Annotated in this window: 46 protein-coding genes (2 of these 46 running past the window's edge); 15 read left to right on the top strand and 31 right to left on the bottom strand. The window is 72.6% G+C overall.

Going from position 1 to position 56,703, the window contains the following annotated elements:
* From P2H44_RS19630 to P2H44_RS19620, 3 genes are all read left to right on the top strand, one after another.
* Positions 1-1,169: the 3' portion of a branched-chain amino acid ABC transporter ATP-binding protein/permease gene (locus P2H44_RS19630; RefSeq protein WP_275766234.1), read on the top strand. Its footprint begins 631 nt before the window's first position; only the last 1,169 of its 1,800 coding nucleotides appear in the window; its start codon lies off the left edge, out of view; its stop codon occupies positions 1,167-1,169.
* Positions 1,162-1,893, top strand: coding sequence for an ABC transporter ATP-binding protein (locus P2H44_RS19625; RefSeq protein WP_275766231.1), 732 nt, complete (start codon positions 1,162-1,164; stop codon positions 1,891-1,893). Before P2H44_RS19630 ends, P2H44_RS19625 begins: the two co-directional genes overlap by 8 nt.
* A 152-nt stretch (positions 1,894-2,045) precedes the next feature.
* Positions 2,046-3,530 carry an AcvB/VirJ family lysyl-phosphatidylglycerol hydrolase gene (locus tag P2H44_RS19620; protein ID WP_275766230.1) on the top strand — a complete coding sequence of 495 codons (1,485 nt, stop codon included), beginning with the start codon at positions 2,046-2,048 and terminating at the stop codon, positions 3,528-3,530.
* A gap of 8 nt (positions 3,531-3,538) precedes the next feature.
* Here the strand turns inward: P2H44_RS19620 and P2H44_RS19615 are convergent, their stop codons facing one another.
* The 6 genes from P2H44_RS19615 to P2H44_RS19590 all read right to left on the bottom strand — a co-directional run bounded on the left by P2H44_RS19615 (position 3,539) and on the right by P2H44_RS19590 (position 10,771).
* The gene (locus P2H44_RS19615) at positions 3,539-4,675 is read right to left on the bottom strand and encodes a GlxA family transcriptional regulator (RefSeq protein ID WP_275766228.1); all 1,137 of its coding nucleotides are present in this window, start codon (positions 4,673-4,675) and stop codon (positions 3,539-3,541) included.
* Positions 4,663-6,231, bottom strand: coding sequence for an ABC transporter substrate-binding protein (locus P2H44_RS19610; protein ID WP_275766226.1), 1,569 nt, complete (start codon positions 6,229-6,231; stop codon positions 4,663-4,665). Before P2H44_RS19610 ends, P2H44_RS19615 begins: the two co-directional genes overlap by 13 nt.
* Before the next feature lie 108 nt (positions 6,232-6,339).
* Complete coding sequence (locus P2H44_RS19605) at positions 6,340-7,323, bottom strand: alpha/beta hydrolase (RefSeq protein ID WP_275766224.1); 984 nt, start codon at positions 7,321-7,323, stop codon at positions 6,340-6,342.
* Between the two features lie 4 nt (positions 7,324-7,327).
* On the bottom strand, positions 7,328-8,974 hold the full coding sequence (locus P2H44_RS19600; RefSeq protein WP_275766221.1) for an ABC transporter ATP-binding protein: 1,647 nt from the start codon (positions 8,972-8,974) through the stop codon (positions 7,328-7,330).
* 4 nt (positions 8,975-8,978) lie between these two features.
* Entirely contained in the window at positions 8,979-9,815 is an 837-nt protein-coding gene (locus P2H44_RS19595) for an ABC transporter permease (protein ID WP_275766219.1), read from the bottom strand.
* On the bottom strand, positions 9,812-10,771 hold the full coding sequence (locus P2H44_RS19590; RefSeq protein WP_275766218.1) for an ABC transporter permease: 960 nt from the start codon (positions 10,769-10,771) through the stop codon (positions 9,812-9,814). The genes P2H44_RS19595 and P2H44_RS19590 overlap by 4 nt, the downstream gene beginning before the upstream one ends.
* A gap of 424 nt (positions 10,772-11,195) precedes the next feature.
* On the opposite strand from P2H44_RS19590, the gene P2H44_RS19585 reads away from it, so the two are divergent.
* Both P2H44_RS19585 and P2H44_RS19580 read left to right on the top strand, forming a co-directional pair.
* Positions 11,196-12,089, top strand: coding sequence for a beta-keto acid cleavage family enzyme (locus tag P2H44_RS19585; RefSeq protein ID WP_275766217.1), 894 nt, complete (start codon positions 11,196-11,198; stop codon positions 12,087-12,089).
* Positions 12,082-13,080 carry an L-carnitine dehydrogenase gene (locus P2H44_RS19580; protein ID WP_275766214.1) on the top strand — a complete coding sequence of 333 codons (999 nt, stop codon included), beginning with the start codon at positions 12,082-12,084 and terminating at the stop codon, positions 13,078-13,080. The genes P2H44_RS19585 and P2H44_RS19580 overlap by 8 nt, the downstream gene beginning before the upstream one ends.
* A 143-nt stretch (positions 13,081-13,223) precedes the next feature.
* Here the strand turns inward: P2H44_RS19580 and P2H44_RS19575 are convergent, their stop codons facing one another.
* The 6 genes from P2H44_RS19575 to P2H44_RS19550 form a co-directional block, all read right to left on the bottom strand.
* Positions 13,224-14,933 carry an ABC transporter ATP-binding protein gene (locus P2H44_RS19575; RefSeq protein WP_275766211.1) on the bottom strand — a complete coding sequence of 570 codons (1,710 nt, stop codon included), beginning with the start codon at positions 14,931-14,933 and terminating at the stop codon, positions 13,224-13,226.
* On the bottom strand, positions 14,930-15,784 hold the full coding sequence (locus tag P2H44_RS19570) for a metallophosphoesterase family protein (protein WP_275766208.1): 855 nt from the start codon (positions 15,782-15,784) through the stop codon (positions 14,930-14,932). The genes P2H44_RS19575 and P2H44_RS19570 overlap by 4 nt, the downstream gene beginning before the upstream one ends.
* Before the next feature lie 68 nt (positions 15,785-15,852).
* Positions 15,853-17,406, bottom strand: a complete 1,554-nt coding sequence (locus P2H44_RS19565; RefSeq protein ID WP_275766205.1) for an ABC transporter substrate-binding protein — start codon at positions 17,404-17,406, stop codon at positions 15,853-15,855.
* 60 nt (positions 17,407-17,466) lie between these two features.
* A complete protein-coding gene (locus tag P2H44_RS19560) occupies positions 17,467-18,348 on the bottom strand; it encodes an ABC transporter permease (RefSeq protein ID WP_275766202.1) in 882 nt (293 codons plus the stop codon).
* 5 nt (positions 18,349-18,353) lie between these two features.
* Complete coding sequence (locus P2H44_RS19555) at positions 18,354-19,280, bottom strand: ABC transporter permease (RefSeq protein WP_275766201.1); 927 nt, start codon at positions 19,278-19,280, stop codon at positions 18,354-18,356.
* The gene (locus tag P2H44_RS19550) at positions 19,277-20,080 is read right to left on the bottom strand and encodes an HAD hydrolase-like protein (protein ID WP_275766200.1); all 804 of its coding nucleotides are present in this window, start codon (positions 20,078-20,080) and stop codon (positions 19,277-19,279) included. Before P2H44_RS19550 ends, P2H44_RS19555 begins: the two co-directional genes overlap by 4 nt.
* A 342-nt stretch (positions 20,081-20,422) precedes the next feature.
* Here P2H44_RS19550 and P2H44_RS19545 point away from each other — a divergent pair, with 342 nt between their 5' ends.
* On the top strand, positions 20,423-21,337 hold the full coding sequence (locus P2H44_RS19545) for a LysR family transcriptional regulator (RefSeq protein ID WP_275766198.1): 915 nt from the start codon (positions 20,423-20,425) through the stop codon (positions 21,335-21,337).
* Here the strand turns inward: P2H44_RS19545 and P2H44_RS19540 are convergent.
* The 7 genes from P2H44_RS19540 to P2H44_RS19510 all read right to left on the bottom strand — a co-directional run bounded on the left by P2H44_RS19540 (position 21,321) and on the right by P2H44_RS19510 (position 28,715).
* Positions 21,321-22,547: an allantoate amidohydrolase gene (locus P2H44_RS19540; protein WP_275766196.1), complete on the bottom strand. Its 1,227-nt coding sequence runs from the start codon at positions 22,545-22,547 to the stop codon at positions 21,321-21,323. The genes P2H44_RS19545 and P2H44_RS19540 overlap by 17 nt on opposite strands.
* Positions 22,540-23,874, bottom strand: a complete 1,335-nt coding sequence (locus P2H44_RS19535) for an ArgE/DapE family deacylase (protein WP_275766193.1) — start codon at positions 23,872-23,874, stop codon at positions 22,540-22,542. Before P2H44_RS19535 ends, P2H44_RS19540 begins: the two co-directional genes overlap by 8 nt.
* Before the next feature lie 16 nt (positions 23,875-23,890).
* A complete protein-coding gene (locus tag P2H44_RS19530; protein WP_275766190.1) occupies positions 23,891-24,883 on the bottom strand; it encodes a branched-chain amino acid ABC transporter permease in 993 nt (330 codons plus the stop codon).
* A 49-nt stretch (positions 24,884-24,932) separates the two neighbouring features.
* Entirely contained in the window at positions 24,933-25,808 is an 876-nt protein-coding gene (locus P2H44_RS19525; protein WP_275766188.1) for a branched-chain amino acid ABC transporter permease, read from the bottom strand.
* Between the two features lie 10 nt (positions 25,809-25,818).
* Positions 25,819-26,535: an ABC transporter ATP-binding protein gene (locus P2H44_RS19520; protein ID WP_275766185.1), complete on the bottom strand. Its 717-nt coding sequence runs from the start codon at positions 26,533-26,535 to the stop codon at positions 25,819-25,821.
* Positions 26,528-27,310, bottom strand: a complete 783-nt coding sequence (locus tag P2H44_RS19515; protein ID WP_275766182.1) for an ABC transporter ATP-binding protein — start codon at positions 27,308-27,310, stop codon at positions 26,528-26,530. The genes P2H44_RS19520 and P2H44_RS19515 overlap by 8 nt, the downstream gene beginning before the upstream one ends.
* A 175-nt stretch (positions 27,311-27,485) precedes the next feature.
* A complete protein-coding gene (locus P2H44_RS19510) occupies positions 27,486-28,715 on the bottom strand; it encodes an ABC transporter substrate-binding protein (protein WP_275766179.1) in 1,230 nt (409 codons plus the stop codon).
* Positions 28,716-29,004: 289 nt separating this feature from the next.
* Between P2H44_RS19510 and P2H44_RS19505 the strand changes: the two genes are divergently transcribed.
* The 3 genes from P2H44_RS19505 to P2H44_RS19495 all read left to right on the top strand — a co-directional run bounded on the left by P2H44_RS19505 (position 29,005) and on the right by P2H44_RS19495 (position 38,170).
* Complete coding sequence (locus tag P2H44_RS19505; RefSeq protein ID WP_275766177.1) at positions 29,005-29,820, top strand: IclR family transcriptional regulator; 816 nt, start codon at positions 29,005-29,007, stop codon at positions 29,818-29,820.
* Positions 29,821-29,961: 141 nt separating this feature from the next.
* Positions 29,962-31,758, top strand: a complete 1,797-nt coding sequence (locus P2H44_RS19500; protein ID WP_275766174.1) for an alpha-amylase family glycosyl hydrolase — start codon at positions 29,962-29,964, stop codon at positions 31,756-31,758.
* Between the two features lie 328 nt (positions 31,759-32,086).
* On the top strand, positions 32,087-38,170 hold the full coding sequence (locus tag P2H44_RS19495) for a CARDB domain-containing protein (protein WP_275766171.1): 6,084 nt from the start codon (positions 32,087-32,089) through the stop codon (positions 38,168-38,170).
* 99 nt (positions 38,171-38,269) lie between these two features.
* On the opposite strand, the gene P2H44_RS19490 is transcribed toward P2H44_RS19495, so the two are convergent.
* Positions 38,270-39,910, bottom strand: coding sequence for a tetratricopeptide repeat protein (locus tag P2H44_RS19490; RefSeq protein WP_275766168.1), 1,641 nt, complete (start codon positions 39,908-39,910; stop codon positions 38,270-38,272).
* A gap of 209 nt (positions 39,911-40,119) precedes the next feature.
* Here P2H44_RS19490 and P2H44_RS19485 point away from each other — a divergent pair, with 209 nt between their 5' ends.
* Entirely contained in the window at positions 40,120-41,598 is a 1,479-nt protein-coding gene (locus tag P2H44_RS19485) for an amidase (protein WP_275766165.1), read from the top strand.
* A 302-nt stretch (positions 41,599-41,900) separates the two neighbouring features.
* On the opposite strand, the gene P2H44_RS19480 is transcribed toward P2H44_RS19485, so the two are convergent.
* The gene (locus P2H44_RS19480) at positions 41,901-43,409 is read right to left on the bottom strand and encodes a GMC oxidoreductase (RefSeq protein ID WP_275766162.1); all 1,509 of its coding nucleotides are present in this window, start codon (positions 43,407-43,409) and stop codon (positions 41,901-41,903) included.
* Between the two features lie 91 nt (positions 43,410-43,500).
* The gene (locus P2H44_RS19475; protein ID WP_275766159.1) at positions 43,501-44,403 is read right to left on the bottom strand and encodes a cyclase family protein; all 903 of its coding nucleotides are present in this window, start codon (positions 44,401-44,403) and stop codon (positions 43,501-43,503) included.
* Between the two features lie 172 nt (positions 44,404-44,575).
* On the opposite strand from P2H44_RS19475, the gene P2H44_RS19470 reads away from it, so the two are divergent.
* Both P2H44_RS19470 and trxC read left to right on the top strand, forming a co-directional pair.
* Positions 44,576-44,905: a hypothetical protein gene (locus P2H44_RS19470; protein ID WP_275766157.1), complete on the top strand. Its 330-nt coding sequence runs from the start codon at positions 44,576-44,578 to the stop codon at positions 44,903-44,905.
* 114 nt (positions 44,906-45,019) lie between these two features.
* Entirely contained in the window at positions 45,020-45,454 is a 435-nt protein-coding gene (gene trxC / locus P2H44_RS19465; RefSeq protein WP_275766154.1) for a thioredoxin TrxC, read from the top strand.
* Between the two features lie 41 nt (positions 45,455-45,495).
* On the opposite strand, the gene P2H44_RS19460 is transcribed toward trxC, so the two are convergent.
* From P2H44_RS19460 to P2H44_RS19435, 6 genes are all read right to left on the bottom strand, one after another.
* Positions 45,496-46,449: a trypsin-like serine protease gene (locus tag P2H44_RS19460; RefSeq protein ID WP_275766151.1), complete on the bottom strand. Its 954-nt coding sequence runs from the start codon at positions 46,447-46,449 to the stop codon at positions 45,496-45,498.
* 132 nt (positions 46,450-46,581) lie between these two features.
* Positions 46,582-47,235, bottom strand: coding sequence for an aspartate/glutamate racemase family protein (locus P2H44_RS19455; RefSeq protein ID WP_275766148.1), 654 nt, complete (start codon positions 47,233-47,235; stop codon positions 46,582-46,584).
* Complete coding sequence (gene hydA / locus P2H44_RS19450) at positions 47,232-48,692, bottom strand: dihydropyrimidinase (protein ID WP_275766145.1); 1,461 nt, start codon at positions 48,690-48,692, stop codon at positions 47,232-47,234. The genes P2H44_RS19455 and hydA overlap by 4 nt, the downstream gene beginning before the upstream one ends.
* On the bottom strand, positions 48,689-49,636 hold the full coding sequence (locus P2H44_RS19445; RefSeq protein ID WP_275766143.1) for a dihydrodipicolinate synthase family protein: 948 nt from the start codon (positions 49,634-49,636) through the stop codon (positions 48,689-48,691). Before P2H44_RS19445 ends, hydA begins: the two co-directional genes overlap by 4 nt.
* A gap of 20 nt (positions 49,637-49,656) precedes the next feature.
* Positions 49,657-50,268, bottom strand: a complete 612-nt coding sequence (locus P2H44_RS19440) for a flavin reductase family protein (protein ID WP_275766142.1) — start codon at positions 50,266-50,268, stop codon at positions 49,657-49,659.
* A gap of 36 nt (positions 50,269-50,304) precedes the next feature.
* A complete protein-coding gene (locus tag P2H44_RS19435; RefSeq protein ID WP_275766140.1) occupies positions 50,305-51,231 on the bottom strand; it encodes an N-carbamoyl-D-amino-acid hydrolase in 927 nt (308 codons plus the stop codon).
* A 269-nt stretch (positions 51,232-51,500) separates the two neighbouring features.
* Between P2H44_RS19435 and P2H44_RS19430 the strand changes: the two genes are divergently transcribed.
* The 3 genes from P2H44_RS19430 (at position 51,501) to P2H44_RS19420 (ending at position 54,362) form a co-directional block, all read left to right on the top strand.
* Entirely contained in the window at positions 51,501-52,199 is a 699-nt protein-coding gene (locus P2H44_RS19430) for a CDP-alcohol phosphatidyltransferase family protein (RefSeq protein ID WP_275766139.1), read from the top strand.
* 30 nt (positions 52,200-52,229) lie between these two features.
* Positions 52,230-53,009: a 23S rRNA (adenine(2030)-N(6))-methyltransferase RlmJ gene (gene rlmJ, locus P2H44_RS19425; protein WP_275766137.1), complete on the top strand. Its 780-nt coding sequence runs from the start codon at positions 52,230-52,232 to the stop codon at positions 53,007-53,009.
* A 177-nt stretch (positions 53,010-53,186) separates the two neighbouring features.
* Positions 53,187-54,362 carry a BaiN/RdsA family NAD(P)/FAD-dependent oxidoreductase gene (locus P2H44_RS19420; protein WP_275766135.1) on the top strand — a complete coding sequence of 392 codons (1,176 nt, stop codon included), beginning with the start codon at positions 53,187-53,189 and terminating at the stop codon, positions 54,360-54,362.
* A gap of 62 nt (positions 54,363-54,424) precedes the next feature.
* Here P2H44_RS19420 and P2H44_RS19415 read toward each other — a convergent pair whose 3' ends face one another.
* The 3 genes from P2H44_RS19415 to P2H44_RS19405 form a co-directional block, all read right to left on the bottom strand.
* Complete coding sequence (locus P2H44_RS19415) at positions 54,425-54,694, bottom strand: DksA/TraR family C4-type zinc finger protein (RefSeq protein ID WP_275766133.1); 270 nt, start codon at positions 54,692-54,694, stop codon at positions 54,425-54,427.
* 43 nt (positions 54,695-54,737) lie between these two features.
* Positions 54,738-55,709, bottom strand: a complete 972-nt coding sequence (locus tag P2H44_RS19410) for an AEC family transporter (protein WP_275766131.1) — start codon at positions 55,707-55,709, stop codon at positions 54,738-54,740.
* A gap of 288 nt (positions 55,710-55,997) precedes the next feature.
* Positions 55,998-56,703, bottom strand: partial view of an ABC transporter substrate-binding protein gene (locus P2H44_RS19405; RefSeq protein ID WP_275766129.1) — the 3' portion only. 488 nt of this gene lie beyond the right edge of the window; 706 of the gene's 1,194 nt are visible here — the last part of the coding sequence; its start codon lies off the right edge, out of view; it ends in the stop codon at positions 55,998-56,000.

Genomic DNA, 56,703 nt, shown 5'->3' with positions numbered 1-56,703 from the left:
GCGCCTATCTCGGCCTCTCCACCCAGCGCATCAAGATCGCGCTGACGGCCGTGCTGGGGGGCGTCGCGGGCTTCGCCGGCTGGCTCTACGCCAACGCCTCCGGCGTGGTCGCGCCCGAGATCAGCTCCTTCGTCTTCGGGACCGAGCTGGTCGTGTGGACCGCCCTGGGCGGGCGGGCCACGATCATCGGGCCGGTGCTCGGCGCGCTGGGCATCGACTGGCTGTCGGCCTCCCTCTCCGGCGAGCTTCCGTTCCTGTGGCAGCTGATCATCGGCGCCCTCTTCGTCGCCATGATCATCGTCCTGCCCAACGGCCTCGCCGCCCTCGTCTCCCGCGGCTTCGGCCGCCGCAGGGCCGAGCCTGCGGCCGGCGCGGGGCCCGAGCTGGTGGCGACCCCGGCCGGCCCCGTCCCGGCCGCCTCCGACGCGCCGCTGCTGGCGGTGCGGGACCTGTCGAAATCCTACGGCGCCCACAAGGTCCTGCAGGGCATCGACCTCGAGGTTCGTCCTGGCGAGCTCGTCTCCCTCGTCGGTCCCAACGGCGCGGGCAAGACCACGCTGATGCGCTGCCTGACCGACGGGGACGAGCGCTCGGGCGGGGAGGCGGAGATCGCCGGCCGCCCCATCGACGGCCTCACCCCCGACCGCATCGTGGCCCTGGGCGTCGGGCGCAAGTTCCAGGTCGCCTCCGTCTTCGAAAGCCTGACGGTCGCCGAGTGCCTGCGCATGGCCCGCGTCTCCATCGACCGGCCGAGCCCCTGGACCTCCTCCGACGTGCTCGCCCTGCCCGCGGCGGCGGTGGAGATCCTGCGCCTGACCGGTCTCGACCAGCGCCTCGCCCTGCCCGTCAGCCTGCTCTCCCACGGCCAGAAGCAGAGCCTGGAGCTGGCGATGGTCGTCTGCCTCGAGCCCCGGCTGATCCTGCTCGACGAGCCCACCGCCGGCCTCACCAAGACCGAGCGCCAGACCATCGGCGGCATCCTGCGCAAGCTGACCGGAGAGCTCGGCTGCGCCGCGATCCTGGTCGAGCATGACCTCGACTTCGTGCGCGACATCTCCAGCCGCATCGTGGTGCTGCACCAGGGCCGGCTGGTGCTGGACGGCACGGTGGAGGAGGTCGTCAACTCCGACACCGTGCGCGAGATCTATTCGGGAGGCGGCCATGCTTGATGCGCTCAAGGGTCAGGCGGGCGAGACCGGCGCGCGGCTGGCGCTGGACGGGGTGCGCGCGGGCTACGGCGCGGTGGACGTGCTGGACGGCGTCAGCCTCTCGGTCCGCCCCGGCGAGATCTTCGCCCTGATGGGCAAGAACGGCATGGGCAAGACCACGCTCCTGAAGACCATCCTCGGCCTCGTCCCCCTGCGCGGCGGCGAGGTGGCGCTCGAGGGGGCCCCGGTCGCCGGCGCCTCGCCCGCCGCCATGGTCGCGGCCGGCGTCGGCTATGCCCCGCAGGAGCAGCCGCTGTTCCAGGACCTGTCGATCCGGGACAACCTGCGCCTCGCGCTCCGCTCCGACCGCGAGCTGGCGGGGGCGCTGGAGCGGGTGGCGGTGCACTTCCCGTTCGTCCTCGACCGGCTGGGGCAGAAGGCGGGCACGCTCTCGGGCGGGGAGCAGAAGATGCTGATCCTGTCGCGCGCGCTGATGCTGAAGCCCAAGCTGCTGCTGATCGACGAGATCTCCGAGGGGCTCCAGCCCTCCGTCGTCACCCGCATCGCCGCGGCCCTGAGGGCCGAGCGCGAGGCCGGCTGCGCGATCCTGCTGGTCGAGCAGAACCTGGACTTCGCGCTGGGCGTGGCCGACCGCTGGGCGGTGCTGAAGCTGGGCGCCATCGACGACGCCGGCGAGAACGGCCCCGGCGCGCGGGAGCGGGTGCTGGAGCATCTCAAGATCTGAGGGCCGCCCCCGGCTCCGGGCTTCGTCGGCGCCGGGCGCGGCGCGAGGGCGGCGCTTTCCGCGCGGGACGGCGAGGGGCGCGGCGCGTGGCCGTGGCTGCGGTTAACCCTCTCTCCACCGCTCGCCCCTATGGCCGGGGGCGGGAGGACGAGATGGCGCCGAGGACCCGCCCCGCACCGGCTTCGGCCCGCCGCCGCGCGCGGCGGGGCCTTGCGCCGGCGCTCGCCCTCCTCGCCGCCCTGCCCCACCCGGCCCTCGGCGGCGCGGAGGCGGAGGCGCAGGCCGCCCTCGCCACGCTGCATCTTCCCGCCGGAGAGGCGCGCTCGGTCGCCGTGATGATCTCGGGCGCCGCGGGCTGGACCGCGCGGCTGGAGGCGCGCGCCGCCCGGCTGTCGCGCTCCGGCGCGCTGGTGGTGGGCGTGGACCTGCGCCGCCTGCCCGCGGACTGCGGGCGCGCCGGTCGCGCGACGATGGCTCTGGCGCGTCGGGTCGCGCGCCGGGCGGGGGCCGAGGCGATCCCGCCCACGCTGGTGGCGCGCGCCGAGGGCGCGGGGCTGGCGCTGGCGTTGGCCGCCGCCGCCCCGCAGGATTTCAAGGGACTGGCGACGGACGGCATCACCGCCGCGGGGCCCTGCGCGGCGACGGCGGCGGCGGCGATCTCGGGCGCGATGGCCAAGGCCCCGGCGCGCTGGTTCGACCTTGCGGACGCCGCCGGCCGCTCCCCCGTCGCCGCCCTGCCCGGCGTGACGGTGATCGCCCGCGACGGGCGACGCCTGAAGCGTGCGGGAGGGGAGGTCGCCGGGGACGAGGCGATGCCGGCCGCCTCCCGCCCCGGCGGACAGGCCCCGGCGCCCGCCCCGACGGAGGCCTCGGCGGCGACGCCGGCGGGGATGCCCGGCGTCTCCCAGGGGTTCCTCGAAACCGTCTGGTCCGTCTCCGGCGCCGACTTCGCCTTCCGTGGAGGCGGGAGCGCCGAGCCGCTGCCCGTGGCCCTGCACGAGGCGCCGGGGGCGCCGGCCTCCGACGTCTTCGTGGTGTTCCTGTCGGGCGACGGCGGCTGGGCGACCTTCGACGCGGAGGTGGCCGAGCGGCTGGCCGCCGCCGGCGCCCCGGTCGCGGGCCTGTCGCTGCTGCGCTACCTGTGGCGGGAGAAGGACCCCGAGCGCATCGCCGCCGACCTCGCCGGCCTGATCGAGCGGCGCGGCGCGGACTGGGGGCCGCGCCGGGCGCTGGTCGTGGGCTTCTCGATGGGCGCGAACGTGGCGCCCTTCGTCCTGCGCCGCCTGCCGGCGGAGGCGCGGCCGCGCATCGCGGGCCTCGTCCTGCTGGTGCCCGAGCGGCGCACGGGGTTCGAGATCTCGCCCGCCGGCTGGCTGGGCGAGGCCACCGGCGCCGCCGACGTCGCGGCCGAGATCGCGGCGCTGGCGCAGACGCCCGGCGCGCCGCCGATCCTGTGCATCCGGGGCGCGGAGGAGGCGGCCTCGGCCTGCGATCCCCCGCCCGCGGCGGAGGGCGTGCGGCGGCTGGTCCTGCCCGGCGGCCACCACCTGGGCAAGGACCACGACGCGGCGGCGCGGGCGATCCTGGGCCTCGTCGGCCTGTCGCCCGCGGGCCGAGGCGTCGCGCAGGACCCCTGAGGCCCCGCTCAGCCCCGCATCATGTCCGGCTCCCGCCGGTCCGCCCGCGGGGCCACGCCGAAGCGCGCGCGATAGGCCCGGGCGAAGCTGGCGCCGGAGCCGAAGCCGGTCGCCGTCGCCACCTCCAGCACCCGCAGGTCGGTCTGGCGCAGCAGCTCGCGCGCCCGCTCCAACCGCAGGCGCAGGTGGGCGGCGGCGGGGCTCTCGCCCAGCCGCTCGCGGAACAGCCGCTCGAGCTGGCGGACGGAGAGGGAGGCGGCCTCGGCGATCTCCCCCGGCGACAGCGGATGGTCCAGCGAGCGCTGCATCAGCTCCAGCGCCGCGGTCAGGCGCCGGTCGGGGCGTCCGCGCAGGGCCGGGAAGCGGCCCATCTGGCGCACGGTGCGCGCGCGCATCCCGTCCTGGATGAACTGGCGCGCCACCGCCACCGCCAGGTCGTGCCCGTGGCGCGAGGCGATCATGTCCAGCATCATGTCCATCGCCGCCGTGCCGCCCGCGCAGGTGATGCGGCGGCCGTCGATCTCGTAGAGGTCCTGGCTGACCTCGATGTCGGGGAAGGTCTCGCGGAAGGCGGGCGCGGCCTCCCAGTGCAGGGTCACGCGGGCGTCGTCGAGCAGGCCCGCGCGCGCCAGCAGCCACGCGCCTGTGTCGAGCGCGCCCAGCACCGCGCCCCGCCGCGCCAGCCGGCGCAGCGACGCCAGCAGCGAGGGGGCCGCGTGCGCGTCCGGGTCGAAGCCCGCGCAGACGAACAGCATCGGCAGGTCGCGCGCCTCGGCCAGCGGCCGCTCGGCCATCACCGAGAGACCGGAGGAGGCCTCGACCGCGCCGCCGTCGGCGGACAGCGCGCTCCACTCGTAAAGCCGCCGCCCGGCGAGGCGGTTGGCGACCCGCAGCGGCTCGGTCGCCGACATGAAGGCCATCATCGAGAACTGGGGCACCAGCAGGAAGCCGATCCGCTCGGGCGCGGGGCCGGAGTCGTCGGGAACCGGCGCGCCCTCGGCCGCGGGGGCGGCGCGGGGCGCGCCCTTGGCCCCGGCCTCGGCCGGCGCGCGGCCCCGGGCGTCGCCGCCCGGAGCGGGCCCGTCGGCGGGCGCGTGCGCCGCCGACGGGCCGCGGGGCCGGAGCGGCCCGCTCAGGCGACCCACCACCGCTCGATGCACTTCCAGCCGTCGAGCGCGTTGGCCGTGGACAGCTCGCCATGGGCGATGCGGGTGTTCCGCGCGTCGATGTAGTTGGCGTAGAGCGGGATGATCGTGCCGCCGTCCTCGGACACCAGCGTCTGCATCTCGCCGTACATCTCCGCCCGCTTCGCGGGGTCGAGCTCGGCGCGCGCCTCCAGCAGCAGGGAGTCGAAGCGCGGGTTCTTCCAGTGCGCGTCGTTCCACTTGCTGTCCGAGGCGTAGACCTGGGAGAACATCCAGTCCTCGGTCGGACGCCCCGCCCAGTAGGAGGCGCAGAACGGCTTCTTCAGCCACACGTTCGACCAGTAGCCGTCGTCGGGCTCGCGCACCACGTTGATGTCGATGCCCGCGGCGGCGGCGCTCTCCTGGAACAGGGTGGCGGCGTCCACCGCGCCGGCGAAGGCGGCGTCGGCGGCCGAGAGGTCGACCGACAGCCGGTCGTGCCCGGCCTTCTTGAGCAGGCTCTTCGCCTTCTCGGGGTCGTAGGTCGGGGTGGCGAGCTCCGCGTTGAAGAAGCGGTTCGCCGGCGTGATCGGGCTGTCCTTGCCGACCGAGCCATGGCCCTTGAGGATGGTCTTGAGCATCGCCTCGCGGTCGATCGCATGCTTGAGCGCCTGGCGCACGGCGACGTCCTCGAACGGGGCCGCGTCGCACCACATCGGGAAGGTGTAGTGCTGGGTGCCCGGCGTCTCCATCACCTCGATGTCGCGCGCGCGGCCGAGCAGCGACATCGACTTGATGTCCACCGAGGAGATCGCGTCGACCTCGCCCGTCACCAGCGCGTTCATGCGCGCGGCCGGGTCGCGGATCGAGAGCAGCTCGACATGGTCGAAGTGGGCGCGCCCCTCCTTCCAGTAGTCGCGGTTGCGCTCCAGCACCATGCGCACGCCGGGATCGTGGCTGACGAAGGTGTAGCCGCCGGTGCCGTTGGGCGTCTCCCAGTCGATCTTGCCCTCGACCGCCTTGCCGATCACCAGGTGGTAGTCGGTCAGGATGAAGGGGAAGTCGGCGTTGCCCTGGTCGAGCTCGAACACCACGGTGCGGGCGTCGGGGGTGGCGATGTCGGCGATCGGCGCCACGATCCCCTTGGCCGAGGAGGACGAGCCCTCGCCCCGGTGATGGTTGATAGAGGCCGCGACGTCGGAGGCCTCCAGCGTCTGGCCGCCGTGGAAGGTGATCCCCTCGCGCAGGCGGAAGGTCCAGGTCTTGGCGTCGACCGACGGCTCGAAGCTTTCGGCGAGCTCGCCGATGACCTCGCCCGAGGGATGGACCTCGGTCAGGTTGTTGTAGACCGCGCCCCACAGGCCGATGTTGATGATGCCCGAGGTGCCCCAGGTCGCCGGATCGTGGCTGTCCGAGGTGTTGCCCGAGGCGACGAGGCGGAACTCGCCGCCCTTCTTGGGCTCGGCCGCGCGGGCGCGGGGCGCGGCGGCCATGGCGAATACGGCCGCGCCGCCGGCGAGGACCGCGCGGCGGCTGGGCTTGACGCCCTGCGCCCGGGGAAGGATCAGTCGGGACATGGATCTCACCTCTCTGTCGGTTCTTGTCGAAGCGGGCGCGCCCGACATGGCGCGCGCCGCGGTGTCGCGAGGCGGTCGCGCGCCCCGAGGCGCGCGCCGCGGGAGCGTTCAGGCGCCGGCGGCCTCGGGGGCGGAGACGAAGCGGCCCTCGGCCATGCGGACGATGGCGTCGCAGATGGCCGCGAAGCTCTCGGCGGTGCGCTTGGACATGTGCCGGGCGCGCAGGTAGCCGTGGACCAGCTCCGGCTCGTCGCGCCACTCGGCCGGCACTCCGGCGGCGCTCAGGCGGCGGGCCCAGGCCTCGCCGTCGTCGCGGATCGGGTCGATGTGGGCGGTGACCACGAAGGCGGGCGGCAGGTCCGAGAGGTCCTGCGCCTTCAGGGGCGCCATGTCGGGATCGTTGCGCTGCGCCTCGGTGAGCGTGCCGCCGGTGCGGATGCCGGCGTAGGTCTCGCCCTCCTTGGCCTTCAGCAGGGGGGCGTCGGCCATCTCGACGTAGCTGCCCCGGCTGCGGTCGCCGCCGAGGCCGGGGTAGATCAGCACCTGGCCGATGGGCGCGGGGCCGTCCGCCGCGCGGCGGCGCAGGACCAGCGCGCCGACCAGGTTCCCGCCGGCGCTGTCGCCCGCGACGATCACCTTGCGGCCGTCCTTCGCCACATGCTCGAACGCCGCCTCGAAGTCGTCGCCCTGGGCGGGATGGAGGTTCTCGGGCGCGAGGCGATAGTCGACCGCCACCACCTCGAGCCCCGTCCGCTTGGCGATGCCCGCGCAGGCGTCGTCATGGCTCTCGAGCCCGCCCAGCACGAAGCCGCCGCCATGGGCGTAGAGGACCAGAGGCGCGGCCCGGTCCACGCCGCGGGGCAGGTAGCGCCGGCAGGGGATCTCGCGCGCCGGGTCGGCGGCGGCCACCGCGAAGTCCTCGGTCTCGATCCCCTCGGGGCGCGGGGCGCGGAAGGCCTCGGCCATGGCGTCGTAGAGGCGGCGGTTCTCCTCCAGCGACATGGCGTAGGCGTCGGCGGGATACCACGACAGGGTCCGTTCGATGAACTCGACCACCTCCGGGTCGGCGGGCATGGGGTGCGAATGGGACATGGCGTCAGGCTCCTTCGGCGAGGGCGGGGGCGGCGCCGCGGCCGGCGCGCGCCGCCAGCAGACGGTCGAGCCAGGTCGGGTCCATCTCGGGCGCCGATTCCATCAGCGTGCGCACGTAGGGGTCGGTCGGCCTGTCCAGGACGTCGTCCTTGAGGCCTGCGGCGACGACATGGCCGTCCTTCATCACCACCACGTCGTCGGCGAGCGCGCGGACGGTGGCGATGTCGTGGGTGATGAACATCATGGTCAGTCCCCGCTCCCGCTGCAGGCGGTCGAGCAGGCGCAGGATCTCCTCGGCCACCACCTGGTCGAGGGCCGAGGTGACCTCGTCGCAGATCAGGAACTCCGGCTCGGCGGCCAGCGCCCGGGCGATGGCCACGCGCTGCTTCTGCCCGCCCGAGAGCTCCCCGGGGTAGCGGTCGAGGTGGACGTCGGGGTCCATGTCGATCTCGCGCATCAGGTGGTGCAGGCGCTCCTCGCGGGCGCGGCCGCGCAGGCCCAGCAGGCGGGTCAGCGGGCGGCCGAGCGCGTCGCGCACCCGCACCTTGGGGTTCAGCGCGGTGTCGGCCATCTGGAAGATCAGCTGCACGCGGCGAAGCTCGTCCTTGCCGCGCCCGCGGTAGGAGGCGGCCAGCGCCTCCCCCTTCAGCCGGCACTCGCCCTCCTTCGCCGGCAGCAGGCCCGAGAGGACGCGCGCGAGCGTGGACTTGCCCGAGCCGCTCTCCCCGATCACGGCCAGCGTCCGGCCGGGCTGCATCGCCACGTCGACGCCGTGCAGCACCGGCTGGGCGCCGTAGGCGGCGACGATGCCGCGCGCCTCGACATGGGGCTGGGCGTCGGGGGCCGGCAGGGGCTTGGGGGCGGCGCGGAACTCGCGCACCGACCACAGGGACTTGGTGTAGGCGGCCTGGGGGTTGGACATCAGGGCCGCGGTCTCGCCCTGCTCGACCACGCGGCCTTCGCGCATGACCATGATGCGGTCGGCCATCTGGGCCACCACGGCGAGGTCGTGGGTGATGTAGATGGCGGCCGTGCCCAGCTCGGCCACCGCGTCGCGGATCGTGGCCAGAACCTCGACCTGGGTGGTGACGTCGAGCGCGGTGGTCGGCTCGTCGAAGACGATCAGGTCGGGCCGGGTGATCATCGCCATCGCGGTCATGGCGCGCTGAAGCTGACCGCCGGAGACCTGGTGGGGATAGCGGCGCCCGATGCTCTCGGGCTCCGGCAGGCGCAGGCGGGCGTAGAGGGCGACGGCCTCCCGCTCGGCCTCCTCGCGGGACATCAGGCCGTGGCGCAGCGGCGCCTCGATGGTCTGCTCCAGCAGGGTGCGGGCGGGGTTGAAGCTGGCGGCGGCCGACTGGGCGACGTAGGCGACCCGCGCGCCGCGCAGGCGGCGGCGCCGGCGCTCGGGCATCCGGGTCAGGTCCATGCCGTCGAAGACGACCGACCCGGCCGAGATCCGGCAGCCGTCCCGCGCGAAGCCCATCGCCGCGAGGCCCAGCGTGGACTTGCCCGCGCCGGATTCCCCGATCAGCCCCAGCACCTCGCCGCGGGCGAGGTCGAGGTCCGCCCCCTCGACCAGGGTCACGGCCTTGCGCCCCGAGCCGGCGGTGATGGTCAGGCCGCGGATGGTGAGAAGCGTCTCGCTCATCGCATCAGTCCTTCAGCCCGGAGGAGCGGTGCAGCACCCAGTCCACCACCAGGTTCACCGAGACGGTGACCAGCGCGATGGCGGCGGCGGGCAGCAGGGGGGTGATGTCGCCGTAGGTGATCAGGGTGGCGTTGTCGCGCACCATCGAGCCCCAGTCCGCCGTCGGCGGCTGGATGCCCAGCCCCAGGAACGACAGCGAGGAGACGAAGAGGAACACGAAGCAGAAGCGCAGCCCGAACTCGGCCACCAGCGGCGCGGAGGCGTTGGGCAGCACCTCCCGCCACAGGATCGAGGGCACGCTCTCCCCCCGCAGGCGGGCGGCGTCGAGATACTCCATCACCGAGATGTTCATCGCGACCGCGCGCGACAGGCGGAACACGCGCGTCGCCTCGATCGCCGCGATGATGCCCACCAGGATCGCGGTCGAGGCGCCGAAGATCGACAGCAGCAGCAGCGCCAGGATCAGCGAGGGCATGGCCATGATCACGTCCACGATCCAGGCCAGCAGCCGGTCGGCCCAGCCCCCGACCGTGCCCGCCAGCAACCCGGTCGCCGCGCCCACCACGAAGGCGATGGCGGTGGTCAGCAGCGCCATGCCGATCGTGTTGCGCGCCCCCCAGATCAGGCGGGAGAGCATGTCCCGCCCCAGGTTGTCGGTGCCCAGCCAGAACTGGTCCGACCACACCTCGAACGCGTCGCCCACGATCTCGCGCTCGCCATAGGGGGCGGCGACGGGGGCGAAGAGGGCCAGCAGCGCCACCGCGGCCAGCACGAGGATGCCCAGCAGCGCGCTCGGCGGGGCGGTGCGCAGCGTCGCGGCGAGTTTCGTCGGCGCGCTCATCGGGCGGTCCTCAGCCGGGGGTTGGTCAGGATCGACAGCACGTCGGCGAGCAGGTTCAGCGAGACGTAGGCGGTGGCGAAGATCAGGCAGGCCGCCTGCACCACCGGCACGTCGCGCGCGGCGACCGAGTCGACCATCAGCTGGCCCAGGCCCGGATAGACGAACACCGTCTCGACCACCACGACGCCCACGATCAGGAAGGCGAGGTTCACCGCCACCACGTTGATGATCGGCGCGAGCGCGTTGGGCAGCGCGTGGCGCACCACCACCCGCCGCGGCGGCAGGCCCTTCAGGCGCGCCATCTCGACATAGGGCGAGGCGAGCACGTTCACGATGGACGCCCGCGTCATGCGCAGCATGTGCGCCGAGGTCGCCAGCGTCAGCGCCAGCGCCGGCAGGGTGGAGCGATAGAGCCACTCCCCCAGCCCCCCGCCGGGCGAGACCGCCGACAGCGAGGGCAGCAGCCCCCAGGAAACCGCGAAGAGGAAGATCATCACGTAGGCCACGAAGAAGTCGGGCATCGAGATCGCGGTCAGCGCCCCGATGGAGATGCCGCGGTCGACGCCGCGCCCCCGGAACAGGGCCGCCACGATCCCCAGCGCGATGGACAGCGGCACCGAGATCAGCGCCGCGTAGGCCGCCAGCGACAGGGTGTTGACCAGCCGCCCCCCGATCAGCTCGGCCACCGGCCGGCCGGAGGCGAGGGAGCGGCCGAAGTCGCCCGTCAGCATGCCGCCGATCCAGTCGAGATACCGGCTCCACGCCGGCTGATCGAGGCCGAGCTGCGTGCGCAGGGCGGCCACCGTCTCGGGCGTGCGGTTCTGGCCCAGGATCGCCTCGGCCACGTCGCCGGGCAGCAGGCCCATGGCGCCGAAGATCAGCACCGAGATCAGCAGCAGCGTCAGCAGCCCCAGCCCGATGCGCACCGCGATCATCCGCGCGAGTCCGCCGCTCATGGCCGGGCCTCCGAGGGGGCCGCCGGGGGAGGCGGAGCGGGACGCGGGATCGCGGCGAGGGCGGGCATGGGCCGGGTCTCTCCTTTTTCGACGTCGGGGCGCGCCGGGCCTCGAGGCCCGCGGCCGCGGAGGCGGCGGGGCCGAGGGCGGGCCGCTCCCTTCGCGACCGCCGGCGCCGGATTCGGCGCGGCGGCGAGTCGCGGTGGCGTTCTCAGGATCATACGAGTCGCATTCGGCCTCTCGATACATTCGGCGTCTTCAATTTTTCAAATCGCGACGAGATCGGCGCGCCTCCGCCGCATCCGTCGTGCCATGCAAACTCCCTGTCGTTATGCGGGAGGCAGGCGTCGCCGAATGGGCGGATCCTGTCGCGGACGGCGTGAGAGCGCCGACTCCCCTTTCCCTGAGCGCGAGGCGCGATGTCATGAACCGCGACGTCTTCATCACCTGCGCCGTCACCGGCGGCGGCGACACGGCGGACAAGAGCCCGCATGTCCCGGTGACGCCCGAGCAGATCGCGAACGCCTCGATCGAGGCCGCCCGTGCGGGCGCGGCGATCGCCCATATCCACGTCCGCGACCCCGAGACCGGACAGGCCGCCCGCCGGCTGGAGCTCTACGAGGAGGTGGTCGCGCGCATCCGCGCCTCGGACGTGGACGTGATCATCAACCTGACCGCCGGCATGGGCGGCGACGTGGTCTTCGGCGCGGGCGAAAGCCCCCTGCCCCTCGACCCCGCCGGGACCGACATGGTCGGCCCGACCGAGCGGCTGGAGCACGTGGCGAAGCTGCGCCCGGAGATCTGCACGCTCGACTGCGGCACGATGAATTTCGCGCTGGGCGACTACGTGATGACCAACACGCCCTCGGTGCTCCGCGCGATGGCGCGGCAGGTGCAGGCGCTGGGGGTCAGGCCGGAGCTGGAGGTCTTCGACGCCGGCCACCTGGTCTTCGTGAAGGAGCTGCAGCGGGAGGGGCTGCTGGACGACCCGCTCCTGATCCAGCTCTGCATGGGCATCCCCTACGGCGCGCCGGCCGATCCGCTGACGCTGATGTCGCTGGTGCACAACCTGCCGGCGGGGGCGCAGTTCTCGGCCTTCTCCATCGGGCGCGACCAGCTGCCTTATGCGGCGATGGCGACGCTGGCGGGCGGCAACGTGCGCGTGGGGCTGGAGGACAACCTCTGGCTGGAGAAGGGCGTGAAGGCGACCAACGCCCAGCTCGTCGAGCGGGCGAAGGGCATCGTCGAGGGCATGGGCGCCCGCGTCATGGGCCCCGCCGAGGTGCGCGAGAAGCTGAAGCTGGTGAAGCATGACTGATCGGAAAACCGCGGCGCTCGTCGGCGGCGGCGTCATCGGCGCCGGCTGGGCCGCGCGCTTCCTGCTGGACGGCTGGAACGTGCGCCTGTTCGACCCCGACCCCGAGATCGCCCGCAAGACCGAGGCCGTCCTCAAGAACGCCCGCGCCGCCCAGGCCGGGCTGATGAAGGGCGCGCCCCTGCCCGAGGAAGGCGAGATCGTCTACGCCGCCTCGATCGCCGAGGCGGTGGCGGGCGCCGACTTCATCCAGGAGAGCCTGCCCGAGCGGGAGGACCTCAAGATCCGGATCCTCGCCGAGATCGACGCGGCCGCGCCGGCGCAGACGGTGATCGGCTCCTCGACCTCGGGCCTGCTGCCCTCGCGCCTGCAATCGGGGATGACCCGGCCCGAGCGGCTGGTCGTCGGCCACCCGTTCAACCCGGTCTACCTGCTGCCGCTGGTCGAGATCTGCGGGGGCGAGAAGACCTCCGACGCCGCCTGCGAGCAGGCCGCCGCGATTTACCGCTCGATCGGGATGCGGCCCCTGCGGGTGCGCAAGGAGATCGACGGCTTCATCGCCGACCGCCTGCTGGAGGCGCTGTGGCGCGAGGCGTTGTGGCTGGTCAACGACGGCGTGGCGACGGTCGAGGAGATCGACGACGCCGTGCGCTTCGGGGCGGGTCTGCGCTGGTCCTTCATGGGCACGTTCCTGACCTACCGCCTGGCGGGCGGCGAGGACGGGATGCGCCACTTCCTCGCCCAGTTCGGCCCGGCCCTGAAGCTGCCCTGGACGAAGCTCGAGGCGCCCGAACTGACCGATGAGCTGATCGACCGGGTCGCGACCCAGTCCGACGCCCAGGCCGGCGAGACCTCGCTGCGCGAGTACGAGGCCCTGCGCGACGCCTGCCTGGTGGCGGTGATGTCGGGCCTGGCCGACCAGCGCTACGGCGCCGGCGAAGTGGTCGAGGCGCGCCGCGAGGCGCTGGCCGAACGGGCCGCCCCGAAGACCTGAGGCCGAGGCGCCCGACAAGAACCGCCCGCCGCCGGCAAGCCCGGCGGCGGGCGTTTTGCGTGCAAGGGCGCCTTGCGCGGGATGCGCGGGTCATCGCGACCCGCAGCGAGCGCCCCTCGCGACCGGGGGGCGGCCCGCAGGGTTCAGCCCGCCTCGGCCCGCACGAAATGGGCAGGGCCGGCCGTCTCCCACCGCCAGCCGCCGGGATCCGCGGGGACGGGGGCGGCGCGCTGCTCCGCCCGTCGGGCGGGATCGGGGCGCGGGGCGGCCGCGAGCAGCTTGCGGGTGTAGCTGTGGCGAGGGTCCGAGAGGACCTGCGCCGTCGGCCCCATCTCGACGATCTCGCCGCGCAGCATCACCGCGATCCGGTGGCTGACGCGTTCCACCACCGCGAGGTCGTGGCTGATGAACAGGAAGCTGACGCCGTCGCGCGCCTGGATCTCGGCCATCAGGTCGGTGACCCGGCGGGCGATGGAGACGTCGAGCGCGCTCACCGCCTCGTCCGCCACGATCAGCGCCGGGCGCACCGACAGCGCCCGCGCGATGCAGATGCGCTGACGCTGGCCGCCGGAGAACTGGTGGGGGAAGCGCTCGGCGGCCTCGGGCTCAAGCCGCACGCGCTCCAGCAGGTCCTCGGCCAGCGCCCGGCGGTCCTTCGGGGAGACGAGGCCCGCGAGGAAGGCGGGCTCGGTCACCAGGTCGGCGATGGGCAGGCGCGGGTTGAGCGAAGCGTAGGGGTCCTGGAAGACCATCTGCATCCGCCGGCGGGCGGCCTTCAGCGCCGACTGGGGCACGCCGGTCAGGGGCAGGCCGTCGAGGGTCGCGTGGCCCGCCTCCGGCTCGACTAGCCGCAGGATCGAGCGGGCGAGGGTGGACTTCCCGCAGCCGCTCTCGCCCACCAGGCCCAGCGTCTCTCCGCGGGCCAGCGTCAGGGAGACGTCGCGCACCACCGGCGGCGGCGCCTTGCGGAAGATCCCGCCGCGGCCGAAGCGGGTGGTGAGGTTGCGGACCTCCAGCAGCGGCTCGGGCGAGGCCAGCGGCGCGGGCGAGCCGGCGCCGAGGCGCGGGATCGCGGCCAGCAGCTCGCGCGCGTAGTCGGAGCGGGGGGCGGAGAACAGGCCTTCGGTCGTCGCCTCCTCGACCTTCTCGCCATGGCGCATGACCACGACGCGGTCGGCCATCTCGGCCACCACGCCCATGTCGTGGGTGATGAACAGGACCGCCATGCCCAGCTCGGCCTGCAGGCTGCGCATCAGGTCCAGGATCTCGGCCTGGGTGGTGACGTCGAGCGCGGTGGTCGGCTCGTCGGCGATCAGCACGTCGGGCTCGCAGGCGAGCGCCATGGCGATCATCACCCGCTGGCGCAGGCCGCCCGAAAGTTCGTGCGGGTGCTGGCGCAGGCGGCGGGCGGGCTCGGGGATGCGGACCCGCTCGAGGGCGGCGAGGCAGGCCGCGCGCGCCGCGCGGCCGCGCAGGCCGCGGTGGAGGCGGACGGCCTCCTCCAGCTGCTCGCCGACGCGCATCACCGGGTTCAGCGAGGTCATCGGCTCCTGGAACACCATCGCCACCCGGTCGCCGCGGATGGCGCGCAGCGCGGCGGGGGGGAGGGTGGTGACCTCCGTGTCGCCCAGGCGGATCGAGCCGCCGGCGATCCTGCCCCCCTCCCGCTCGACCAGGCGCAGGATCGAGAGGGCGGCGGTGGACTTGCCCGAGCCGCTCTCGCCGACCAGCGCCAGGGTCTCGCCGGCGTGCAGGTCGAAGGAGAGGCCGCGCACGGCCTCGTGCCGGCCGAAGGCGACGCGCAGGTCCTTCACCGACAGGACCGGCGGGTTGGGGGGCAGGATGCGGGTCATTCCGCGGCGAGCTCGGTGAAGAACGGGGCGAGCGGGGGGGTCCAGCGGCGGGCGGTGGGGGTGACGGTCGCCTCGAACGGATCGAGGCCGAAGACCTGCCAGCGCACCACGTCCGACAGCTCCAGCATCCCCCAGGCCTCGGCGGGATCGCCGGCGGTGGTGAAGGACTCGGTCAGCGACTGCTGGGTCAGGTGCGGGATGCCGTCGACGGTGGTCACGGTGTTCCAGTGCACGTGGCCCGCCAGCGCCACCACCGGCACGCGGGCCTGGGAGAGGGCCGCGCGCACCCGCTCGGACTGCGGGTAGGTGGCGAGGTGCGGGTTGCGCTGGAAGTAGTAGTTGCCGGTCTGGGCGTGGCCCGACATCGGCACGTGGGTGACGACCAGCGTGGGCTTCGTCGCGGCCTGGATGGTGCGCGACAGCCACAGCAGGTCCGCCTCCGGCAGGTCGAAGCCGGGGCGGGGACGGTCGCGATGGATCTTTGCGTCCGCCCGCCACAGCGCCACGTCCCAGGCGCCGAGGTCCACGACCTCGGAGGCCAGCGGCGCGCCGAGGATGGCGGCGTTCTCCTCGACGCTCAGGTGGTCGCGGTCGTGGTTGCCGCAGACGTGGCGGATGGGCGCGTCGAGGTCGCGGAACACCTCGGCCACCTCGGCCTCCAGCCGCGCGTCGGTCTGGGCGTCGACGTCGGAGATGCGGTCGCCGAGGTCCAGCACCAGGTCGGGCCGCTCGGCGTTGCAGAAGGCGACGAAGCGGGCCAGCAGGTCGAGGCCGGCGTCCCCTCGCTTGGTGTGGGAGGGGAGGCCGTGGTGGATGTCGGCGACGACGGCGATGCGCAGCGGAGCGGTCATGGCGTGGGGCCCTGGATGTGCGGAAAGGGTCGGGCGGGGCTGGACGCCCCGCCCGGGAGATCAGGCGATCAGCTGTCGGCCAGCGAGATCGCGCCGGAGCGGAAGTCGAGCACGTAGGGGATGTGGCCCGGGCGCGGGGCCCAGTTGACCGACTTCTTCATCCCCCAGCTCTCGAACGGGCGGTAGAGCGGCAGGACGGGCGGGTCCTGCTGGATGCGCTCCATCAGCTCGGCATAGGCGGCCTTGCGGGTCTCGACGTCCGACGAGAAGCGGAAGCGGTCCCACTTCTGCGCGTAGTCCTCGTCGGTGTTGAAGCGGCCCTCGCCCTCGGAGGGGCCGTTGGGCGCCCACATCACGCCGAAGGAGCCGAACGGGTCGGCGAAGTACATCGGGTTCGACCAGTTGCGGGCCATCATGTCGGGGGAGCCGCCCGACCATTTCTCGGCGACGTTGACGCGGCCGTTGATGCCCACGGCGGCCCACATCTCCATGATCGCCTGCGCGGCGAGCAGGCCGTTGGTGTAGTAGGTCGGGTGGGTGTCGTAGGTGATCTCGAACCCGTCGTAGCCGGCCTCCTCGAGCAGGGCCTTCGCCCGCTCGGGGTCGTGCTCGAAGGTCGTCAGGTCGGGCTGATGGAGGGCGCCCATCTCGGCCATGGTGTGCGAGGTCGGCACGATCGCCTTGCCCTGCCACAGCGCCTCGTTCAGCAGGTCGCGGTCGATGGCGAGCGACATGGCCTGGCGGATGCGCGGGTCCTGCAGCTTGGGATGATTCACGTTCATGATCATCACGTGGAACAGCGCGGTGGCCGAGCCTTCGGTCTTCAGCGCAGGGTCCGCGTCCACCAGGGCCAGCTGGTCGGGCGCCAGGTTGGTGATCAGGTCGACCTCGCCGGTCTTCAGCGCGGTGATGCGGCTGGCGGTCTCGGCGATCTGCACCACGGTGGCCTTGGCGAGCGGGGCCTTGTCGCCCCAGAAGCCGTCGAAGCGCGAGTAGACCACCCGCTCGCCCGGCGTGAACTCGGAGATCGCGTAGGGACCGGTGCCGACGGGCTTGAGGGAGAACGCCTCGAAGTCGCCGTCCTCGGCCACCTTCGGGTCGCCCGAGAGGGCCTTGGTGTAGTCCTCGGGGATGATCATGACCTGCTGGAGGTTCATGAGGGTTTCCCACAGCGGCTCCTCGCGCTTGGCGTGGACGCGCACGGTGTAGTCGTCGACCTTCTCGGCTTTCTCGAAATTGTTGAGGCGGTCCTTGGAGCGCACGGCGTAGGGCGGGAAGGTCGCCTGGAACATCCGGTTGAGCGAGAAGACCACGTCGTCGGCGGTCATCGCCTCGCCGTTGTGGAAGGTCACGCCTTCACGGAGCTTGAACTCCATCACCTTCGGCTCGACCAGCTCCCACGAGGTGGCGAGGCCGGGCTGCCAGACGGGCTCGATGCTGGCGGGATCGCGGGCGATCAGCGTGTCGAAGGCGTTGTAGTAGAACTGCGAGCCGACGTTGGAGTGGTCGCGGCCGGGATCGAGGTAGGGGGCCACGTTGGCAGCGCCGACGGTGATCTCCTGGGCGGAGGCGGCGAAGCCGAGGCCGGCGGTCAGGGCGGTGGTCAGGAGCAGTCTGAGCATGGGTCTCACTCCGTGAGGGGGAAGGGGCCGCGCGGGGCGGTCTTGTTGTTCGATGGGGGGTCAGCGTTCGCGCAGGCGGACATCTGCCCGGTCGCGCAGCCAGTCGCCGAGGATCTGGACGGCGAAGGTCAGCAGCACGATCAGCAGCGCGGGCACGGCGACGATCCAGGGCGCGCTGGGCATGTAGTCCCGCCCCAGCCCGACCATCGAGCCGAGCGAGGGATGCGGCGGCTGCACGCCGAGGCCGAGGAAGCTGAGCGTGCTCTCGAGGATCACGATGTTCGACAGCGCCAGCGTGAACTGCACCACCAGCGGCGAGACGAGGTTCGGCAGCAGGTGGCGGCGCGCGATGTAGCCGCCCGAGGCGCCGGCGGCGCGGGCGCTCTCGACGAAGGGCTGGGCGGCGAGGCGGCGGGTCTCGGCGCGCACGATGCGGGCGTACTGCTCCCACCCCGCGATGCCGAGGACGAGGACCAGGACCTCCAGCGACGATCCGGCGAGCGCCAGGATCAGGAGCGCGATCAGGGTGAAGGGCACGGCGATCTGCAGGTCGACGAGACCCATGATCAGGTCCTCGACCCAGCCGCGGCGCAGCCCGGCGACGAGGCCCATGGTCCCGCCGATCAGGAGGCCGATCAGCGCCCCGCCCCCGGCCAGCGCCAGCGTCAGGCGCAGGCCGTAGAGGGCGCGGGAGAGGACGTCGCGGCCCAGCTCGTCGGTGCCCAGCCAGTGGCCGGGGGAGGCGCGCTCGAACCCCACGGGCGGGCGCAGGCGGGAGATCAGGCTCTGGCCCAGCGGGTCGTAGGGGGCGACCAGGGGCGCGAGGATCGCGGCGGCGACCAGCAGGACCGCGACGGCCAGCGCGATCAGGCGGATCGGGTCGGCGCCCTCGAGCCGCGGCAGGCGCAGGCGGCGGGGGGCGGGGTCTGCGTAGGCGGTCATGGCGCTCAGTTCCCGGCCAGGCGCAGGCGCGGATCGGCCAGCGAGTAGGCGATGTCGGTCAGCGTGTTGACGACGACGACGGCGAAGGAGACGGCGATCACCCCGAACTGCAGGACCGGGTAGTCCCGCACGATGGCGGCGTTCACCAGCAGCTGGCCGATGCCGGGCCAGGAGAAGATCGTCTCGACCACCACCGAGCCGGCCGCCGCCAGCCCCGCCACCTGCAGCCCGATGACCGAGAGGACCGTGACGGACGCCGCCCGCAGCCCGTGGCGCAGGACCACCGCGGCCTCGGACAGCCCCTTGGCGCGGGCGGTGCGGATGAAGTCCTGCCCCAGCACGTCGAGCATGGCGTTGCGGGTGAAGCGGGTCAGCGCCGCGATCAGCACGCCCGACATGGCGATGGTGGGCATGATGAAGTGCAGGGGCGTCGACGAGCCCACCACCGGCAGCCAGTTCAGCGTGTAGCTGAAGACCAGGATCATGAAGATCGCCAGCACGAAGGCCGGCGCCGCGTAGCCCACGAAGGCCAGCGCGAGGACGGCCGAGCCCACCCAGCTCTTGCGCCACACCGCCGCGATCACGCCCAGCGGGATCGACACCGCGACCGTCAGCGCCACCGCGGCCAGCAGCAGCTGGACCGAGGGCCAGATCCGCTCGGCCACCACGTCGGCGACGGGGCGCCGCTCGACGAAGCTCAGGCCGAAGTCGCCCTCGAAGAGGCCGCGCAGGTAGGCGAGGTACTGGTCCCAGATCGGCAGATCGAGGCCGAAATAGGCGATCATCTGGGTGCGCTGCTCCGCGGTCAGCCCCTCGCCCAGGAAGGTCTCCATCGGCGAGCCGGAGAGGCGGGTCGCGAAGAAGGTGGCGGTGACGATGGCGAGCAGCGTCAGCGCGGTCTTGGCCAGCAGGCGCAGGATCACGAGGGTCATCGCGCGAGGCTCCGGTCGAGGTGGACGAAGCGCACGCCGGCCGCCAGCGCGGCCCGCCCGTCGGTGTCGGGGTTGTCGCCCACGAAGACCGCGTCGGCGGGGGCGACGCCGGCCTCGGCCAGCGCGGCGGTCAGCAGGTGGGGGTGGGGCTTGCCGAGGCTGCGGAAGCTCAGGCCGGGCCGGATCGCGCGCAGGGCCGCGAGCAGCGCGCCGGTCTCGGGCACCGGGCTGCCGTCATGGGCGGGGTGCGAGAGGTCGAGGTTGGAGATCCACAGCTCCGCCCCCCCGGCGACGTCGGCCAGCACCTCGCCCAGCTCCTCCACCCCCGCGGCGGGGTCGCGGCAGAGCAGCGTGGCGGCGGGGACCGGGCCCTCTCCGGGCCGGGCGAGGCTCAGGCCCAGCGCCGCGGCCCGCGCGGCCAGGGGCGGGGGCGCCAGCAGGCGCAGGCGGGCGCCGCGCGGCAGGGCCTCGGCGAGGTGGCGCAGCGTCGCCTCCCCCGCCAGCCACAGATGCGCGGCCGGGACCGCCAGCCCCTGCCCCGCCAGCGCCGCGGCGCAGGCGTCGGCGTCGAGGTCCGAGCGGTTGGAGACGATGCGCAGCCGCGCCCCGCACAGGTCCACGAAGCCGGCGGCGTCGGCGAAGGCCCGCCCCTCGGAGACGAGGCAGCCGTCGAGGTCGCACAGCACCAGCGCCGCCCCCTCGACCATCGCGGGATCGAGCGCGGGCCAGCGCCGGGCGCCGGGCGCCGCTGCGGGGGCGGCATCGAGCGCGGCGGTGCGGAAGGCGAGGTCTGCGTCCAAGGCGGGCTCCTTCGGCGGCGGGCGTCGCCGCGTGGGTTCAGGCCCGCGCCGCGGCGCGGGGGCATGGCAGGGCCCGCGCCGGAACGCGGGAGAGGTCGAGCGGCCCGCGCCACGGCGCGGGAGGGCGCCGCGCCCGGCGGGCCGGGTCGGCGGGGTCTGGGCGCGGGCGCAGGGCGCCGCGCGGATCGCGGGGGTCGTCGCAGGCCGCCTGGGGCGGCCGGCGCGGTCGCGGGGGCGGGGCCCCTCGGTCGACGGGGGCAACCTGCCTCACAGCTGTGACGCGCCTGTTACAGACGGAAGCTAGGGTTTGGCCACCTCGAACTCCGGCTTCGGATTCCCGCCATGACCCTCTCGCCTTCCCGACTCGACGCGCTCCGCCAGGTGGCGGAGGCGGGCTCCTACGCCGCGGCGGCGCGGCGCATGGGCGTCAGCCAGACCAACGTCTCCCAGCGCGTGCGGGCGCTGGAGACGGCCTACGGCGTGCGCCTGTTCCGGCGCGAGCGGGGGCGGCTGGCGGCGACGCCCCTGTGCCTGCAGGTCTGCGACGCGGCCGAGCGGATGCTGGAGGCGGGCGAGCGGGCCGAGCGTCTGCTGAGCAGCGGCGCCTCGCTCGCCCAGGGCTCGATCGCCATCGGCCTCGGCAACGCGATGCCGGGCATGGCGCTGGTGGCCGCGGTCCACCGCGCCTATCCCGGCGTGACCCTGCGGGTCGAGACCGGCAGCCATGAGAAGATCACCCGCGCGGTCCTCAACCACGAGGTCGACGTGGGCGTGCTGCCCGAGGTCGCCCCCGACGCCCGCTTCCGGCGCGAGGCGCTGATGCGCAACGAGGTGATCGCCATCGCGCCCCCCTCCCACCCGCTCGCCCGGCAGGAGACGGCGACGGCCGAGGAGCTGAGCGCCGCGCCCCTGATCTTCCGGGCGCGGGGCTCGTCCACGCAGCGGGTGGTGGACCGGATGTTCGCGCGCGCCGGCCTCTCGCCCACGCCGTTCCTGACGCTGGACGCGCGCGACGGGCTCTACGAGGCGGTGGTCAGCGGGCTGGGGGTGGGGTTCCTCTGGCGCCACGGCACCAGCCGGCAGGACGGGGCGGCGCGGCTGCGTCTGACCGAGGTCTCGGCGCGCGTGGACGAATACGTCTTCAGCCTCGCCGACTCCGGCAGCCGGCTCGTGGACGCCGTCTACGAGGTGGCGCGGGGGCTGCGGGCCGGGGGCGGGCCGACGCCCGCCCCGCCCCGCCTCAGCCCGCGGCCCTGAGGGTGGCCGCCAGCAGCACGTCGGCGCCCGCGGCGCACTGCTCGGGCGTGCTCCACTCGGCCTCGTTGTGGCTGATGCCGGTCTCGGAGGGGATGAAGAACAGCGCCGTCGGGCAGTAGCCCATGATCGGGATCGCGTCGTGGCTGGCCACCGCGAGGATGTCCATGGTCGAGAGGCCCAGCTCCTCGCAGCAGCCGCGGACCATGTCGTTCATCGCCGCGTGGCAGTCGATCGGGCCGAAGGCGAAGTATTGCGCCAGCTCCACGCGCACGCCCCGCTCGGCGGCGACGCGCTCGCACAGGGCGCGCAGCTCCGCCTCCATCTCGGCCAGCGGTCCGGCCTCGACATGGCGGATGTCGCAGCTCACGCGGACCGCGTTGGGGATCACGCCGCGCACGTTGGGCGAGAGCTCCAGGTGCGGAGCGTTGGAGCGGCCGTCGCGGCCCCGCGCCCGGCCGATGGCCTCGATGCCCAGGATCAGCTCCGCGGCGGCGGCGAGCGCGTCGTGGCGCTGCTCCATCAAGGTGGGGCCGACATGGCCCGCCTCCCCCGTCACGCTCGCCACGAAATAGCGCGCGCGGAAGGAGCCGGTCACGACGCCGATGTCCTTGCCGGCCTCCTTCAGCAGGGGGCCCTGCTCGATATGGGTTTCGAGATAGGCGGCGAAGGGGCGTCCGCCGACGGCGACGGTCTCGCCGGGCTCGTCCAGCGCCTCCAGCGCCTGCGCGACCGTCACCCCGTCGGGATCGGTGCGCGACAGGGCGAAGTCGAGCGCCACGTCCCCCACGAAGACCGAGGAGCCCATGGTCATCGGCGAGAAGCGGGCGCCTTCCTCGTTGTTCCAGATCACCAGCTCGACCGAGGCGCGGGTGGCCAGCCCCTCGTCGGCCATGCGCCGCAGGACCTCGAGCGCCGCGATCACGCCGTAGGCGCCGTCGAACTTGCCGCCCGTGGGCACGGTGTCGAGGTGGCTGCCGATCACCACCGGGTCGGCGTCGGGGTCGGTCCCCTCGCGCCGGGCGAAGATGTTGCCCAGCCGGTCGGTCGCGACCGCGAGGCCCAGCTCCGCCAGCCAGCGCCTCAGCAGCGCGCGCGCCTCGCCGTCGAGGGCGTCCATCGCCAGGCGCCGGGCGCCGCCGCCCGGCGTCTCGCCGATGCGGCCCAGCTCCATCAGCGCGTCCCACAGACGCTCGGGGTTCGCCTTAAGCATCGCCGCGCTCCTTCGCGCCCGTTGGAACCAGCCCGCACCAGCGGGCCATGAACAGCGCCATCGCCTTCGTCGCGTGGCGCACGCTGTCGAGGTCCACCCGCTCGTCGATGCCGTGGGGACGCTCGCAGACCGGACCGTAGACCAGCCCGGGCACGCCCTGGTAGAGGCCGAAGAAGCGGGCGTCGGTGGCGGCCGAGCTCGGCTCGGCGCGCAGGGCCTCGCCGGTCAGGCGTTCGTGGACGGCGCCCAGCGCCGCCTCGGGCGCCTCGGCGTTCTCCAGCACGTAGCCCTCGGCCATGTGGCCGTGCCACTCGATCCGCGGCGGCGTGTTGGACAGGTACGGATCCTTGCGCGCCTCCTCCCTCACGCGGGCCTCGATCTCGGCGCGGATGTCGGCGAGGTCGTCGCCGGGGAACACGCCCACCCGCACGTTCAGCACCGCCTTCGCGGGGACCGAGGAGGTCCACTCGCCCCCCTCGATCTCGCCCAGGTTCACGCGGATCGGGTGGGGGTGGTCCTCGTAGGGCGGGCGGTCGCCCTTGCGGGCGTTCCACTCGTCCTCCAGCGCCTTGATGCCGGGCCACAGCAGAAGCGCCTTCTCGATGGCGTTGGCGCCCACGTCCTGGAAGGCGGCCGAGGCGTGCTGCGGGTCGCCGTCGACGTGGACGCGGAACCAGATCAGCCCCACCTCGGCGCGCATCAGCACCGGGCCCAGCGGCTCGGGCACGAAGGCGCAGTCGGCGGCGTAGCCGCGCTGCAGGCAGGCGAGCGTGCCGTTGCCGGTGCACTCCTCCTCGACGACCGACTGGAACCAGACCGGGGCGCCCGGCTCGAATCCCGCGGCGCGCAGGGCGTCGAGGGCGAAGAGCGTGCCGGCGAGGCCGGACTTCATGTCCCCCGCCCCGCGCCCGTACATCCACTTGCCCTCGATCCGCGGCTCGAACGGGGGCGTCGTCCAACGCTCCCACGGGCCGGTGGGCACGACGTCGACATGGCCGTTGAAGATCAGCGAGCGGCCGCCCTCGGCCCGCGCCTTCGGGCGGAAGGCGCCGACCACGTTCCAGGCGTTGGCGTAGTCGGCGTCCACCACCGGCGCGAAGCCGGGCATGTCCTTGATGTCCTCGACCCGCACCTTCCAGCGGTCGACGTCGAGGCCGCGCCCCGCCATGGCGCTTTCCATCAGGTCCTGGACGGTGTGCTCCTGCCCGCGGGTCGAGGGGCAGCGGACCATCGCCTGGGTGAAGCGGATCTGGTCGTCGAAGGCGGCGTCCACGGCCGCGACGATGGCGTCCTCGACGGCGGGATCGAGGGGGAGAGGGGCGGTCATCGCGAAGGCTCCGAAATCAGGCGCGGCGGCGCGAGGCGAGCGCCTCGCGCACGGAGGGGACCAGCGTCACCAGCCCCTTGGGAAGGTACATCACCACCAGGACGATCAGGCCGCCGTAGACCAGCAGGCGGTAGTTCTCGAGATCGCGCAGCAGCTCGAAGGCCGCGGTCAGGATCAGCGCGCCCAGCAGGGGGCCGGCGAAGGTGCCCAGCCCCCCGACCAGCGCCATGGCGATGACCAGGATCATCAGGTCCGCGCCCACGGCGGCCATGGGGGTGAGGATGGTGATGTAATGGGCGTAGAAGGCGCCCGCGACGCCGACCACGAAGGCCGAGACGGCGAAGACCAGCAGCTTCTGCTTCGTGAGGTTCACGCCGAGGGACTCGGCCGCGTCCTCCCCGTCGCGCATGGCGACGATAGCGAGGCCGACGCGCGTGCGCATCATCAGCGCCATGCCCCCGCAGGCCAGCACCAGCAGCGCCAGCGCGAGGTAGTAGAACGGCACCTTGTCGGCGGGGGTGAACTTCACCGCGCCGACGCCCGGAAGCGTGAACCCTTCGAAGAAGGGGATGCCCCAGAGGCCGAGCTCGCCCCGGGTGATGTCCTTCAGGTTCGAGAGGGTGATGCGCACGATCTCGGCGAAGCCCAGCGTCACGATGGCCACGTGGGGCATCGAGCGGATGCGCAGCACCGGCAGGCCGATCAGAAGGCCCGCGGCCATGGCGACGAGGCCGCCCAGCCAGATGGTGATCCAGGGGCTGAGGCCGGCGTTCATCGCGATCAGGGCCGAGCCGTAGGCGCCCAGGCCGAAGAAGGCGTGGTGGCCGAAGGTCTTCATCCCCGCGAAGCCGGTGACGAGGTTCCAGGCCGAGGCGAAGATCCCGAAGATCATCGCCAGCACCAGCACGTGCATCAGGTAGCTGTCGGAGGAGACCAGCGGCAGCAGCAGCAGGGCCAGCAGCCCGAGCGCGAGCGCGCCCTTCTGGCGGAGCGTCAGCGGATGGAACATGCGGACCTCGCGGGACGAAGGAGGGAGGAGGGGGCGCGGGAGGCGACGCTCATGACGTCTTCTTCCCCAGCAGGCCCCAGGGCCGCCACCAGATCACGGCGATCATCAGCGCGAAGGAGATCACGTCCCGCCACTCGGACGAGGTGACCTGCACGCCCAGCGCCTCGACCACGCCCAGCACCAGCCCGCCGACGATGGCGCCGGGGAAGGAGCCGAGGCCGCCCAGCACCACCACCACGAAGCCCTTGAGCAGGATCGGAAGACCCGACCAGGGGTTGATCGAGTAGATCGGGGCCAGCATCGCCGCGGCCACCGCGCCCAGCGCCGCGGCGAGGCCGAAGGTGATGAGATGGACGCGGGCGGAGGGGATGCCCACCACCGCCGCCGCGTCCGCGTCCTGCGAGGTCGCGCGGATCGCCCAGCCGAGGCGGGTGTATTTCAGCACGTACCACATCGCCGCGATGGTCCCCGCGGCGACGCCGAGGATCAGCAGCCGCTGCGCGGGCAGGCGCACCTCGCCGAACTGGACGATGCCGTCGATGTAGTAGGGGACCGACTGGAAGTTCTCGCCGAACACAAGAAGGGCCGCGTTCTGCAGGAAGATCGACAGGCCCATGGTCACGGCGATGGTGGCGAACATCCACCCCTCGCGACCCAGCAGCCGGTGGATGGTCAGGCGCTGCACCACCGCGCCCAGAACGAAGCCGGCGGCGACGGCGAGCGGGATGCCCAGCCAGGCCGGCAGGCCCCAGACGGCGACCGTGTAGAACACGAAGTAGCCGCCCAGCATGTAGAACTCGCCATGCGCCAGGTTCAGCACCCGCATGGTGCCGTAGATCAGCGCGATGCCGCTGCCGATCAGCGCGTACATGGAGCCGATCACCAGGCCGTTGACGATCTGCTCGATCAGGATCGCGGAGGTCATCGTGCGCTCCTCATGCCCCGAGATAGACGCGCCGGACGACGTCGGAGGCGATCATCTCCTCCCCCGTGCCCGACAGCATCATGCGCCCGCCCTCGAGCAGGTATCCCCGGTCGGAGATCCCGAAGGAGAGCTGGACGTTCTGTTCGTTGAAGATCACCGCGATGCCCTCGCCGTTGACCTTGCGGATGATGTCGGCGATCTGCGCGACGATGCGGGGCGCGAGGCCCAGGAACGGCTCGTCCATCAGCAGCAGGCGCGGGCCCGACATCAGGGCGCGGGCGACGGCGACCATCTGCTGCTCGCCCCCGCTCATCTTGCCGGCGACCTGGTTGCGGCGCTCGGCTAGGATCGGGAACAGGCTCTCCACCCACTCCAGCCGCTCGGCCGACTTGCCGGCGACGGACTTGTGGTAGGCGCCCAGCAGCACGTTCTCGCGCACCGTCATGTCCTTGAAGAGGCGCCGGCGCTCGAGGACCATCGAGATGCCCATGGCGACCTTCTCGTGCACCGGCGTCCGGGTCAGGTCGGCGCCCTCGAACAGGATTTTCCCCGACCGCACGGGAGTGAGCCCCATGATCGCCTTCAGCACCGTGGACTTGCCCGAGCCGTTGGGACCCAGCACCGCGACCACCTCGCGGTCGCCGCAGTCCATCGAGACGTCCCACAGCACCTGGTAGGCGCCGTAGACGACGTTCAGGTCCTCGACCCGGAGAATGGGATCAGCCATGCGCGGCCCCCTCGCCCAGGTAGAGCTCGACCACGTCGGGGTGGCGGGCGATCTCGGCGGGAGGGCCCTCGGCCATCTTCACCCCGCGGTTCATGAAGATCGCGTGGTCGGCCAGGTCGTTGATCACGCGCATGTTGTGCTCGACCACGATCAGGGTCAGCCCCTCCCGGCGCAGGCCCAGCACCAGGTCGATCAGGCCGGGCAGGCTCTTCTGGTCGACGCCGCCGGTGACCTCGTCCATCAGCAGCAGCTTGGGCCGGGTCGCCATGGCGCGGGCGAGCTCCAGCCGCTTGCGCTGGCCGGTCGAGAGGCCCTTGGCGAGCACGTCCATCCGCTCCCCCAGGCCCACCATCTCGACGTAGCGCGCGGCGTCGTCGCGGGCGTGCGAGAGGCGCGCGTGGCGCGACATGGCGCCGACCATCACGTTCTCGACCACGCTCAGGTCGTCGAAGGGCTGGGTGATCTGGAAGGTGCGCGCCAGGCCCACCCGGCAGCGCTTGTCCGGGCGCAGGCCGGTGATGTCGCGGCCGTCGAAGATCACCCGGCCCGCCGAGGGGGCGTGGACGCCGGCGATCATGTGGAAGGTGGTGGTCTTGCCGGCCCCGTTCGGCCCCATCAGGGCGACGATCCGGCCTGGCGCGACCGAGAAGCTGAGGTCGTCGACGGCGCGGATGCCGCCGAAGGCGATCGACAGGCCCTCGACCTTCAGAAGGGCGCCGGACGCCGCATCGGAAGCGGCGGGGCCGGGAGAAGCTGGGGCGGCGGGTTCGGGCATGCGCTGGCTCCGGCGGGGATCGGGCGCGGCGCGCGCCGCGGGGCGGGCGGCGACGGCGGGACCGGGACGGGACGGCGGGGAGGCGGAGGGGGGGCGCGATCCGCCCGCGTCGAAGGCGGGCGGGCGCGGGGCCGGTCGGGCCGGACCGCTCGGGCGCGGTCCGGCCCGGTCCGGCTCACTTGCCGAAGGAGATCTCGCGGGTCGCCTGGTTCTTGGGCCACACGGCGTAGCTGACGCCGTCCTGGATCTGCGCGGTCGGGGCCGGCAGGTAGTCGGCGCCGCCCAGCGGCGAGTGCGTCTCGGGGTCGAACACGTAGCGGCCGACCACGCAGCTGTAGTCGGTGTCCTTGAACGCCGCCGACAGCGCCGCGGGCTCGGCGGTGCCGGCCTTGGCGAGGTTGCCCAGCAGCAGGTCCATCTGGCACCAGCCCAGCGCGTGGTCGCCGTTGGCGGGATTGCCGGCCAGCGCCTCGTACATCGTCGAGAACTCGGCGTGCCTGGGGTTGTTGACCGCGTCGAACAGCAGCGGCGACCACAGCAGGCCGTTCGCCTGCTCGCCCGCGCCCTCCAGGAACTCGGAGCGGATCGGGTAGTAGATCGCCAGGTGCGGGGTCTCGACCCCCTGCTCGGCCAGCTGCTTGACCAGCGCCACGCCCGAGTTGACCGAGGTGAACACCGAGATCAGCACGTCCGGCGCGTCGCCGCGCAGCTTGGAGATCTGCGGGTAGAAGTCGGCGTAGCCCAGCGACACCGTCTCGGAGGAGGCGACGGTCCAGCCGCCCTCATCGAACAGGGGCGCCGCGTATTCCATGTTCGACTTGCCGTAGTCGGTGTCCTCGACGATGAAGGCCACCTTCTTGTCGCCGGCCTCGATCGTGCCGTCGGCGATCATCATCTGCACCGTCTCCCACAGCGTCGCGCCGTAGTTGTCGGAGTTGAAGCCGGTCTTCCAGAAATTGGCGAAACGGTCGGGCTGGGCGGCGACCTTCTTCGAGATCTCGATCGAGACCGGCTGGCCGGACATGGTGAACTTGCCGTAGGAGGCCGAGACCTCCATCACCGCCAGCGTCACCGACGAGGCGATGGAGTCGCCGATCAGGATGTCGACGTCGTCGCGGGTCAGCAGCTTCTGCGCCGCCGAGACGCCCTGCTCGGGCCGCGAGGCGCTGTCCTCGAAGATCAACTCGATTTGGGCGGGCTCGCCGTCCAGGGTCACGCCGCCCTCGGCGTTCAGCTTGTCGACGCGGGCCTGGTAGGCCTGCTGCATCGACAGGCCCGAGACGGCCGCCGGGCCGCTGAGCGGGCCGATCACCCCGATCTTGAGGTCGTCGGCCAGGGCGGGGGCGCCCAGCGCCATGCCGGTCGCCAGGGTCAGGCCCGCGGCGCGGATCGCGTTCGATCTCATCTGCACTCTCCTGTCGGTCGCAATGTCTGTCGTCATGGACGGCCGGGGCGGGCGTCTCGCCCGACCGCGACGGCCCGCTTTCGGTCTCGCTCGCCGGTCTTCGGCCGCTTCCCCGGACCCCGAGGGCGCGCGACGCCCGCCGAGGGGCGCACGGCGCCGGCCCGGCGCGAGGGCGGCCGCCGGTCTGCGCCGGCTTGTCTGGACATCGAGCCTGAGGGCGACTCAAGGTGTTGTCAACAGACGATATTTAGTATCATATAGTGATACTTTCAGGGAGGGAGGCCCGCACATGACCCAGGACCACGGACCGGAGGAGAGACGCAGCGAACGGCCCGGCGTCGCCAGCGTGCGCGCGGTGGAGCGCGCGGCGGCGATCCTGTCGGCCTTCGACGCCGAGGCGCCGCGCCTGACGCTGAGCGAGATCGCGGCCCATGCCGAGCTCGACAAGAACACCGCCCGCCGCCTGCTCCACACGCTCGAGGCGGTGGGCTGGGTGCTGCATTTCCCGCGGGAGCGGCGCTATGCGCTGGGTCCCGGCCTGATGGCGCTGCAGCCCGCGGTCTTCTACGAGCGGCGGCTGCGCGACGTGGCGGCCCCGGTGCTCGCCCGCCTGGCCGCGCACTCGGGCATGACCGCCTTCCTGTGGACCGAGTTCCGCGGCCACGCCTTCTGCGTGGACCGGGTGCGCGCGCAGGCCCGCCTGGCCGGGGTGCGCTGGACCGAGGTGGGGCGGCTGATGCCGATCAACTGCTCGGGGGGGCCGCGCATGGTGATGGCCTCGATGGACCCCGCCCGCCGGGCGGAGGTGCTGGCCGGCCCCCTCCACGCCTTCACGCCCGCGAGCTGCACCGACCCGGCGAAGCTGGAGGCCGACGCCCGGGCCATCGCCGCGCGGGGGTGGGAGCTGGCGGTGGACGACTACTCGATCGGCATGGCGGGGCTCGCCGCCCCGATCCACGATCCCGCCGGGCGCTTCCGGGCGGTGATCTCGCTCACGGACCTGTCGCGCCGCCTCGCCCCCGGCCCCGACGGGCTGCCCCCGCATCTCGACGCGCTGCTCGAGGCGGTGGCCGAGATCGGCACCCACCTCGACGCCGAGGGCTGAGCGCCGGCGCCCGCCGCCAGGCGGAGGGGAGCGCAGTTCGCGACGCCGCGCGGCGCGGCGTCGGGAAGCGCCTCCGCGCGCTGGCCGCGGGGGCCGGTCGATCCATATCGAGGGGGAGTGATTTTCCATAAGGACACGCGCATGCTCGATGTGCCATCCCCCGCCCTCCCGATGGGGGCGGCCGCCCAGGCCGAGGGGGCGTCCTTCCGGGTCTGGGCCCCGAACGCCGACGCGGTCTTCGTCGTCGGCGAGTTCAACGACTGGGCCGACGAGGCCGACCCGATGGTCCGCGGCGACGACGGCTGCTGGAGCGCGACGCTCCCCCACGCCGCCGAGGGCCAGCGCTACCGCTTCCGCATCCTCAACGGCGACCAGGTCCTCAGCCGGATCGACCCCTGGGCGCGGGCGCTGACCAGCTCGGTCGGCGACGGGATCGTCTGCGCGCCGCGCTCCGCCCCCGAGGACGGGTTCGCGCGCCCCGACTGGAACCGGCTGGTGATCTACGAGATGCACATGGGCACCTTCCACCGCTCGGACCCCGAGCGCCCGGGCGGCTTCGCCGAGGCGGTCGAGAAGTTCGACCACCTGCGCAAGCTGGGCGTGAACGCGATCCAGGTGATGCCCATCGCCGAGTTCGCGGGCGACCTGAGCTGGGGCTACAACCCCGCCCATATCTTCGCAGTCGAGATCGCCTACGGCGGCCCCGACGCCTTCCGCGACTTCGTGGCCAAGGCCCATGCCGCCGGCTTCGCGGTGATCATGGACGTGGTCTACAACCACCTCGGCCCCTCCGACCTCGACCTCTGGCAGTTCGACGGCTGGTCGGAGGAGGGCAAGGGCGGGATCTACTTCTACAACGACCACCGCTCGGACACGCCCTGGGGCGACACGCGCCCCGACTACGGCCGGGCCGAGGTGCGCGACTTCATCCGCGAGAACGCGCTGCACTGGCTTGGCGGCTACGGCGTCGACGGGCTGCGCTTCGACATGACCCTCTACATCCGCACCATCTCGGGCGACGAGGGGAACGAGGCCGACGCGATCCCCGAGGGCTGGTCCCTGATGCAGGAGATCAACGCCGCGGTGGCAGACCGCTTCCCCGGCCGCATCACCATCGCCGAGGACCTGCGCCTGAACCACGCCATGACCGCCTCCGTCGAGGCCGGCGGCGCGGGCTTCGGCGCGCAGTGGGACGCGGGCTTCGTGCATCCGATCCGCGCCGTCCTGATCGCCATGGCGGACGAGGACCGCTCGATGCAGGCGGTCGTCGACGCGCTCTGCGCCGACTACAACGGCGACCCGTTCCAGCGGGTGATCTACACCGAGAGCCACGACGAGGTCGCCAACGGCCAGGCCCGCGTGCCCCACGAGATCGACGGCGAGGGCGCCCCCGGCTGGGCGGCGCAGAAGCGCTCGACCCTGGGGGCGGCGCTGATGTTCACCACCCCCGGCATCCCGATGCTGTTCCAGGGACAGGAGTTCCTGCAGGGCGACTGGTTCGACGACGCGGTCCCGCTCGACTGGGATATGAACGACACCTTCCGGGGGGTGACGCGCCTCTACCGCGACCTGATCGCCCTGCGCCTCGACCGCGAGGGCGGCGCCGCCGGTCTCTCGGGCCGGCAGGTCGAGGTGCTGATGATGGACGAGGCGCGCAAGCTCGTCGTCTTCCACCGCCGCGACGACGGGCGGGAGGGGGACGAGGGCGTGATCGTCGCCCTCAACTTCGCCCATCTGCCGGCCGAGGACGTGACCGTCCCCCTGCCCGGCGGCGGAACCTGGCGGCTGCGGCTGAACACCGACTGGGACGGCTATTCGAAGGACTTCGCGGGCTTCGACTCCGCCGCGCTCGAGGGCGTCGAGGGGGAGCGCGACGGCCGCCCCTTCCACGGGACCTTCGGCATCGGCGCCTACACCGCGCTGATCTTCACCCGCTGATCGCGGCCCCGCGCCGGGACGCCAGCGCGGGCGGGTGAAGGCGGGGAGACGCGCCGTGCAGGGCGCGTCTCCCCGAAGATCTCCTCTCCCAGCCCCTCGCCGACGCCTTTGGGCGCGAGCGTCCGATCGCGCGCCGGGCGCGGCTGTGAACGGGATTACAGAACCGCTTTCCATTCCGTGGGACAGAACGACCGACCATCGTTAACGTAACGCCAAGGCCCGGTTCCGGGTCCGCAAGCGATTGATGCTCGGGAGCGACGCCGCCTCGTCCTGGGGAGGACGGGAACGGCGTTCGTTTTGTTCGCGACACGCGACAGGGGAAGCCGCCATGCCGGACGATTTCGGACAGACCAACGCCACCGCCGGGACCGGGACGATCGGAACCGCCATCACCGGCGAGATCGAGACGATCGGCGACAAGGACTGGCTTGCCTACGACCTGACCGAGGGGGTGGTCTACGAGGTCAAGCTGACGGGGATCGAGGACGCGCTCGGCGCGCGCATCAACCCGCGCGTGGACATCTACGACGAGACCGGCCGGCAGCGGTCGTCGCAGACCGACGGCAACGCCGACGGGCTTGTCTCCTTCACCTATTTCGCCAGCAGCGGCGGCCTCCACTATTTCGAGGTCGAGGACCTCCACGACGCCAACGCCGGCGCCTGGGAGCTGGAGGTGATCGAGGCGAAGGCCGACCTCGCCCCCACCGCGGTGTTCACGAGCGGCACGTGGCGCCAGGGCGCCGCGGTCGAGATCGCCCACGAACTCTACAACGGCGGCAACATCGCGGCGGGCCCGAGCCTGCTGGGCATCTACGCCTCGTCCGACCCCGACCTCTCGGCGTCCGACACGCTGATCGCGACCATCGCCACGGCCGCGATGTCCCCGGGGGAGATTCGCTCGGCGCTCGCCTCCTACATCGTCGATCTGCCGGTCGGGGTCTGGTACGTCGGACTGGGCGCGGACGCCGGGCTCGACGTGGAAGAGGCCAACGAACTCAACAACTTCACCCCGTCGAACCGGGTCGTCCAGGTCAACGTCCTGCCCGACGACCAGCGCAACGACATCACCACCTCGGGCGTCGTGGCCCCGCACGGCGACGTGACGGGCGAGCTGGAGTACGTCGGCGACCACGACTTCTTCGCGGTCCAGCTGACGGCGGGCGTGCAGTATCGCTTCGACGTCGAGGGGGAGGCGGTGAACGGCTCGCGCCCCGAGCCGAACCTGTTCATGACCCTGCGCGACGGCACGGGCGCCTACATCAGCGCCAACGACAACGGCGGGCCCGGCGTGAACGCGCCCCGCATCACCTACACGCCCACGGTCGGCGGCACGTATTACCTCGACGTCAGCGACTCGGGCGAGGACGACGTCGGCGGCTACCGGCTGACCTCGACCGCGTTCCTGCCGAACCTCGCGATCACCTCGGTCGAGGGCGACGAGGCGATCCTCTACGGCGGCCGCACCTATTTCATGCGCATCACCTTCGCCAACGACGGCCTGGCGCCGACCGGCGACGGCGCCTTCCTGTCCAACATCACCGCGACCGACGCCTCGGGCGCGGTCACGCAGCTGGCCGCGATCGGATACGCGCCGCTGAACGCGGGGCAGAGCAACAGCCTGTCGACCAACTACTTCGTCGACCTCGCGCCCGGCGACTACGACATCACCTTCACCGTCGACTCCGACGGCGACGTGGCCGAGCAGCTCGAGGACGACAACACCTTCACCTTCTCGACCACCGTCATCCACGACCCGCAGGGCGACACCGTCGCCACCGCCGGCGCCATCGCGATGGGCGAGACGGTGGCCGAGAGCATCGACTACGCCGGCGACCGCGACTGGTACGCGGTGACGCTCGAGGACGGGGTCGAGTACCAGGTGGACCTCGTCGGCGGCAAACCGCTGAGCGACCCGTTCCTGATCCTGCGCGACGCCTCCGGGGCCATGCTCATGGCCAACGACGACGGCGGGGCGGGGCTCGATTCCCGCCTCGTCTTCACGGCCTCGGGCTCGGGCACCTACCACCTCGACGCCGGGCCGCTGGGCTCGACCGAGGAGGGCGGCTACGAGCTGACGATCCAGAAGAACCTGCCGAACCTGGTGATCTCCGACCTCACGGTCGACACGCTCTACTGGGAGATCGGGACGCAGGTCGGGATCGACTTCACGACGTCGAACACCGGCCTGCTGGACGCGGGGCCCCAGCTGACGCGGCTGTTCGCCTCGACCGACGCCACGGTCGACCAGGGCGACCTGCAGCTGGGGGGCGCCTACGACCCGAGCGGGATCGCGGCCGGCGCGTCCTCGACCCGCTCCAACGCCTACACCGTCTCCCTCGCCGAGGGGACCTGGTTCATCGGCGCGGTGGCGGACGTGCTCGGCGCGGTGACCGAACAGGACGAGGCCGACAACTCCTCCTCCAACACCCTCCCGCCGATCGAGGTGTTCGTCTACGCGGACGACTTCGGCGAAAGCCTGGGCGACCATGGCGAGATGCCCGACGACGGGCTGATCGCCGGCACGCTGGAGGCGCCGGGCGATCGCGACTGGTTCAGGATCTGGATGCTGTCGGGCGTGGACCACACGATCTCCCTGGCGGGAACCGGGACGGAGACCGGGCTCTTCGACCCGTTCCTGCGGGTCTACAACGCCTCGGGCGTGCAGGTGGCGGGCAACGACGACGCCGTCGGCCTGGATTCGGAGGTCGTCTTCAACCCGGCCAACGCCGGCTGGTTCTTCATCGAGGCGGCCGCCTTCAACGACGCCTACAGGGGCGACTACACCGTGCAGGTCGTGCCCGACCTGCCGGACCTGCGCCCCGTGAACCTGGCTCTGACCGGCCCCTCGAGCGTGCTGGAGGGGACCGACGTCACGGTCGAGATCGACATCGAGAACATCGGCGTCCAGCCCACGGGCGGCGGCTTCGCGGTGGACTACTACGCCACGCCGACGACGGGCGCCGCGGCGTCCGAGATTTTCCTCGGCCGCTTCGACCTCGGCCCGCTGGGGGTCGGCGCGACCGTCGACGACATGCCCTCGCTGAACACCGGCATCCTGGCGCCGGGCGGCTACCTCCTGCGCGCCATCGTCGACGGCGGCGGCGACGTGATCGAGCAGAACGAGCACAACAACACCACGAACGAGGTCGCGCTGACGATCCTGCCGGACATGAACCTCGAGATCACGGCCTTCACGCTGGAGCCGACCGCCAGCGTCTTCCAGGGCGCGCCCGAGAACCTGTTCGAAGGCTCGATCACGCTGGTCAACGCCGGCCCCACCGAGCTGCCCGCCACAACGCTGGCCTACTACCTGTCGTTCGACGACGCGCTGGATGCCGGCGACATCCGCCTGGGCTCGAGCTCGGAGGCGCCGATCGCGGGGTTCGGGTCGCGGACCATCGCCCTCGGCGGGCCGCTGGGCTCGGGCCTGCCCTCGCTCGAGGCCGAGACCCCGTTCTGGATCTTCGCCGTCGCCGACGACCTCGACGTCGCGACGGAGACGGACGAGGACGACAACGTCGCCTCGACCCAGATCGTCCTGCCCGGCCTGCCCAACCTGACCATCGAGGCCTTCGAGACCTCGGCCGCGCATCTGCGGCCCGGCGAGACCATCACGGTCCGGGTGGTGGTGACCAACACCGGCCCCTCCGCCGCGGCCGCCGACGACGTGGCGATCGTGCTGTCGCCCGACGCGGACGTCTCGCCCACCGACGAAGGGCTGGGGCTGCTCGGGTTCGGTCCGCTGGCCGCGGGCGCGAGCGTCGAGATCCTGGCCGCCGTGACGCTGCCGGCGTCGCTCGACGCCGGGTCCCTGCATCTGGGCGCCATCGTCAACTTCGACGGCGACCAGGACGAGACGAGCTTCGCGGACAACACCACCGGCGACACCGGCGACAACATCTTCATCGACGTGGTGGAGGCCCCCGTGGCGACGGGCGGACGGACCATCGCCGAGGTCGGCCACCTGCTGCTGAACGAGACGCCCCGCACCATCGTGCTCGACCACAGCTTCGAGAACCCGGTGGTGATCGCCAAGATCGCCTCCTCCAACGACCCCGACGTGGCGACCGTGCGCCTGTCGGACGTGAGCGGCGACCGCTTCACCCTGATGCTGCAGGAGCCCAACGCCGACGACGGCGTCCACGGCTACGAGCAGGTCCACTACATGGTGATCGAGGCCGGCGACTGGGAGCTCGCCGACGGCACGCGCCTGTCGGCGGGGACCTTGCAGAGCGGCAAGCTCAGCCCCTCCGGGTTCGAGCAGGTCGGCTTCACCGCCGGCCAGTTCGGCGAGGCGCCCGCCATCCAGACCCAGGTGCAGACCTTCAACGGCGGCGACTACGTGGTGGCCCGCCAGCGCGGGGCCGACGCCGCGGGCTTCCAGGTGACGATGCAGGAGGAGGAGCTCCTCAACGATTCGGGCCACGCGCGCGAGACCCTCGGCTGGTTCGCCATCGATCCCGGCGCGGGACGCTGGGACGGCCTGCAGTTCGCCGCCGGCTCGACCGCCGACGTGGTCACCCATTCGCCCTTCGGCCAGATATTCCCGACCGGCTTCGGCGCGGCGCCCGAGATCCTGACCAGCATCGGCAGCTTCGACGGCGCCGATCCCGCCACGGCCCGGGTGGTGGAGCTGGACGGCGACGGCCTCGTCTCCCGCGTGCAGGAGGACACCACCAAGGACGCCGAGACCGACCACGGGACCGAGACGATCGACTGGTTCGCCATCGGCGGCTCCGGCACGCTGACCGGCGACGTCCCCCTGCCCACGGTCGCCGAATACGGGACCACGCGGGTCAACGCGAACTGGGTGCAGGTCGACTTCGACGCCGCCTTCGAGAACGCGGTCGTCATCGCCACGGTGAACTCGCGCGACGGCCCCGCCCCGGTGACCGTGCGCATCGACGAGGTGGGCGCGGACGGCTTCCGCATGAAGCTGCAGGAGCCCGCGGGCGAGGACGGCGCGCACGGCTTCGAGACGGTGAGCTGGATCGCGGTCGAGGAAGGCGCCTGGCGGCTCGCCGACGGCACGATCCTGGAGGCGGGCGAGATCTCCAGCGCGGGCCTCGCGCTGGGCGGCCCGGCGCAGGTCGACTTCTCGGCGCCGCTGTTCTCCCAGACGCCGACGATCCTCAGCCACGTGCAGACCAACGTCGATCCCGACTGGGCGACGACCCGCCAGCAGGGCGCCGACGCCGACGGGTTCCAGCTGATGATCCAGGAGGACGAGATCAACCTGGGCACGCCCCACGGGGCCGAGACCCTGGGCTGGCTCGCCTTCGAGTTCGGGCCGGGCGCGGCGGGCGGCGACGTCTTCGACGCGGGCCGGCTGAGCGGCGTGCGGGAGACGCCGGCGGCCGGGCTCTTCAACACCGGCTTCGACGACGCGCCCACCCTGCTCGCGGACCTGTCGAGCTACACGGGCCGCGATCCGGCCGAGGCGCGGGCGACCGCGGTCGACGCGTTCGGCTTCACGGTCTTCGCGCAGGAGGACGTCTCGAAGGACGCCGAGACGGCGCGCGCCCCCGACACGGTCGACTACCTCGCGCTCGAGGGCGACGGGCGGCTGGGGGGCGCGGCCGCGATCCCCACGATCGCGCAGGTCGGCCGGGCCTCGCTCAACGTCAACGAGCAGCGGATCGACTTCGACCAGGCCTTCATCGACCCGGTGGTGTTCGCGCTGGCCCCCACCCAGAACGGCCCCGCCCCGGTGGTGGTGCGGATCTCGGACGTTGACGCGACCGGCTTCACCGCCCGCCTTCAGGAGCCGTCGAACGAGGATGGGCGCCACGGGTTCGAACAGGTCGGCTGGATGGTGATCGAGGCCGGCGCCTGGCGGCTGTCGGACGGAACGCGCGTGCAGGTCGGGACCTACGACAGCGACGTGCTCAGCAGCGCGGGCACCGAGAGCGTGACCTTCGGCAAGGCCTTCGACGATGCGCCGGTGGTGTTCAGCCAGGTGCAGACCGACGCCGACCCCGCCTGGGTCACCACCCGCCAGACCCGCGCCACCTCCTCCGGCTTCGAGATGAACATGCAGGAGGAGGAGGCGACCAACGGCGGGACCCACGGCGTCGAGACGCTGGGCTGGATGGCGTTCGAGGAGGGCGCGGGCGACTGGGACGGCTTCGCCTTCGAGGCGACGAGCCTGCCCGACACGCTGACCCACGCCTTCCAGACCTTCGCCTTCGCCTCGGACTTCGCCTCGGCGCCGGTGATGCTGGCCGCGCTGGCCGGGATGGACGGGATCGACCCCTCCAGCCTGCGCAGCCGGGGCCTGAGCGCGGAGGGCGTCGACCTGCGGGTGATGGAGGAGACCTCGGCCGACGCCGAGACCGGCCACACCACGGACCCCGCCTCGCTGTTCGCCATCGCCGACGAGGCGGTGCTCACCGGCACGGCCTGGCTGTGATTTGAGGCGGGGGGCGCGACGCCGCCCTGCCCGGTTCATTCGCGAACAGCGACCCCGAGGGCGGCCCGTCGGCCGCCCTCGTCGTCTGCAGCCGAAGGCTCAGGCCGCCCGGCGCCCCCGGCAGAAGCAGGAGGCGCGCACGGGGACCGAGGCGCGCGCCACCGCCTGCTCCAGCTTGTGGCGCAGCAGCACGCCCTCGCCGGTCCCGTCGGCGCCCCGACGCTCGAGGCATTCCACCAGCCCGTGCAGGCTCCACAGGTTGTCGCGGTGCTGGCAGGCGCGGGCGAGGGTCGGGTCCATGCCGAGGTCGGCGCGGTAGACGGCCTCGGCCTCCTCCGTCCGGCCCTGCTCCAGCAGCAGCGCGCCCAGCGCGTGGCGCACCGGCTGCATCCAGCCCCAGGGCTCGTCGTAGGGCAGCCCGTCGTCGAGCGCGATGGCCTCGCGCAGCAACGCGAAGGCCTCGTCATGGCGCCCGGCGTGATAGGCGACCTCGCCATGGGCCATGCGGTCGGCGACGGCCAGGATGTCCCGGCAGGTGTTGTTGAACAGCATCCGGCTCTCCGGCACCGCGGCGCGGGCGGCCTGGAAGGCGGCGAGCTCGGCCTCCGCCTCCGCCGCCCGGCCGAGGTTCGCGAGCGCCAGCGTCCGGGCGTAGCGCATCATCGCGGCGGTGACGCAGAACAGCTCCGCGTCCTCCGGCAGCTCCTGCGCCAGGATCTCCTCCCACATGCCGAAGCGCACCAGCACGTGCTGGCGCATCGGCACGAAGCCCTCGAACCAGTCGGCCATGGGGCGCAGGGTGGCGGCGGGCAGCGAGGCGATCAGCTCGTCGGCGGCCGCGAGCGCGGGCGCCGGCTGGCCCAGGAACAGGGCGCCGTAGACCACGAAATGATGATTGTGGCAGCGGTAGACGGAATAGAAGTTCTCGGCCCCCCGGTGCGCCAGATACTTGCGGTCCACCGCAACCGCCGCCTGGTTGCGGACCACCACGTTGAGGTAGTCGCCGCACAGCACGTCGATATGGGTCGCCATGTGCACCAGGTGGCCCGCGTCGGGCACCAGCCCCACCAGCGCGTCGCCGTGGCGCAGCGCCCGCTCGGGGTGCGGGGACATCTCCATCAGGTGGATGTACATGTGCAGAAGGCCCGGGTGCGCCCAGGCGCCGGGCAGGCTCTCGAACGCGCGGTCGAGCACGGCGATGGCCTCGGCGGTGTCGGCGCCCTCGGCGGGCTTGCCGGTCCCGAGGTCCCACAGCTGCCAGGGCGTGCGGTTCATGATCGACTCGGCGAAGACCGCCGTCACGTCCAGGTCCGTGGGATGCGCCTGGTGGACCTTGCGCATCGCCGCGGCGAAGGCGTCGTTCCAGGGCTCGAAGCTCTCGATCCCCGCATCCTCGGGGTAGCGGGCGGCGAGCGCGCCCAGCAGCGCGCGCTCCACGTCCGTCTTCGCGCAGGCGAGCCCCGCCTCGATCGCGGCGCGGGCCTGGGCGAGGCAGTCGGGCTTCTCGTCGGGCTCGAACGCCTCCCACGGCTTGTTGTAGTTGGGGCCCAGCGCATAGGCGACGCCCCAGTGCGCCAGCGCGCAGCCCGGATCGCGGTCGAGCGCGGCGCCGAAGCAGGCCACCGCCTCCTCGTGATTGTAGGCGTAGGTCCAGACCAACCCCTGGTCGAACCAGGCCTGCGCCTCGTCGTCGGCCGAGGCGCCCGGCCGGCCGTAGGTTCCCAGATCGTACCTGCGCATCCCGCGCCCCCCCTTTCGCTCGCATCCCGCAAGGGGGAAGCCTAGCATCGTTCCGCGCGGCGGGCGACGCTGCGGAACCCTCGCGATACGGGCGAATTGAGCGCAGGGGACCGGGCTTTCGTCCCGCGCCGCGCCGCCGCATCATGCGGACGGGTTCAATCTACCGGCGGCCGGGCCCCGGCCGCCTCCAAGCGACGACTGGAGACGACGTGAGCACGGTGCTGAGCTGGGACGAATGGTCCGCGCGCGACGGGTTGGGACTGGCGGAGCTGGTGCGCGCCGGCGAGGTGAAGCCCGAGGAGCTGGCCGCGCAGGCTGCCGAGGGCGCGGCCCGGGTGAACCCGCAGATCAGCGCGGTGATCGAGTGCTTCGACGACGCGGTGGCCGACGCGGCCTCGGGCGGCACGAACCTCGACGGCGTCTTCGCCGGCGTCCCCTTCCCGATGAAGGACCTCGGCCCCACCGTGGCGGGGCGCCTGCAGGAGCAGGGCTCGCTCTTCATGAAGGGCAACCGGCCGACCGCGGACGCGTTCCTGACCACGAAGATCAAGGGCGCGGGCCTGAACATCATGGCGCGCACCACCACGCCCGAGTTCGGCTGCTGCTCCTCGGCCGAGAACCCGGCCGTCTACGTCACCCGCAACCCGTGGAACACGGACTTCACCTCCTGCGGGTCGTCGGCGGGAACCGCGGCCTCGGTCGCGGCGGGGGTGTTCCCGATGGGGCACGGCACCGACGGGGGCGGCTCGATCCGCATCCCCTCGGGCGTCTGCGGGCTGGTGGGGCTGAAAAGCTCCCGCGGGACCTTCTCGGTCGCGCCCTATGCCTCGGACTACGCGGCGCCGGTGTCCACGCAGGGCTGCCTCAGCCGCACGGTGCGCGACACGGCCGCCTTCGTGGACGCCTGTCGCGGCGGGGCGCCGGGCGAGTACATGCCCTACTGGACGCCCGAGACCCCGTTCCTGAAGATGATCGAGCAGGACCCCAGGCCCCTGAAGATCGCGGTGAGCCATGAGTGGGGGCCCTACAGCGCCTCCCCCCACATCGTCGCCGAGCTGGAGCGCGTGGCGAAGGTCTTCGCGGACCTCGGCCACCATGTCGAATTCGTCGTGCCCACGGTGGACTTCGACAAGGCCTACGCCGCGCAGACCACCTGCTACATCACCCAGTTCGCGCAGACGGTGAACAACCTGCTCCGCGCCCGCGGCCTGGAGAAGCCCCCCGCGGACCTGATCGAGCCGATGAACATCCGCATCTGGGAGGAGGGCAAGGACGCCTCCTTCACCGAGCGCTCGGACATGCAGTACGCGTTCAACGACACCTCCCGCGCCTTCGGGGAGTTCTTCCTGGACTGGGACGTGATCCTGACCCCGATCACCGCGCGCGAGACGCCGCCGATCGGCACGACCGAGTACCTGACCACGACCGACGAGCCCTCGCCGCTGGCGTGGTTCCAGAACCTGTGGGGCTTCTTCGCCTACACGCCGCTGAACAACCTGTGCGGGACGCCGGGCCTGTCGATCCCGATGGCGCGCCACGCCAACGGCCTGCCGCTGGGCATGCACCTGCAGGCGGCGCAGGGGAACGACGGTCTGCTGTTGCAGCTGGCGGCGCAGGTGGAGCGGTCGATGGGCGGCGACTGGCACGGCGGCGCGAAGCCCGCGGTGCACGTGACCACCGCCGGCTGAGGCGCGCCGCGCCGCGGGCCTTCGGGTCCCGCGCCGGCGCCCCGAGGGATCCCGCGCCCTCGCCCGCCCCACGGGCGCCCCGGCCCTGAGCCGGGGCCTCTTCCCTGCCCCCGACCCCGGGCGCAGGAGGGAGCGTCGCCGCGCCGGACGCGGGCGGTCGTCGCGTCGGGCCGCGCCGCACCGTCCGCAGACGGGCGACGTAGGCCCCGGGTCAAGCCCGGGTCGCCCCCTCCTTGAGCGAAAGCGGCGCCCGGGCGGCAGACGCAAGTGTCCGCCCCCCGCGACAAGCCCGCGGCTCGCCGCTAGGCGGTCAGGCGGGCGGCCACGTTCTCGGCCCAGGCGGCGATGGACTGGGTGGGCGGCGCGGCGGTGGGGGCCGGCAGGGCGGCGGCGTCGGCGACGTGCAGGCCCGGCAGGCCGTGGACCTGCCCGGCCGCGTCCACCACGCCCCCCGCCTCGGGCGCGCCCAGGCAGGCGCCGCCCATCGGGTGGACGCTGGAGGGGCGCTTGCCCATCCGCATCGTGCCCCCGGCCTCCCGCGCCAGCTGCTGCATCGTCTCGTAGACGCGCGCGTAGATCGGGCTGTTCGAGGGGTCGAAGTCGATCTTCAGCTTCCCCCCCTCCAGCCGCACCACCCCGTCGGCCGCGTCCACCCCCATCGCCGAGGCGACGGAGCCGCGCTTGAGCCGCTCGCGCCATTTCCGCGGGATCGGCCAGTGGTCGAGGCTGGGCAGGTTGTTGAGCCCGATCGCCACCCGCGGCTCCTCGGCCCCGCGCAGCCAGATCCCGCCCTTGGAGGGCAGGCCGAGGGTGAGGTCCGAGCCGGGCTCGTTCACGTCCCAGAACCCGCGCATGTCGCCGTTGCCCGAGAAGCGCCGCCCCAGGCCGGGGATCGGCGGCAGGTCGCCCGCCGCCACGCTCGTCAGCAGCAGGCGCAGGGTGTTCATCGTCCCCGCCGCCACGATCACCGTGCGCGCCCGCGGCCGCAGCGTCCGGCCCGTGCGCAGGTCGCGCGCGACGACCGCGTAGCGCGCGTCGCCCTCGCCGGTGGCGCGGATCGTGCGCGCCTCGACCAGGTCGCGCACCTCCAGCCCCTTCTTCAGCGCCGGCGCGAGATAGCGGATGTCGAGCGAGGACTTCGCGCCCGAGGGCGAGCCGAGGAAGCCGTTGTCGTTGGACCAGTAGTCCGATTCCCACCGCTCCACCCCGTTCTCGTCCACGATCTTCTTCGGGTTCGCCGGATCCTCCGGCAGCAGGAAGCCGGTGCGCACCTCGACCTTGGGGATCACCGGCTCGACGCCGGGATGGTTGTGGAAGCGCTCGCGCGAGGTGCCGGGGGGACGGTTGTTCTCGCCGGGCTTGGTCGACTGGATGCGCGCGAGGAAGGCGGCGTTGTGGGGCGCCATGCTCTCCTCGGAGATCTCCTCGACATGGCCGTCCCAGTAGTCGGGCGCGGCCGGGCGGCGGTGGACGGCGGAGTAGACATGGCTGCCCCCGCCCACGCCCGAGGAGCAGATCACCTCCATCCCCGGCGACCAGAAGAACTCCAGCATCCCGCGCTTGTTGAAGGTCAGGCGGCCCGTCGGCACCCGGTCGCCGTTCACCGTGCGCACGGCGCGGCGCAGCATGCCCAGGCCCCGCGGGAACGGCGCGCGCGACTTGATGCCCATCGAGCGGGTCGGGACCGTGTCCCACCAGGGCCCCCGCTCCAGCAGCAGGACGCGGGCGCCGGCCTCGGTCAGGCGGGCCGCGGTGATCGAGCCGCCGAAGCCGCTGCCGATGACGACGACGTCCCAGATCGGCTCGCTCATCTCGGGGCCTCGGGGCGGTGGAGGGTGGTCATGGAGGGATTCCTTCCGGTTCGGCGGCCGCGCGTCGCGCACGCGGGGGCGCGGCGACGTCTCAGACCAGCGCCAGCGGGCGCAGGGGCGCGCCGGTGGCGCCGGTGAACTTCGGCGCGGCGGCGATGAAGCAGACCTCGCCCGCCCCCTCCGCCGCCAGCCCGTCGAGCGCCATGTTCTCGATCAGGTGCACGCCCGCCTCGACCAGGCAGTGCTGGTGGACGGGCATCAGGATGCGCGGATGCTCGGTCCCCGGCAGGACCTCGACCGCCATGGTGTCGGCCCCGATGGCGACCACGCCGCGCTCGGTCAGCCAGCGCGCGGCGCCGAGGTCGATCCCGGGCTCGCCGGCCACGTAGCGGGGATTGTCGGTCATGTAGAAGCGCCCCCAGCCGGTGCGGATCAGCACGGCGTCGCCGTCGCGGGGGGCGAGGCCGGCGCGCGCGCTCCACGCCTCGAGGTCCGCCGCTTTGATCGGGCGGCCGGCTTCCAGGAACTCGCCCCCGTCGAGGCCGGCGAGGTCGAGGACCAGGGCGCGGGTGACGATGGGGGGGATCTGCTCGACGCCCAGCTCGGTCAGGCCGCGGTCGGCCACGACCTCCTCGGCGCTGCGGCCGCCGAACATGCGGTCGCCGATGGTGAAATGGCCCAGCGCGTCGATATGGGTGCCCACGTGCATGGTCATGCCCACCCGCTCGAGGTTCGAGCCGACCTCGTTCTCCACCCCCATCGCCCGGCGCGCCCGCAGGGTCGAGGCGGAGCGGGCCGACATCGACATCACGTAGGGCGTCTGGTTCGGCGGGATGCGCGGCGCGTCGGCCATCGTCTCCTGGCCGAGATCCAGCACCCGGCCCTCGACCACCAGCGACAACGCGGCGAGCGTCACCTGCGGGGTCAGCAGGCGGCACGCGCCCAGCGCGTCGGCGGCGGGCCATGACGAATGATCGTGAACGCAGGCGGTCACGGGCGCTCCTTCCCTGGCGGTCTTCCTCCCCGGCGGAGGACGCGGGCGTTGCGGACGCCGTCTTGTTGATCCAACCTGCCGGACGGTCACCATGCCCGGCCCATGGCCGCGCATCAACCGTCGCATGACGGGCGCCGCCCGTGCGCCCGGGCGACAGCCGGAGGAGACGACCATGATCATCGCGCTCGTGCAGATCCCGCGCAGCCCCAAGTCCCCCAGGGAGGCCGCCATCGCCGGCGGGCTGAAGTCCGCCCCCATCTACCGGGAGGTGAAGGGCCTGATCTCGAAGCACTATCTCAACGGCGAGGCCGGGGGCGGCGGGGTCTACATGTTCGACACCAAGGAGAACGCCGAGGCCTGGTTCAACGACGAGTGGCCCGCCTGGATGGAGAGCCGCTTCGGAACCCGCCCGACGCTGACGATCTACGACTGCCACGTGGTGGTGGACAACGTCGCGGGCGAAGTGCGCGTGGACGGCGAGCCGGCCGAGCTGCCGGCCTGAGCGGCGCCGCGCGCGCCGCGCTAAAAAATCCGCCCCGCCCCGACCCCGGACGCTTGGGGCGGGGGCGCGGGCTTCCTAAATGCATCACGGATTTCGAATGCATGGAGAGCGGCGATGGGGATCAAGCTGACGTGCCTCGCCTGCGGGCAGGCCAACCGCGTGCCGGAGGAGAAGCTGGGCGCGGGCCCGAAATGCGGCGTCTGCGGCGCGGGCCTCGTCTCGGGGGCGCCGGTCGACGTCTCCTTCGAGGTGCTGGAGAAGGCGGCGCGCACCGACGAGCTGCCGCTGGTGGTGGACTTCTGGGCCGCCTGGTGCGGCCCCTGCCGGATGATGGCGCCCGAGTTCGCCAAGGCCGCCCAGGCGCTCAAGGGTCGGGCGCGCTTCGCCAAGCTGGACACCGAGGCCTTTCCCCAGGCGGGCGCCCGCTACGGCATCCGCGGCATCCCGCTGCTGATCGCCTTCCACCGCGGACGCGAGGCCAAGCGCCAGGCCGGCGCGCAGCCCGCGGCGAAGATCGTGGACTGGGCCGGCGCGCTGTCCCCGGCCTGAGCCGGGGCGCAAGGGTCGGGGGATGAGGGCCGGGCGGCGGCTCAGGCCGGTCGCGCCCCCCGCCGCCCGACCATGCCCAGCGCCGCGAGGCCGGCGAGCATCAGCAGACCGCCCGCCGGCAGCGGCACGGCCGTGGCGACGGCGAAGACGCCGCCCCCGCCCTCGATGAAGCTGCGCGCCTGGTCGGAGATCACGCCCGTCCACCACGAGATGTCGCCGTAGACGCTGTTCGCGGTGGTGCCGCCCGACAGCACGCCGGCGATCAGCCACTCCGACCCCATCGCGACCAGCAGCGGCCCGCCGCTGTCGGCGGGGGCCGTGGTGCCCTCGTCGGTCTGCATGTCGGACGAGCTGCCCCAGGCCGACAGGGTGTTCGACGTGCCCAGCGGGTCGTCGAAGTCGGTGTTGACGATGTTCGCGCCGGCGCCGCCCGTGCCCGCGGCCTCGCCGTAGAGGTCGACGACGTTGGTCGCGGCCCGGCGCTTGCCGTCGTAATCGTTCAGGCGCCCGGCGCTCCCCACCCCGTGGTCGCCATAGCCGACCATGGTCGCGACCAGGTCCGTCGGATCCTCGCCGAACAGGCGCAGCGGCGCGAAGTCCAGGATCGGCGTCGTCAGCGTCAGCAGCGCGAGGTCGGTTCCGTCGATCAAGCCGAAGGGCAGCGAGCCGAGGATCGAGATCGCGTCCACCGTCCGGGTGTCGCCCAGCGTGCCGTCGCCCAGCACGAAGTCGACGTCGAACCGCGTGGCCGCGATCACGCCGCCGCCGCCGTTGTCCACGCAGTGCTTCGCCGTCAGCACCGTGGTCGAGGAGATCAGCGAGCCCGAGCATTGCAGCCCGTCGTCCACCGTCAGGCGCACGACCGAGGTGTGCTCGGCCGCGAGCTCCAGCATCCGGGCCTCGCCGGCCGGATCGTTGATGACGATGGCCGCGGCCGGACCGGCCGCAACCGCGAGACCCGCCGCGACCGCGAGCGACTTGAGACCTGCAAACATGGGACCCCCTACGCGTCCGGGGCGCCGGCGACGCCCTCCCCCTTGCCCTTCAGCTACACGGGCGCGCGCGGCCGCGGCAATGGGAATAGCGCTGCGGCCGCCGTGATTTCCAAGCCGTGACGCGCCCCGCCCTCAGACGAGGGCCTGGGCGAGCGCCATGCCGGTCGCGGCCTGCACCGGGTCGATCACCGGCACGCCCAGCGCCGCCTCCAGCGCGGCGCGGTGGCCGGCCATGCCCGCGCAGCCCAGCAGGATCGCGCCGGCGCCGTCGGCCTTCAGCGCCTCGCCGACCTCGACGATGCGGGGGAAGGATTCGGGCGCGTGGCTCTCGGCCACCGACATGTTCAGGGGGCGGATGTTCGCCAGCCGCCCCAGCACCCCCATGCGGCGCATGTAGGGGCGGTGGCGCAGGATCGACTTGGGCGACAGCGCGATCGAGCCGAACAGGTCCGCCCGCGACATCGCCGTCAGCACCGCCGATTCCTGGATCCCGAACACCGGGCAGGAGGCGACCGAGCGGCAGACCTCGAGCCCCGGGTCGGAGTAGCAGGCGATGACGAAGCCCGAGGCGTCGGTCCGCTCCTTCGCCATGCGGGCGAGCGGCATGACCACGCTGTCCGAGTCCTCCTGCGTCTCCACGCCGAAGGGGCCCTCGGTCAGGGTCACGCATTCGATGGCCGGGCCGCCGGGCAGCGCGAAGCCGGCCAGCGCCTCGCGCATGCCCTCGGTCACCTCCTCGTTGGAGTTGGGGTTCACGACGACGATGGGGCCGAAAGTGCGGCTCATGGGGCGATCTCCGCGCCGAAGTTGTGGGCCGGGTCGAGTTCCGGGGCCTTGTAGCCGGGCCGCCCTGTCATCTCGGGCAGCCCGCGGGAGATGTAGGCGCCCGAGCCGCGCTCGGCCTTCAGCTCCCCGCCCTCCACGATGCGGCGGCCGCGGCTCAGCACCGTGACGGGCCAGCCGGTCAGGCTCATCCCCTCGAAGGGGGTGTAGTCCATCGCGTCGTGCTGGTCGGCGGCGGTGACGGTGCGGGTCAGCTTCGGGTCCCAGATGGCGATGTCGGCGTCCGCCCCGATGCAGATCGCGCCCTTCTTCGGGTGCATCCCGTAGAGGCGCGCGGCGTTGGTCGAGGACAGCGCCACGAAGTCCTGCAAGGAGATCCGCCCGGCGTTCACGCCTTCCGAGAACAGCAGCGGCAGGCGCAGCGCGATGCCGGGCATGCCGTTGGCGATCTTCTTGAACGGCGCCTCCGGCCCGTTCGAGAGCTTGCCGGTCTCGTCGAAGCGATAGGGCGCGTGGTCCGACGACCAGAGCGTGAAGGTGCCGGTCTGCAGGTGCTTCCACAGCGCCTCGCGGGTGCGGGCGTCGCGCACGGGCGGGGAGCACATGAACTTCGCCCCCTCCATCCCCGGCCGGTCGAGGTCCGACTTGTCGAGGAAGAGGTACTGCGGGCAGGTCTCCGCCCAGACCTTGGCGCCGTCGGCGCGGGCGCGGCGCACGATCTCGGCGCCCTCGGGGGTGGAGACGTGCACGATCACCAGCGGCGCGTCGACCAGCTTGGCGAGGCAGATCGCGCGGTGGATCGCCTCCTCTTCCGCCAGCGCGGGGTGCGAGGGCGCGTGGAAGCGCGGGTTGGTGTGGCCGGCCGCCATCAGCCGCTCGCCCATCCACTCGATCATGCCGTTGTTCTCGGCATGGACCATGGTGATCGCGCCGTGGGCCTTGGCGACGGCGAGGATGTCGAGGAACTGGCGGTCCTCGATCTTCATCAGCGGGTAGGTGATGAAGACCTTGAAGGAGGTCACGCCGCGCTCGAACGCCGCCGGCAGCTCCTCGGTCAGGACCTTCTCGGTCGGGTCGGCGACGATCAGGTGGTAGCCGTAGTCGATCACCGAGTTCGGCGCGGCGCGGCCGTCGTAGAGGTCCAGCGTCTGCGTCACGCCCATGCCGCGGTGCTGGGCGGCGAAGGGGACGAAGGAGCTGTTCCCCCCGAAGGCCGCCGAGACCGAGCCGGTGTAGTAGTCGTCCGCGGTCATGATCCCCGCGGCGCTCTCCTGCGCGATGTGGCAGTGGGCCTCGATCCCGCCCGGCAGCACCAGTTTGCCCGAGGCGTCGATGACGTCGGGCGCCTCCAGGCTCTCGGCCATCGCCACGATGCGCCCGTCCTTCACGCCGACGTCTGCGGCGAACACGTCGGAGGCGGTGGCGACCGTCCCCCCCTTGATGACGAGGTCCAGGGTCATGCGGCTAGTCTTCCTCCGGCGGCGGGGACCCGCGCCTCGGCGCGGGCGATCAGGCGGTCGAGTTCGGCGAGGTCGGCGGCGGTCAGCTTCGGGCCCGGCGCGCGGACCTTGGCGGACTTGATGGCGCCGCGCCGGCGCAGCGTCTCCTTGCGCAGCGCGAGGCCGAGGCCGGGCTGCACCTCGTGGCGCACCAGCGGCAGCCAGGCGTCGAACAGGTCCTCGGCGGCGTCCGGCTTGCCCTCGGCGAACAGGCGCACGACGTCGACCATCATCTCGGGGAAGGCGAAGCCGGTCATCGCGCCGTCGGCGCCGCGGGCCATCTCCTGGCACAGGTGCAGGCCGCCGTTGCCGCACAGGATCGACAGGCGCGGGGTGGATTCGGTCCCCGACCCCTCCCGCACGCGGGTCAGCTTGTTCAGCCCCGGGCAGTCCTCGTGCTTGAGCATCACGATCTGCGGGTGGCGGCGGGTCAGCTCGAGGATCGTGTCGGCCGAGACCTTCACCCCCGTCAGCTGCGGATAGTCCTGGAAGCAGACCGGCACGTCCTCGCCCAGCATGGCGCAGGCCTGGGCGTAGTAGTTCAGGACCGATTCCTCGGTGGCGAGGCTGGGGATCGGGGCGATCATCACGCCCGCGGCGCCGGCGTCCATCGCCTCCTTCCCCAGGCGCGCGAGGTTGTCGAGACCGGGGGCCGAGACGCCGACGATGGTCCCGAAGCCCTCTGGCGCGCGGGCGAGGAAGCGGCGCATCACCTCCCGGCTCTCGTCGGCCGAGAGCTTCATCGCCTCGCCCATCACGCCCAGGATGGTCATGCCGTCGCAGCCTGCGGAGACGTAGCTGTCCACCAGGCTGTCGACGCTGCCCAGGTCCAGCGATCCATCGTCGTCGAAGGGCGTGGCGGCGATCACGTAGACGCCGGCGGTGCGGCGGTCGATGGCGGGCATGTCGGTTCTCCCTGGCGGCCTCATTCGGGCTTCGGCTTGGGGATCGGGCGCGGCTCGATCTCCTCGATGCGACCGTAGCGGTCCGCGAAGAGGCGCGCGATGGGGAAGTCGCCCTGCCAGTCGAAGCGCAGCGTCTCGGGGTCGACCAGCCCGTCGCGGGCCTGCAGCGCCACCGCCTCGCCGATCAGCAGCTCGCGCGTGGGGCCGAAGGTCAGGCCGGTGATCTTGCGGCACTCCAGCGCCACCGGACAGTCGGCGAGCCGGGGCGGCGCCACCTTGGCCGAGGGCGCGAGCGCGAGGTCCAGCACGTCCGGCTCGCCGCGATGGGCGGGATAGACGGCGGCGCTGTCGACCATGTCGTCGATCTGGCTCAGCGAGGGGATGTTCACCACGAACTCCCCGGTCTCGAGGATGTTGCGGGTGGTGTCCTTGGGCTCGTTCGCCTTGTGGCCCAGGCCCACGACCACCAGGGCCGGATCCTCGCCGAAGATGTTGAAGAAGGAATAGGGGGCGGCGTTGACGGTGCCGTCCCGGCCCTGGGTGGTGATCCAGGCCACGGGGCGCGGGATCACCGCGCCGCACATCAGCTTGTAGCGCAGCTTGGGGTCGAGCCCGTCGAAGTCGATCAGCATGGGGGCCTCAGGCGGTTTGGGGGGCGGCGGGAGGGTTCAGCCCTCGGGCGGGGTGGCGCCGGTCTGGGCGGTGATCCGGCCGTAGTGCTCGATCCGCCGGTGGCGGGCGAAGTCGAAGATCGTGGACTTGCCGAAGGCGCAGGCGTCCATGTCGGCCTCGGCCGTGATCAGCTCGTCGCCCTCGGTCCGCGCGCGGGCCACCACGAAGCCGTCGGGATCGACGATGATCGAGCCGCCCATCAGCGGGTGCCCGTCCTCGTCCCCCGCCTTGGCGACCGCGACCGCCCAGCAGGCGTTCTGGTAGGCGCCCGAGGCGATCGAGAGCTCGGAGTGATAGAGGCGCTTCTCCAGCCCCTCCCCCGCCATCTCGGCGTTCACCGAGGGGGTGTTGTAGCCCAGCACGACCAGCTCGACCCCCTGCAGGCCCATCACCCGCCAGGTCTCGGGCCAGCGGCGGTCGTTGCAGATGCACATGCCCATCACCGCGCCCTCGTTGCGCCAGACGGGAAAGCCGAGGTCGCCCGGCTCGAAATAGCGTTTCTCGAGGTGCTGGTGGCTGCGGGCGTCGTCGTACTCGACATGCCCCGGCAGGTGGACCTTGCGGTATTTTCCGACGATCTCGCCCGCGCGGTTCGTCAGGATCGAGGTGTTGAAGCGCCGCCCCTCGGGCGTGCGCTCGGCGTAGCCGAAGCTGATCGCGATCCCGTGGGCCCTGGCGCGGTCGAACAGCGGCTGCGTCGCGGCGTTGGGCATCGCGTCCTCGTAGAACGAGGGGATGTCGGCCTCATGCTCCTTCCAGCGGGGGAAGAAGGTGGTCAGGCACAGTTCGGGGAACACCACCAGCCCGCAGCCCTCGGCCGCCGCCTGGTCGAGCAGCGCGATCATCCGCGCCACCACCGCGGCACGGTCGTCGGCCAACTGGATCGGGCCCATCTGGGCGCCGCCGATCTTGATGACGCGCATGCGTCCCCTCCGCTGGAGCGGGGGCCTTCGCCCGGCGGGCGGCGGCGGCGGCGGCGTGGGACGGCGGCGGCGCGGCCGGGCGGGGGGCTCCCGGTGTGGAATGGTCTGGACAAGACCCTAGCCACAGCCGGGCGGCAGGTCGACGGTCCGAACGCCGCGGGCCGTGCGCCGGGCGCGGCGCCGGAGAATGGGCCCGCATCCCACATCCCGAAGCTTCCCTGACGAAGGCCGCGCCTTACAAATCGCGCTCGGTGCAGTATAGAGTAGGGATGACCACGTCTTCGCTTCGCGCCCTGTCCGTCCACCTTCTCACCGCCACCGGGGCGGTGTTCGCCATGCTGGCCCTGCTGGCGGCGGTCGACGAGAACTGGAACCAGATGTTCCTGTGGCTGGTGGTGGCCTTCGCCGTCGACGGAATCGACGGGCCGCTGGCGCGCAAGTACGACGTGCGCACCCACGCCCCGCACATCGACGGCGTGGTGCTCGACCTGATCATCGACTACCTGACCTACGTCTTCATCCCGGCCTACGCCCTGTTCCAGAGCGGGATCCTGCCCGGCGTCTGGGCCTGGGTGGCGCTGATCGGGATCACCTTTTCGTCAGGCCTCTACTTCGCGGGAAGCTGGATGAAGACCGGGGACAAGAGCTTCCTGGGCTTCCCCGGCTGCTGGAACATGGTGGTGCTGGTGCTGTTCGCGCTGACCCCCTCGACCGGGGTGATCATGGCGGTGATCACGGTGCTGGCGGCGGCGATGTTCGCGCCGCTGAAGTTCATCCACCCGGTGCGCACCGTGCGCTGGCGCAAGGTCTCGCTGCCGATGGCGATCCTGTGGACCGTGTTCGGCTGCTGGGCGGCGCTGGCGCATTTCGATCCGGGCCTGTTCGTGCAGACCGGGATCGTGGTCACCAGCCTCTACCTGCTCGGCGCCGGCATGGCCCAGCAGATCACCGAGGCCCTGCGCCGCTGAGGCGCGCCCAGACCTGCGAGCGTTCCCAGAATGCTGTCCTACCAGCACGCCTACCACGCCGGAAACGCCGCCGACGTGCACAAGCACGCCCTGCTGGCGCTGGCGCTGGAGTACCTGGCGCGCAAGCCCAAGCCCCTGACCTATTTCGAGACGCACGCGGGCCGCGCGCTCTACGACCTCTCCGGCCCCGAGGCGCGCAAGACCGGCGAGGCCGCGGCCGGCGTCGCGCGGATGGAGCGGTGGTTCGCCCCCGATCATCCCTATGCGAAGGCGCTGGCCGAGGCGCGCCGGCTGGGCGGCCCCGACGCCTATCCCGGCTCGCCCCTGATCGCGCGCACCCTGCTGCGCGGCGACGACCGCATCGTGCTGGCCGAGCGCCATCCGCAGGAGGTCGAGGCCCTGCGCGACGCGCTGCCCACCGCCGAGATCCACGACGCCGACGGCCCCTCGCTCGCGATGTCGCTGACCCCGCCCGAGCCGCGCCGCGGCGTGCTGCTGATCGACCCCTCCTACGAGGTGAAGTCGGAGTGGTCGGCGACGCCCGAGTTCCTGGCCCGGATCCGGCGCAAGTGGCCGGTGGGGGTGCTGATGCTGTGGTACCCGATCCTCGCCTCGGGCGCGCATCGCGAGCTGACGGCGAAGCTCGACGCGATGGGGACCGAGGGCGTGGCCCGCTCCGAGGTCCGCTTCCCCCCCGCGCGGGAGGGGCACCGGATGATCGGCTCCGGCCTCTGGCTCGCCAACCCGCCCTGGGGGTGGGAGGAGGCCGCCCGCGACCTCGCCAAGCGCTTCGCCGCCCTGAAGGGCTGAGCGGGGGCGCGATCCGCGCGCGGGCCGCAAGCGCAGACGCAGGAGGCCCCGGGTCGAGCCCGGCGCGCCGGCCCTGCGCATCGCCGCCCCCGGATTGCAGGCCGCGGGGCGAGGGGATAGAGGGGGCGCGATCCGCCCTGCCCCGCCCCCTCGATCGAGAGCCGCCCGAGAGCCGCCATGGATTACGACGCGATCGTGCTGGGCGCCGGCGGCGCGGGGCTGATGGCGGCGCTGACCGCCGGCCAGGCGGGGGCGCGGGTGCTGGTGCTCGACCACGCCGAGAAGGCCGGCAAGAAGATCCTGATCTCCGGCGGCGGGCGCTGCAACTTCACCAATCTCGGGATCGAGCCGGGCTGCTACCTCTCGCAGAACCCGCATTTCGCGAAATCCGCGCTCAGCCGCTACACGCAGTGGGACTTCCTCGACCTCGTGCAGCGCCACGGCATCGCCTGGCATGAGAAGACGCTGGGGCAGCTGTTCTGCGACGGCTCCGCCCGCCAGATCGTGGCGATGCTGCTCGACGAATGCGCCCGCGGGGGCGTCGAGGTCCGGCTGGAGACCGCGATCGGCGAGATCGGGCATGCCGACGGACGCTTCCGGGTCGCCGGCGCCTCGGCGCGGCGGCTGGTGATCGCGACCGGCGGCCCCTCGATCCCCAAGATGGGCGCCACCGGCGTCGCCTACGACATCGCCCGCCGCTTCGGGCTGAAGGTCGTGCAGCCGCGCCCGGCGCTGGTCCCCTTCACGCTGGGCGAGGCGGACGCGGACCTGCGGGCCATCTCCGGCGTCGCCTTCCCCGCCGTCGCGCGGGCGGGCGGGATGGCCTTCGAGGAAGCCGCCCTGTTCACCCATCGCGGCCTGTCCGGCCCCGCGATCCTCCAGGTCTCCTCCTACTGGTCGCCAGGCGAACCGGTGCATCTGCGCCTCCTCCCCGACGCGGCGGCGAAGCTGCGCGAGGCCAAGCGGCGCGCGCCGCGCGCCCACCTCAAGGCCGCGCTGGCCGAGCATCTGCCCCGCCGCCTCGCCGACGCGCTCGCCGCCCGCCTCGCCCTGCCGCAGGAGCTGGGCAACGCCTCCGACGCCGCGCTCGACGCGCTGGGGGCCACGCTCGAGGACATGGAATTCCACCCCACCGGCACCGAGGGCTACGCCAAGGCCGAGGTCACCGCGGGCGGCATCGACACGGCCGGCCTGTCCTCGAAGACGATGGAGGCGACGGCCGTCCCCGGCCTCTACGCCATCGGCGAGGCGGTGGACGTGACCGGCTGGCTGGGGGGCTACAACTTCCAGTGGGCCTGGGCCTCGGGCGTCGCCGCGGGCAAGGCCATCGCCGAGGCGGCGGCGCAGGGCTGAGAGCGCCCGCCCCGCACGCGTCGCGCGGCAGGCCCCGGGTCAGGCCCGGGAGGCGCGCCGCGTCACTTCAGCTGGCTGTCCTTCGAACCCCGGCGGTTGATGCCGCCGCGGTTCACCGGGGCGCGGTCGCGCTCGGACTGGCACTCGATGCACAGGCGCACGCCGGGGATCGCCTGACGACGCGCCTCGGGGATCGGCTCCTCGCACTCGGCGCAATGGGTCAGGCTCTCGCCCTTGGGCTTGCCCGCCGCGCGCAGCCGCATGAGTTCGTCCTCGATCGAGGCCTCGATCTGTTCGTTCACCGCGCCGTCGCGCGCCCAGCCGCCTGCCATCGCCGCATCCTCCTTGCCCCTGAAGGTAGGGCGCCGGACGCCCTCAGGCCAGATATCCCACCAACAGGCTGATGGTCAGGAAGCTGGCGGCGGTCGACAGGATCAGGGAGGTGGCGCAGACCTGCTCGCCCCCGTGCGGCTGGCCCAGCAGCGGGAACAGCGACAGCATCGGCATGGCCGCGTTGGCGATGCCAATGGCCGCGAGCCCCGGCGACACCCCCGGCAGCGCCCAGAAGGCGAGCGCGGTCAGCGCCGGGTGCGCCAGCAGCTTGAAGGCCGAGATCGCGATCGAGCGTCGCCAGGCCCCGCTGATCGGGAACCGCGCCACCGTGCCCCCCACCGCGAACAGCGCCACCGGCGCCGCGACGGCCGCCATCATCGAGATCGCCCGCTCCAGCGGCTCGGGCGGCGTGAACTCGACCAGCCGCGCGGCGACCGCCAGCGCCACCGCCAGCAGCAGCGGATTGCGCGCCGCGTTCGACAGCGAGCGCACGGCCAGCGCCTTCCAGTCCGCCTGGGGCGAGGCGGCGACGTTGGCCGCGACCATGGCGAAGGGCACCATGATCGCGCTCTCGACGATGATGATCATGGCGAAGGCGGCCGCGGCCTCGGGGCCGAAGACCAGGCTGGTGATGGCGAAGCCCATGAAGCCGGTGTTGGACGAGGACATGCCCAGCCCGAACACCCAGGAGATCGCGGGCGGCTGGTCGAAGGCGCGCCGCATGATCGCCCGCCCGATCAGCATCCCCGCGAAGGAGGCGCCGAGGTAGCCCAGCAGGAAGCTCCACTCGAACCCCACGCCCTCGCGCGGGGTGGCGATGGCCTGGAAGATCAGCGCCGGCAGGCTGACCCGCACCACGAAGGCCCCCAGCGCGCCCAGCCCGTCGGTGACCAGGTAGCGCCAGCGGAACGCGGCGTAGCCGGAGAGGATCAGCAGGTAGAGCGGAAGGGTGATCCAGATGATCTCGAGCACGGGCGGGGGCGGTCCGGCGGTGGGGAATGACAGCGCAATCATTCGCCGTCCGCGCCCCCTCCCCGCCAGACGGCGGGAGCGCGCGCGCCGTTTGGGCGCAGGCGGGGCGCGGGGCGGGCGCGGCCGCCGCCATTTTCGGCGCCCGCCGCCCCTCCGCCCCGAATCGAGGCGCCCGGGGCGGGCGCCGGCCGCGTCCGCCCGGCGCGGAGCCGCCCTGCCCCGCATGGCAGTCGCGCGCCCCCGCGAACGAAACCGCCGGCCGCTTGGGGCGGCCGGCGGGTCGATCCTGTCGGATCCGGCGCGGCGGGCGCGGGGCCCGCCGCGGTCAGCTCACTCGCAGGGGTCGGCGGGGACCTCGGCGAACTTGGTCCAGGCGCCGTCCTTGATCTCGATGACGTAGCCCGGCAGCTCGGCGTCGTGCTTGGAGTCGAAGCACACGTTGTCGCCCACGATGCCGTTGAACACGACGCCGTCCATGGCGGCGAGGATCGCGGCGCGCTCCTCCTCCAGCTTCGCCGGGTCGCCGGTGACGCCCGCGGTCTCCATCAGCTGCTTGAGCAGGTAGACCCCGTCATAGGCCTGCGCGTCCGAGTGGTGGGCGCCCAGCTTGTGGATGCCGTTCTCGTTCAGCCGCGCCATCAGGTTGTCGTCGAAAGCCTGCGAGCGCTCGGTCCGGCCCTTCCAGAAGCCCGCCACCACCATGGTGCCGTTGCCCTCGGGGCCGAAGAGCTCGACGATCAGCGGATCGGCGAAGATCTGGGAGCCGATGATGCGGCCCTCGTAGCCCTGGCGACGCAGCTCCTTGATGACCTTGGAGGCCGAGTCCGGCAGGCCCGCGACGGCCACCAGGTCGGGCTTCGATTCCATGATCTTCGCGGCCTGGCCGGACATGTCGAAGGACTTGTACTGCACCGCGATCGGCTCGCCGACCTTGATGCCCGCCTTCTCCATCAGCGCGGGATAGAGCTTGGTGCCCGCGGTCGCCGAGACGACCTCGTCCGAGACGTAGACGATCTCGGCCGTCTCCATCGGGAGG

The organism is Albimonas marina (genome assembly GCF_029223255.1).
Classification (GTDB): domain Bacteria; phylum Pseudomonadota; class Alphaproteobacteria; order Rhodobacterales; family Rhodobacteraceae; genus Albimonas.
Note: the sequence above shows the minus strand (reverse complement) of the source record. Positions and strands in the feature narration are given on the sequence as shown.

Excerpts from the sequence above, each read along its gene's own strand:
- P2H44_RS19545 (WP_275766198.1), top strand. The coding sequence starts at position 20,423 with ATGACCCTCTCGCCTTCCCGACTCGACGCGCTCCGCCAGGTGGCGGAG.
- P2H44_RS19580 (WP_275766214.1), top strand. The coding sequence starts at position 12,082 with ATGACTGATCGGAAAACCGCGGCGCTCGTCGGCGGCGGCGTCATCGGC.
- P2H44_RS19600 (WP_275766221.1), bottom strand. The coding sequence starts at position 8,974 with ATGAGCGAGACGCTTCTCACCATCCGCGGCCTGACCATCACCGCCGGC.
- P2H44_RS19460 (WP_275766151.1), bottom strand. The coding sequence starts at position 46,449 with ATGTTTGCAGGTCTCAAGTCGCTCGCGGTCGCGGCGGGTCTCGCGGTT.
- P2H44_RS19620 (WP_275766230.1), top strand. The coding sequence starts at position 2,046 with ATGGCGCCGAGGACCCGCCCCGCACCGGCTTCGGCCCGCCGCCGCGCG.
- P2H44_RS19625 (WP_275766231.1), top strand. The coding sequence starts at position 1,162 with ATGCTTGATGCGCTCAAGGGTCAGGCGGGCGAGACCGGCGCGCGGCTG.
- P2H44_RS19610 (WP_275766226.1), bottom strand. The coding sequence starts at position 6,231 with ATGTCCCGACTGATCCTTCCCCGGGCGCAGGGCGTCAAGCCCAGCCGC.
- P2H44_RS19555 (WP_275766201.1), bottom strand. The coding sequence starts at position 19,280 with ATGACCCTCGTGATCCTGCGCCTGCTGGCCAAGACCGCGCTGACGCTG.
- P2H44_RS19540 (WP_275766196.1), bottom strand. The coding sequence starts at position 22,547 with ATGCTTAAGGCGAACCCCGAGCGTCTGTGGGACGCGCTGATGGAGCTG.
- P2H44_RS19525 (WP_275766188.1), bottom strand. The coding sequence starts at position 25,808 with ATGACCTCCGCGATCCTGATCGAGCAGATCGTCAACGGCCTGGTGATC.
- P2H44_RS19435 (WP_275766140.1), bottom strand. The coding sequence starts at position 51,231 with ATGCGCGTCATCAAGATCGGCGGCGCCCAGATGGGCCCGATCCAGTTG.
- P2H44_RS19515 (WP_275766182.1), bottom strand. The coding sequence starts at position 27,310 with ATGCCCGAACCCGCCGCCCCAGCTTCTCCCGGCCCCGCCGCTTCCGAT.
- P2H44_RS19480 (WP_275766162.1), bottom strand. The coding sequence starts at position 43,409 with ATGAGCGAGCCGATCTGGGACGTCGTCGTCATCGGCAGCGGCTTCGGC.
- P2H44_RS19440 (WP_275766142.1), bottom strand. The coding sequence starts at position 50,268 with ATGCTGATCGACTTCGACGGGCTCGACCCCAAGCTGCGCTACAAGCTG.
- P2H44_RS19505 (WP_275766177.1), top strand. The coding sequence starts at position 29,005 with ATGACCCAGGACCACGGACCGGAGGAGAGACGCAGCGAACGGCCCGGC.
- P2H44_RS19530 (WP_275766190.1), bottom strand. The coding sequence starts at position 24,883 with ATGTTCCATCCGCTGACGCTCCGCCAGAAGGGCGCGCTCGCGCTCGGG.
- trxC (WP_275766154.1), top strand. The coding sequence starts at position 45,020 with ATGGGGATCAAGCTGACGTGCCTCGCCTGCGGGCAGGCCAACCGCGTG.
- P2H44_RS19570 (WP_275766208.1), bottom strand. The coding sequence starts at position 15,784 with ATGACCGCTCCGCTGCGCATCGCCGTCGTCGCCGACATCCACCACGGC.
- P2H44_RS19455 (WP_275766148.1), bottom strand. The coding sequence starts at position 47,235 with ATGAGCCGCACTTTCGGCCCCATCGTCGTCGTGAACCCCAACTCCAAC.
- P2H44_RS19560 (WP_275766202.1), bottom strand. The coding sequence starts at position 18,348 with ATGACCGCCTACGCAGACCCCGCCCCCCGCCGCCTGCGCCTGCCGCGG.
- P2H44_RS19605 (WP_275766224.1), bottom strand. The coding sequence starts at position 7,323 with ATGTCCCATTCGCACCCCATGCCCGCCGACCCGGAGGTGGTCGAGTTC.
- P2H44_RS19590 (WP_275766218.1), bottom strand. The coding sequence starts at position 10,771 with ATGAGCGGCGGACTCGCGCGGATGATCGCGGTGCGCATCGGGCTGGGG.
- P2H44_RS19490 (WP_275766168.1), bottom strand. The coding sequence starts at position 39,910 with ATGCGCAGGTACGATCTGGGAACCTACGGCCGGCCGGGCGCCTCGGCC.
- P2H44_RS19415 (WP_275766133.1), bottom strand. The coding sequence starts at position 54,694 with ATGGCAGGCGGCTGGGCGCGCGACGGCGCGGTGAACGAACAGATCGAG.
- P2H44_RS19445 (WP_275766143.1), bottom strand. The coding sequence starts at position 49,636 with ATGCCCGCCATCGACCGCCGCACCGCCGGCGTCTACGTGATCGCCGCC.
- P2H44_RS19470 (WP_275766157.1), top strand. The coding sequence starts at position 44,576 with ATGATCATCGCGCTCGTGCAGATCCCGCGCAGCCCCAAGTCCCCCAGG.
- P2H44_RS19595 (WP_275766219.1), bottom strand. The coding sequence starts at position 9,815 with ATGAGCGCGCCGACGAAACTCGCCGCGACGCTGCGCACCGCCCCGCCG.
- P2H44_RS19575 (WP_275766211.1), bottom strand. The coding sequence starts at position 14,933 with ATGACCCGCATCCTGCCCCCCAACCCGCCGGTCCTGTCGGTGAAGGAC.
- P2H44_RS19500 (WP_275766174.1), top strand. The coding sequence starts at position 29,962 with ATGCTCGATGTGCCATCCCCCGCCCTCCCGATGGGGGCGGCCGCCCAG.
- P2H44_RS19420 (WP_275766135.1), top strand. The coding sequence starts at position 53,187 with ATGGATTACGACGCGATCGTGCTGGGCGCCGGCGGCGCGGGGCTGATG.
- P2H44_RS19535 (WP_275766193.1), bottom strand. The coding sequence starts at position 23,874 with ATGACCGCCCCTCTCCCCCTCGATCCCGCCGTCGAGGACGCCATCGTC.
- rlmJ (WP_275766137.1), top strand. The coding sequence starts at position 52,230 with ATGCTGTCCTACCAGCACGCCTACCACGCCGGAAACGCCGCCGACGTG.
- P2H44_RS19520 (WP_275766185.1), bottom strand. The coding sequence starts at position 26,535 with ATGGCTGATCCCATTCTCCGGGTCGAGGACCTGAACGTCGTCTACGGC.
- P2H44_RS19495 (WP_275766171.1), top strand. The coding sequence starts at position 32,087 with ATGCCGGACGATTTCGGACAGACCAACGCCACCGCCGGGACCGGGACG.
- P2H44_RS19565 (WP_275766205.1), bottom strand. The coding sequence starts at position 17,406 with ATGCTCAGACTGCTCCTGACCACCGCCCTGACCGCCGGCCTCGGCTTC.
- P2H44_RS19430 (WP_275766139.1), top strand. The coding sequence starts at position 51,501 with ATGACCACGTCTTCGCTTCGCGCCCTGTCCGTCCACCTTCTCACCGCC.
- P2H44_RS19585 (WP_275766217.1), top strand. The coding sequence starts at position 11,196 with ATGAACCGCGACGTCTTCATCACCTGCGCCGTCACCGGCGGCGGCGAC.
- P2H44_RS19510 (WP_275766179.1), bottom strand. The coding sequence starts at position 28,715 with ATGAGATCGAACGCGATCCGCGCCGCGGGCCTGACCCTGGCGACCGGC.
- P2H44_RS19410 (WP_275766131.1), bottom strand. The coding sequence starts at position 55,709 with ATGATTGCGCTGTCATTCCCCACCGCCGGACCGCCCCCGCCCGTGCTC.
- hydA (WP_275766145.1), bottom strand. The coding sequence starts at position 48,692 with ATGACCCTGGACCTCGTCATCAAGGGGGGGACGGTCGCCACCGCCTCC.